Source organism: Paenibacillus qinlingensis, assembly GCF_013204845.1.
GTDB lineage: Bacteria > Bacillota > Bacilli > Paenibacillales > NBRC-103111 > Paenibacillus_E > Paenibacillus_E qinlingensis.
Map to the genome: position 1 here is coordinate 115,343 of NZ_JABMKY010000015.1, position 57,671 is coordinate 173,013.

Consider the following 57,671-nt stretch of genomic DNA (forward strand, 5'->3'; position numbering starts at 1 on the left):
GCTCCCGCGGGAGGCGCATCTGCCCTAATAAATCCGCGGACTCTGTGTCGCGGACCGACACGAACGCGCAGCGCTTGAACACGCTGCGGATCCAGCCAAAGAACATCGGCCGGCTCACCGGCCCGATGCCTTGCGAATAAATAAACGTTGGCTTCCCGAGCCATTGCGCTATTTTCAACACAGCCAAGTAATACGGGATCGTCTTCGAGCCTGTGGCATCTTGCAATAAGCTACCGCCACCGCTAATTAACCCATCCGATTCGCGCAAAGCTCGCAATAGTGAGCCTGGCTTCATGCGATGATAAGCTTTCACCCCGTACATCTCTGTCGTTTTCGCTGGATTGGCCGAAAGCACGATAGGTTCAATCTGAATCCCCTGCGCCTGACCTTGCTCCTGCAAAGCGAACAATATCGACTGCAGCACAGCCTCATCCCCGCTATTATCGAAACCGTAGTAGCCGGATAACGCTATTTTGACAATTGGGGCTGTACCCATCGTTTCCAACTCCTTGTGAGTATTTCCCAAGCTGCAATGAGAACTAAGCCGATGATTGCACCTAACACAAGTCCGTAGAAGATACGGATTAACGAAATGTGCAGTGGCGTGTGCAGATGAGCAAACGTATCCACTAAGGAAAGTTGACCAACGACACCGATGAATAGCAAGTACACCGCATGACGATAACGAACGGACAAGTAGGCACCCAATACAAATATCGGATGAGCGACTAGGAATTCCTTCGTCCGCGGACGTACACCTAATGTATTTTCCAAGAAAGAACGGAATAACTTCTCGATTGAAGAAGCTTGCCCTTCATTCCCTGTACGAGACAAATAATAGAAGACAGCTGCAAGCCCTACGCCTGCGATCACGATCCACAACACACTTATATAGGAAGAAAGCAATCGGCGAATATTCGCGATCTTTTCCTTATACGTATTATTCTCACTAAAGAATAAGAGATACACACCAACTATGGCAATTGGTAGCAAATGCAGCATCCCAACGCCCCTAAACTGCTGCAACACCAAGGAATACGTGACATGATTCAGTAGTGCTACGACATACACAATACCTAAACAAGACACGAGTGATGTTCGTAATAACTGCCATAGCCCGTAAGCCAGTCCTGATTTCCATTTCGCTGCAACACCTGATCTCACTGATCGGATTGCCAGCATAACCGCAACGCTAGGTGCACTAATCGCTGTCGCCAAAGCAAGTCCTTGTGCATACAAATTCGCCGAAAGCGTATGTAGAGCAACTAAACCAAGCAAGCCTACAACGAAGAAAACAATCGTCAATTCAGGCAAAAAGAACGAAAGCATCCATACGATCAGGCTTAGTCCGCCTAACAGCAAAAAGAATCGAGCAATCTTCTGCCAGCCTGTTGTATGTACATCGAACGCCTCAGCTTGTCCTAATGTAAAGCCTACGTCTTGGATACGAGGAATTGTACCATCTTTACCCTGCAACGCTGCATAATAGGACGAAAGCGGGTCAACCACTTTGCCTTTATCTAAGCTTTTCACCGGTTTGGCATTCAAGAACACCATACGAATATTACGATCCTTTACAGCCAATACAAGCCGATCGGATACACCTTGCACACGATCTGCAAGCTCCGCTTTTTTCAGCGGCTCTGTCAATTTCTCGCCATCTTTCTCTGTAAAAGAGTGCAGCCGCACGACGTTGTAATTCGTTTGTTTGGCTAGCGTACTGAATCCTTTTTGCGGCTCCTTCAACAATTCAATCGCTGCGAGTCCGATGCCGTACTTATTAAGGAGATCAGCCATTTTATTCAAATTAACTTCTGTATCCTCTTCGGTATACCCAGGAACTTCATTCCCATCCACGATGATACGTTTGACGTCAAGATCATGGAACTGCTTAAGCAGAGCATCCATCTCATTGGTGTGGAACGGTCTGCGATTTGCTAGCCGCACGACGATTTGGAAACCTTGCTCCTTCAGCATTTGCAGAGCGATCGGGTCTGGATCCATCGCCTTAATAGAGGCATCATCCATACTCATCTGAATGACCAGACCATTACGGTTCTTGAAGCTCCACGGCTTCACACCAACTTGTAGATCCGCAAACGTTTTCTGGATAAGCGGCTCTAACTTCTGTTGCGTTTGGTTATCTGCAAATAGCACATACGTGTAATTCTCGCTAGGATTACCAGGTGTTTGAGTCAGCATAGACGCGTCACGGGAGTTGTATAGCTCAATGCGACGGCTCTCCTTGAACTCACCTAACGTACTTTCGTAAACAGCCATAGAGCTTATGCCCGCGGCTTTCATGTTCTTTAATTCCGTGCTCACAAAATTCTGTGGATTGGTTTGCACATCGGCAATATCCAATAAATCACGATAGTCGAACACAAACTCAACTTGATTCGCCGACGTTTCGGTTTGGTGACGTGTATAAGCTAGCGGCAAGGAACACAGCATCCCCAAAATCACGATCCACCATAAAATATTTCTTAACGGGTTATTCCAGGTTTGATACAGATTCACCAGTTCGTCCACTCCTTAGAGCATGTACTTTTATTACTTTCTAATCCCGTATACATTCGAAAACCCCTCCGCCCCCACACGCGGGGGAATACGCCCAATACATGGTAGATTTCGTATCCAGCCATGAATTAGACGAGCTATCCCTCACTTAGGTTCTGAAGAGGTTTTGTACACCTATTGCACTATCCGTCTACACGATTAAGCACGTATTGAATGATACCATCCAGCTGCTGTGCAGCCTCTGGCCCTGTTGCTCCTTGGACAGCAAAATAAAACTTAATTTTCGGCTCTGTGCCAGATGGACGTAAGCAGAACCAAGAACCGTCCTCTAGTTTGAACTTCAAAACGTTCTCCCGAGGTAAGCCATTAATCCCTTGTGCGTAGTCCTCAACGGCGATTACACGTGTACCGCTGATCTCAGTTGGCGGATTCGTTCTCCAAGCTTCCACCATGCGGCCAATTTGTTCCACGCCATCTTTCCCTTTAAGTGTTCTTGATTCCAGTTTTTCCAAAAAGTACCCAAAGGATTCGTACAGCTCTTGCAGCACTTCATACAGGGTCTTGCCTTGCTTCTTATAGTACGCCGCAGCTTCAGCGATTAACATAGCTGCGATGACGGCATCTTTATCCCTCGCATAATCGCCAGCCAGGTAACCATAGCTCTCTTCATAGCCAAACAGGTATGTGTGTTCTCCTGTTTTCTCGAATTGCGACATTTTTTCACCGATATACTTAAAGCCCGTTAAGGTATTCAGCGTTGGAATTCCATAATGTTTCGCAATAACTGCGCCCATCTCACTTGTTACGATCGTTTTGATCACAACACCATTAGCCGGAAGTGTTCCACGTTCTTTCATGCTCGATAACAAATAGTTCACAATAATCGCACCGGATTGATTACCCGATAACACGACATATTCACCATTCGGATCTTTCACGACGGCACCCATGCGGTCAGCATCCGGATCGGTTCCGATGATGATATCGGCATTCCATTCCTTTGCTTGAGCAATCGCTAGCGTGAACGCTTCACGCTCTTCCGGGTTCGGCGATTTCACAGTAGAGAACTGTGCATCTGGCAGTTCTTGCTCAGCAACGACACGTACTTGCTCGAAGCCAACGGTCTTCAGAACTTCGCGCACTGGAATATTCCCTGCACCATGCAGTGGCGTGAAAACCACTCGGAAATCATCGCTGATTTCCTTAATGACGTCTGGATTTTGACTAACCGCCGTAACCGCCTTGATGTAAGCCTGATCGACGTCATCGCCTAACCAAGCGAGAAGCCCTTGCGCTTCTGCTTCCTGCTGAGACAACTTCTTCACTTTATCAAAAGTATGGATATTTTGTACGTGGTCAATAACTTGCTCTGCAAATTCAGGCACCAACTGCCCGCCATCTGCACCGTATACTTTATAACCATTATATTCTGGCGGATTGTGGCTCGCTGTGACAACAACACCCGCTGTCGCTCCTAGGTATCTGACGGCAAAAGAAAGCTGCGGAGTGGCATGCAGCGTCTGGAACAGATACGCTTTAATCCCATTACCCGCGAAAACAAGCGCAGCTTCCAATGCGAACTCAGGTGACATATGGCGGGAATCATAAGCAAGAACGATAGCCGGATTAGCCGCTCCCGTTCCGTTCACATACTGCGCTAAGCCTTGGCTAGCACGACCCACGGTGTATACATTGATACGATTGGTACCCGCGCCAATGACCCCACGGAGACCGCCTGTCCCAAATTCAAGATCTTTATAAAAGCGATCCTCGATTTCTCTCTCATCTTCCCGAATAGCTTGAAGTTCTTGCTTCGTTTGCTCATCGACAGCTGGATCTTGGAGCCATAATTGATACTCTGTTTGCACACGCGTCATCGTCGTAGGTTCATCTCCTTTATATGTATGGGCTATTTATTAGCAAGGGCGAACATAAGCTCACCTTCAACTACCACTTTGTCGCCAACTTTAGCCACAGCTTGACCCTTAACAATAGTGCCCTTTACTCGTGTAATGGTCATTTCTAAGGTAAGTGTATCGCCTGGTACCACTTGTTGACGCCAGCGAATGCCATCTGCACCTGCAAATAGGCCGATTTTGCCTTTATACTCAGGCATGGACAATACAGCTACAGCACCAACTTGTGCCAGGGCTTCGACAATCAAAACCCCTGGCATAACCGGATAACCAGGAAAATGACCTGCGAAGAAAGGTTCATTGATTGTAACATTTTTGATTCCTACAGCTCTAACCCCTTCTTCTACCTCCAAAATACGGTCAACCAGAAGGAAAGGCGGGCGGTGGGGAATGATCTCTTGAATTTGATTAATATCTAGCATCGTGCGTTCGTGCTCCTTTCGAATACTTGTATAAAATACAAGGGAATTACTTACAATAGGGAGGTCCCTTCATGTCCTGCAGAAGTGAAGGTTCATATAAGGGGAGCTTATGTAACGGTCTGTATGACAGACCCCTACATAGGCTCTTTTTTTATAATGCCTATACCTGTTATTTCGCTCGAGCACCACGATTTAATAGAAGGAACTGAAAAATATAAATAAATGATGTTAAGAAAGAGACCCCGATCACGTACCATAAATAGGTGATGGCATAGGTGAATTCAAACACAATAAAGAGAATGGCGAAATAGTAGAGTACCGTCGTTAGCTTCCCCATAACGTTCGCTGGAACGGTCAGTTTGCCTCTAAAATGAAAGAAGGCGGAGCCTATAATCATACCTGCGTCACGGATGAACATGGCCAGGGCTGCCTGCCAAGGAATCATCTCTGAGATGAGGAGAGAGAGGATGACCGCAATCATCATGCACTTGTCTGCTAGCGGATCTAGCATGACACCCATGGGGGTGATCAGCTTGCGCGTTCTAGCGATGTAGCCGTCTAGGATATCCGTCAAGCCAGCTACAAGTAAAATGATGAAGGAGGTTCGGATGTAGCCATTGAAAAAAAGCACGAGGTACACGGGGATTAGTACAAACCTGCTGATCGTGAGCATGTTCGGTATATTCAAGGTACTCCTCCTGCAGCCTAAGTATCCGATCCGAAATTTCAGTATTTATATTTGGCAGATAAAGTCTTTCTTCATTATACCGCTGCTCTTACAAAAATAAAACTCCCATACGGGAGTTCGATTAATTTGCAAAAACGAGATCGTATAAATGCCGCCATGTGCTGATATGTAAAATTTCTGATGAAGGTTGGTTCCCAAACTTCGTGTAGCCTACCCATAGACCAATATAGATCGCAGCAATGGCCAGCACGGGAATTCGTACAATTTTGAAAATAAGCCATAGTATCTTCTGCCATCTCGGCCTTGGCTTCTTCTTGACTGGAGCAGGCTTCTCTGCCATCGAGCCTATCCCTTCCTTTCTACAAACATGAGAAAAGCTTCTATCGAAGTACCTCGAGGATGAGCGACCGCGTTTTAAATGTAGTTTTAATCGCAAATAAGAATTTGTTCTTCCGAGTACCGGATACGTCCTTAAAGGACAGGGCTGTCGTTTATTTGGGATCAAGCACGTAAATTGTTAGCCATGTTCATCATCTGATCGGAGGATGTGATAGCCCGGGAATTCAGCTGTAAGGCCCGTTGGACAATAACCAGATCCGTCATTTCATCCGAAAGTGTCACATTGGATTGTTCCAGAAAGCCTTGCATTAAGCTAACGCGAGTCGCTTCTGTTGCAGCCACACCGTTCACATCTTGCAAGATATTCGCTTTCTCACCTGCAGTAATCCCCGCTGGAAGTGTGTATAAATTATCTCCCACATCTTGAAGAAGCTGCGGTCGTACGACACGCACCAGCTTAATTTGACCTAATGTTACGGGTGCAGCAGCTGGATTCTGTTTATCGTAACCTTGGATCGTACCATCTTGCTCAACGACTGGTCGAAGTCCTGTTGGCACATTAATCGGGCTTCCGTCAATATCTGCGATATAATGGCCCTCTTTCGTCGTAAGCACCGTTCCGCCTTGTCCGTCAGGTGTTAAGCTGAATGCCCCGTTACGTGTCCAAGCGGGCTGGAATACTTGATTACCATTCTCGTCAACCTTGCTGACGGCTACTTCAAACAAACCATCGCCTTGAATAGCGAAGTCCGTTGTATTGCCCGTCGGCTGAATCGGGCCTTGCGCCAAATTCGTCTGAATCTGCACAAGCCTCGATCCCCAGCCTTGGTTAAAACCAAGCGGCGAAAAGCGTCCTTGCTGACGGAATCCTTCCGGTTGTGCTTGCACATTCGTCAACACATCCTCGAAGGAGGCTTCCTTCTTCTTAAAGCCGTTTGTATTCACATTTGCTATATTATTGGAGAGAATATCCAGCTTTTGCTGTAAGCTGTGCATGGATACCGATGAGTTGATCATGGAATTGTTCATGGCTGGCTCCTTCGCAAGCTAGATTTAGACGCGTCCTACTTCATTTGCTGCTTTGTCCATACTTTTATCATACGATTGGATCACTTTTTGATTCGCTTCATAAGCGCGCAGCGCCGACATCATATCCACCATGGATTGCGCGGAATCGACGTTCGAACGCTCGATAAAGCCTTGGCGCACTTCAACTTGGTCACCTGGCGCTACTTGCGAAATCGTCGCTTCATCTCCTGGATTAATACGCAGTAACCCATTCCCCTCGCGGAGCAATAGATTCGGATTCTCTGCACGTGAGAGCATCAAACCGATTGGCGCACCTGCCCCATCCAGAATCGGGCGTCCGTCGCTGTCCATGAACTCGCCCCTAGCCGTGACTTTGAAATTCGAGATCGGTTGCCCGGCTCCATCCAACAAGACTAAAGCTTGTCCATCTCGGCCCAATACTTGTTCGCCATTGGCATTCACAAGCTGACCTGCTGCATCGACAGTGAACTTCCCGTTTAAGGAGTAACGCTGCTCGCCATTCGGGTTCAAGACGGTAAATAGTGCCTGCGGTTGGAATGTTCGCTCCCCTTCGGCATTGACGTATTTACCTGTTGCATCAAATGCAATTCCCGGTAGTTGAATGTTCGAGACCAATGCAAAATCGAAAGGATTCTGCGTTTCCTGCAGATCACCTTGGGTGTGTACGGAGATACTCTCTTCCGAGAACACACCTAAGCTCATCTTCCCAAGCGGTGCTGGAGAGGCACCTTGTCCACCGCGAATCGTAGAGATCAGCATTTCTGGAAACGAACGCGACAAGGCATTACCCTGTTTAAAACCTGGAGAATTCAAGTTAGCAATATTATTCGTTACGGTATCGTGTCTGCGTTGCTCAGAAATCATCCCTGCTGCCGCGGTATACAGTCCTCTTAACATCTAGTCACCTCTTAGATAGGTTGTCTTATTAAAATTTACGTTTGGTTACTTTATCTAAATTATCCAACATAATTCCTGTGCCTTTAACAACACAAGACATGGGGTCTTCAGCGATAAGTACTGGCACTTTCAACTCATCCGCAAGCAATTGATCAAGCCCATGAAGCAACGCGCCGCCGCCTGTCAGAATAACACCACGATCAATAATATCCGCAGATAATTCCGGAGGTGTCCGCTCAAGTACGCTCTTCGCCGCTGTGACGATGGAATAAACCGGATCCCACAGGGCTTCCTGTACTTCACTGGAGTGAATGGTAATCGTTAATGGAAGTCCAGAAACCATATCTCTTCCGCGAATATCCATCTCTTGATCACGCCCATGTGGATATACCGTTCCAATTTTCAACTTAATATCTTCGCTTGTCCGTTCACCGATCAACAGCTTGTACTTATTTTTGATATACTTCGTGATCGCGATATCGAACTTGTCGCCTGCGATCTTAATGGAAGAGGAGGTGACGATGTCGCCCATGGATAACACGGCAACATCCGTCGTCCCTCCGCCAATATCAACAACCATGTTACCGCTAGGCTGGAAGATATCCATGCCGGCGCCAATTGCTGCTGCCTTCGGTTCTTCTTCCATGAATACCTCTCGGGCACCGCTGCGCTCAGCTGCTTCGCGAATCGCTTTCTGCTCAACTGAGGTAATGTTGGTAGGGGCGCAGATCAGTATTCTCGGATGAGAATACCAATTCTTGCCCCCGATTTTTGCAATGAAATGCTTCAACATCATTTCCGTAATATCAAAATCCGCGATAACGCCATCCTTAAGAGGACGAATCGCAATAATGTTACCAGGTGTTCTACCTACCATGCGGAAAGCTTCTTCCCCAACAGCCAACACACGTTTCGTATCGCTTTCAATCGCAACTACGGATGGCTCATCAAGCACAACTCCGCGACCTTTTACATGAATGAGCACATTTGCCGTGCCGAGATCTATTCCAATATCCTTGCTGAACATTTCTAATTAATCCTCCCTAAACCTACCGTCCATCCCGTGAAGAATCGGCGCTCTGATATACAGTTCTAATTATAAGCTAAATTCGCTATAAATGCATGTTTTCCTCTTTTTCCGTGAAATTTCGACACGTCCAGTTATAGGAAACACAGGAAACAACTCGGGATGAAGGGTATCTTAGGACTTAACCGTAACCAAGATTTCGGAAAGCTTGGGATTACGGGTCTTACGATACTTAATTTTCGTCGCTTCTCCTCCCCTAAGGTGCCGAATTGACTTGTGATACTCCAAAATGTGCTTCACCTGATTGGCCAGGTCTGGGTTGATTTCCGGTAGTCTTTCCGTCAAATCCTTATGCACTGTGCTTTTGGAAACGCCGAATTCCTTAGCAATGGTGCGAACCGTATTCTTGGTCTCGACGATACAGGTACCAATCTTAATGGTTCGCTCTTTGATGTAATCGTGCACTCCCCTCGCCTCCCTACTCGAGATAGTTTGGTAAAGTATATGAGGGGCATGACTAGATATTCTACGTAACCAAGCCTGACAAGCTCATTTCCCATATTTATTTTCAAAATAATAACAAGAAACCCGCTTTTGGCGCCCAAACCGGTCAAATGTGCATGAAAAATGTGAAAAAGCAGCAGGAATATACCCGCTGCCGTTCACTGTATGTAGGCTTTAGCCCCATGTATCGTAATGCTCGAAATGCTGCTTATTGCTTGACGTTCAAGAGGCTTTCTGGATTAACGGCTGCATTGTCGCTAACTTGACGTACTTCAAAGTGTAAGTGCACGCCATCTTCCTTCTCGAAATCGTTGCTGCCTGCTTTGGCGATAACATCGCCTTTCTTCACTTCTGCACCCTTCGTTACCTTCACATCAGATAAACTTTGGTAAATACTGATCAAACCGTTGCTGTGTGTAATCTCAACTAGCTTACCAACAACAGGACTTTGCTCAACGGCTGTTACTTTACCACCTAGTGCAGCTAGTACATCAAATGCTGCGCCATCTTTGGCTTTCAAGTCGATTGCCGTGTGCGGTGTCAGTTGATCGAGGTATTCGATCATTGCCGCTGCTTTCACATCATTGGATGCATTCGTGTCATAGTAAGGAATTGCTACTTCTACTGCAGCTCTGTCTTTCACAGGCCATTGCATGGCTTCCGTCGTTCCGTTAACCGCGAGAGCCCCATCATGTGGTGCTTTCGGATTATCGGTTTGTTCACTGCTGCTAACCTTAAGACCTGGATCATCTAGGCTGACTGTTTTCGTTCCTGCTCCCTGGTACACCCACATTAAGGTTAAGATAATTGCTGCTGCTGCCACATACGTCGCTGGGAATACCCATTTCTTAGCAAGCAATCTCTTCCATGCAGATGTTGGACCTTGTGCTCCTTGAACAGTTTTAGGAGCTTCTTCTTTCTGAAAACCTTTGTTATTATCACTCATGGTTATCACCTCATCAACCATTCTTGACACTTTACAAGGTTTTATACTTACAGAAAGATATTTTTATAGAAACATTACAAGTTTATGATTTGCCCAGAAAAGAAGCTGCATTTTCAATAGAGATGCCCGTGTAATAATAGGTTACGATCTCCTCCGCGGTTTTACCTTCCTTCGCCATTCCGTTGGCGCCCCATTGACTGAGACCTACACCGTGGCCGTATCCGAACGTGGTAATCGTGATTTGAGAGCCTGCCCATTTCCAAGCGAATTGAGAGGATGCTAGGCCTAGCTTCTCTCTTACTTCGCGTCCTGTGAAAACTTTGCCTCCTATCGTCATGCTTTTTATGCGATGTCCGGTAGACCAAGAGAGTACTTTCATACCTTTGGCACTCGTATCTGTCGTCGTCGCAATACTCGCCACACCTAACTTCTGAAGCATCGTCTTATAGCTGATCGTGACACTTTCTTGATAGCGAGAAGACAGCTTAATATCCCATGGACTAGGCACGCTGCGTAAATAAGGGCTTGCAAAAGGCCAATATTCTTCCGAATTCTCGGTATACCCATTGCTTGTTGAGAAAAATGTCGCGTTGATCGGTACGTGTCCATAAGTCAGTATTTTATCTTTGGTCTCATTAACAGCTCTATCAATCTTGGCCATATTCGTTTCATACTTGGTCTTGTCCCACTTCGTTCGAAGCTCCTGATCTGTCAAATAGGCTTGATGGGCTGTCGTATCTGTCACAAGTGCATCATTCACTGGCATATTGCTATAATCCTTCTCTATGACTCTACGCACGACATAGGTTCTGGCCGCCATCGCTTGCGCCTTGAGTGCTTCTAACTCGAAATCTACGGGCATTTCGGCAGCTAGCACACCTTTAACATACTGCTCTAGTGGAACGGTTTGCACAGTTGCCTGTTTCGTCAAATACACAGGAATCATCAACCCTTGCCCAGTGCTAGTCTCTTGCAAAGTTGAGTCTTCAATTGGGATTGGGTACACCTCGTCGGTTGGAATCTTCTTCACTAGCAATCCAGGCACGATGATAGTGACACACAACATGGAAGATAAGCAAACAGTCATCCACAGGATGACTTCTTTTCTGAGCACGCGTTTCTTTTTGAACATATGTCTGAGCAGCCTCCATTAGCGCGTTTACTAGCAGCAATTTTGGTATGTCTTAGCTTATGAGAGGGGTTGCTAGAATAGAACACGAACGAGGCTGGGAACTAGTTGATAGGTATCTTAGATGTGCTGAAAAATCCTGTTTGTGGAACAAAATATAAGGTAAACACGTCTAGTATTTTGTCCGGAATAGGGGCTAGCTAGAGCGCCAATGCACAGCCCTGTCCGTTGCGGTTTAACTGGAAAACCTCCATCTCTTTTCGCTGGAAGTGCCAGAAATTGCTGACTAGATGGAAAACTTACAGGTAAAATCACCGCAATCGGCTATATCAGCAAAATCTCGCGAAATTAACTACAGAAAATCCAGTTAGTTCATTTACTGCGAGAAAATCGAAGGAATTAACTGTAGTTTTTACAGTTAAACATGCGAGAGGCGCACATTTCATGTCATAGCAGTAGGAAGCCAGGATAGGAGTAGCGTAAAATCTACTGTAAGTCTGGTTAGAGTCCATGTAGTGGTAGGGAGACGTGTAGTGGCAGGAGTGAATAGAGAGGTTTAAGTAGACTTAGAAGCAGAAGTGAATTAGAGATAGACTCAAAAAAAAAGAACCATCAGGTCCATTCCCTGATGATTCCTCTTGTTTTACGCTAGCGTTGGCTGGATATTGAAAAATCCAAGTTCCGCCACTTCTTGCTCAATTTCTTGTGGGACCGAACGATAGATATCGGCACCTAGTTCACGCAGAACGTCCGTGATATCGACATAACCACGATCAATGTGGTGAACACCCGTGATCTCCGTCTCACCCTCAGCGGCTAATGCCGCGAGAATGAGCGCTGCACCAGCGCGCAGGTCTGTTGCGCAAACCTTGGCACCACGCAGCTTTGAGTTGCCACTTACGATCGCTGTGCGACCGTCCACTTTAATGTTTGCATTCATATTCGCGAATTCATCTACATGCATGAAACGGTTCTCGAACACAGTCTCCGTTACAAGGCTCGTTCCGTCCGCAACCATTAACAGTGCCATCATTTGCGACTGCATGTCGGTTGGGAAGCCTGGATACGGTAACGTTTTCACATCTACCGCACGTAGCGGACTTGTAGCTCGAACGCGAATACCGTTCTCATCTTCTTCGATCGTAACACCCATTTCCTGCATTTTGGAAATGACAGGACGAAGGTGGTCTCCAATCGCGCCCTCCATGTACAGTTCGCTGCCTGTAATTGCTGCAGCAATCATGTATGTACCAGCTTCTACGCGATCTGGGATCACCGTATGTACGCAACCACGAAGCTTCTCCACACCTTCAATACGAATAACTCCTGTACCCGCACCGCGGATCACAGCGCCCATCGCATTCAAATAATTGGCCAAATCAACAATTTCCGGCTCTTTTGCCGCATTTTCAATCGTTGTCGTGCCTTCTGCAAGCGTTGCGGCCATCATAATATTCTCTGTTGCACCTACGCTGGCCACATCTAAGTAAATCTTGGCACCCTTCAGGCGCCCTTTCACTTTGGCTTCGATATAGCCTTGACCCAGTTCAATATCGGCACCCATCGCTTCAAAGCCTTTGAGATGCTGGTCAATCGGTCTTGTGCCAATCGCACAACCGCCTGGAAGCGAAATTCTCGCTTGACCCAACCTAGCTAACAAAGGACCCATCACGAGGAAAGAGGCTCTCATTTTACGGACTAGATCATAGGAAGCTTCACAGGTATTAATCTGCCCAGCTCTTACTCGAATCACCTGACGGTTGTATTCGACTTCAATTCCTAAGCTTTGTAATACTTTATTAATGACTAGTACATCGTCAAGGGGAGGCGCATCATGGATGACGCTTTCACCTTCCGACCCCAGAATGGAAGCCGCAATAATCGGCAGTACCGCATTTTTTGCTCCGTTGATTTTTACATTGCCAGCTAGCTTTCGGCCACCGCGGACGATAATTTTGCTCATCATGGTCCCTCCGCGCACTTATTTTAAAAGACAGGTTTGCACATTTCCTAAGTTTATCATTTGAAGCCACATAGATACAACTGTGTTCTTTTGGCAGTCAGAGATGCCCTACATAGAGTTCGAAGCGTAATGTGATTTTCATTCCGTTCTATTATCCATTGTTGACAACAAACTTCTGCATTATTCGGAAAATCGCATTAAAACATCTTACTGAAGCTCATGGAGAGACCCAAATACTGAATGAAAAAGCCCGCAACTAGCTGCCCAAGTCCGATCGAAAGCAAGATTTGCAGCATAATCGCCTGTGCGCCTTTAGGTCTTCTCAGTAAAACATCAAAACGGAACGCTTGCAGCGACCACCAAGCCAACCCGATGCAAAGAATATAGACAGCTATGCTAGCCATGTTCATCAACGACGCGTATTGCGCCACTTCACTCCATTTGTCCGTCTCGCCCATAGGTCACTCCTCTTCGATTTTACCGATTTACGACTCTGTCCAGCATGGTTACAAATTCAGCCCGTGTTGCTTGATCTTCTGGATGGAAGGTACCATCGGGAAAACCGCTGATCCAGCCATCTGCCGCCATCTGTTTGAGAATGCCGATCCCCCAGTAAGATTCGCTCACATCGCTAAAAGGTGTATTGCCTCTCAGCTTCCCTGTCATATTCATGCTGCGCGCAAGCATTTGCGTCATTTCCATACGGGTCAACTTGCCGTCAGGCTTAAATGTCCCGTCTGGGTAACCATCTACGATGGCGGCTTGAACGGTTTTGGCTATATCCGCGTAAGCCCAATGCGAAGCGACTAAGTCGCTAAATCGCAAGTCCTTGCGTTTTGTTAAACGCAACGCACGCGATAGCACAGTAGCCGCTTCAGCTCTTGTAATGGATTGATTTGGTGCAAAGCGATAATTGCCATAACCGCTAATCATTCCTTGCTCGCTAAGCTTGGTAATGGCATCCTGAGCCCAATGTCCTGCAATATCGACATACCCGCTGACCAGCCCATAACTGTTCAACTGCAAGCGATACATCTGACTCATAAACCACTGATTCGCTTGAAGTTTAATATAATACGTTCCTTCAGGCAACGGCTTCTCGAAGCCCAGTTGATCCGAACCACTCTCACTTCGGTAGGTGCCCTGCTCCTGCAATGAATTATTATATAACGTAGCGTATAACGTGCGTGAGGTAGGAATATTGGTTAATCTGATTTGAGCCAAACTATCTGAAGTTAATCGGAATTCGAACCAATCAACGTCTTCATTTTTATGAAAAACACCTTCATACCGGGCATTCATCGCAGCAAATGTAGCTTGATACGATTTGTCGTTCGGTTCATTCGCGTCTATTAACTTAGGCGTATACTCAATCTCTAAAGTGTATTCACCTGTAATGGGTCCAGTATAATCCTTCACATTACTAACTCGAATATAATATTGCCCAGGCAGGACTTCCATCTGGGAACTCACTTCTATACCGCCATCGCCAGCCTGATCGATCGTCGTTGACTTCTCCCCTTCTTTCTGAAAAAGAAGCATAGGATCGATCCGTCCCGTATCCGTCGATAATCTAAGGCGCATCGTGCCCGAGTGTTCAAGCGTCATTGCGAACCAATCGATGTCGTCTGTTTTATGAAACGTACCTCGAATGGTCTGACTGCGTTCTGGTAATGTAAAAGCTTTATACTGCTTATCATTATCCTCAAATGGATCCGTATAAATAATAAAATCCGTTCGCAACGTATAATTCAGCTGGGTCTTGCGAGCGCGATCAACATTCTCCAATTGCACATAAGTAATGCCTTTGGTCACAGCCACAGTGAATGACTGTTTTCCTTCATCAGTACCACTTACGGCATCGAAGCTCTGTCCTGAATCGAACTTCACACGAATACCCGCCCCATCCTCGGGCTTCACGACTAACTGAATGTAACCGTCATAAGCTGCATCAATCGCGTACCAGTCCAGGTCCTGCCCTGAGCTAAGATTCGCTTTGACTATTGTATGATTAGGCAGCGATGCCGCCTGGCTGGCGAGATCATTCGGTTCGAAGCGATCTTGCTTATAAGGCTCCGTCAGTGCCTTCTCGATATTCAATAAGCCATAACCCGTCTTAGCATCCCAACCTTTGGACATTAAGTCCGTGGCTGTTTGCTCGAGCTGTGAGCGCACTTGATACGCCGACATAGCCGGATATTTTCCCCATACTAGCGCAGCTGCAGCTGCCACTTGAGGCGCAGCCATTGAGCTTCCATCTTGATACTGATAGCCACCGCCAAGCGCCGTCGTGTATACGTCCCAAGGCGCCATAATATCGAGCTCAGGACCGTAATTCGATCGTGGATCAGCCTGTTTATTGGGGCTCACACCACCAACAGAAAGCACAGTTGGATACGCCGCGGGGTATTTCACACTCGTACTCTCATTACCAACAGCGGCGACGAGTAAGACGTTACGATCCTCTGCGTATTGCACGATACCTGCCAGATAATCCGAGTATTTGTTCAATCCCAAAGAAAGTACAACGATTTTCGCCCCGTGATCGACCGCATATTTAATGCCTTCGCCCAGTTTGGCTTCGCCACCTGTTCCATCTGCTTCTAGTGCCTTAATTGGCATAATTTTCGCATTGGGGGCAATTCCCGCGATACCTTTATCGTTATTAATCACAGCAGCAATCAAGCCCGCTACGTTCGTTCCATGTCCATTATCATCAAAAGGCTTCTTCGAAGCCTGCAGTAAATTCACACCATCCACTAAATTACCCGTGAGATCTGGATGTCCAAGGTCAACGCCAGTATCAACAACGGCGACAACAATCGGCGTACGGGCATCACCTGCTGCGGCCCATGCTTGATCGACGCGAATCATATCCAGATAGGTTTGCTTCACTCTCATGGGATCCGTAGACACCGCATAAGCTGCATCTACATTAGGCACGAAGCCTATTAGTCCTAGGACTAGCATTGTCATCAATATCATGGGGCCTACGTATCGAAAATAAGTCATCACATCAGGTCCTTTGTCCCAAAATAAATCTCTTTGTCATTTACTTATCACATAAGAAAGTATACGTTTTCGGTGTCAGAAAACAGCTTTGTTATTGGTGATAAAACTTACATCTAACGCGGTCGCTCATCTTCGAGGTGCCTCGATAAAAGTTTTCTCATATATCTATACCATATTAAACATCTTCTCGATACCTATAACGGCTCAACTTCGCAAAAAGTTCAGATCTTAGAAAATATTTTTTAAAGTATTTTCTGGGAGTTGTCCGGGACTCGTCTAAATAATGTAGAATTTGGAAGAAAAGGTCCTACCTTCCTTTATTTCCGGGGAAATGAGATGAATCAAATAACGGCAAATTAAGTGCTCGCTACAGGCGCGCGGGATTTGAACATGGAATCCTTGGGTTCGGACGGTTGTGGTGGCGGTTGGGTTTGGGGGCTCTAGCTCTACACAAATGCACGAACTGGATAATGTGCAGCTCTTTAAGTGAAATTCCTTTGAAAACTTGATTTAACTGGAAAACATGTAGTTAAAAATGACCTTTTTGTTCAGATCGAGTAAATTTCTCAAATTTAACTGCAGGTTTTCCATCTATTCTGAGTTTGGGCAGAAAACCCCCATATTTAACTGGATAAAATCCATCTATTCATCAGGTACAAAGGAGCATTACAAAACCTACATCCAATCAACTCAATTTTAACTTAGCAACCCCTACTCATACTTCTACTTCCTCTCCACTCGCATCGCCTCAAATGGCAGCAAAAAAAGCCCTCCCTACATTTACGTAGGAAGAGCTTCTTAGGGTACTGATTATTGGATAATAAAATCCTTCGTCAAAGTAAAGACGCTCTCGATGCCTTTTAGCACCAAGTGCGGAACCACACCAAGCGCCACGCTGATTAGCGCACATAACCAAACGGTTATGCCTAACGGCACGGACACTTTGATTGCTGCTGGCTCGTAATCGCTGCGCATGAACATTTGACGCACGATGCTGAAATAGTAGTAGAACGAAACAACGCTGGTTGCGATCATTAACGCACCAAGCCAGTATTGCTGTGTTTGCATCGTTCCTAAGATGATGTAGAGCTTACCGAAGAATCCACCTGATAACGGAATACCAGCTAAGGAAAGAATGATCAATACCATCGCCACTGCTGTTAAAGGTGCACGGTAATAGAGACCCGCGAAGCCTTTTGCTTCGGTATGACCTTCCGCTTGCTCGATAATCATCAATACGGCGAAAGCACCGATGTTCATGAACATATACGCGATTAAATAAAAAATGAATTCCGAGAAATTGGCATAATGCGTGGCCGAAAAGTACGTTCCAATCGGAACGAGCAGATAACCAGCATTGGCAATTCCCGAATAGGCGAGGAGCCGTTTCATATTCGTTTGCTTCAGCGCAATGAAATTCCCCACGACCATTGCAATAGCCGCCATAACGGATATCGCTAGGAACACATCGGATTGCAGCTTACTCTCTCCGAAGTCGCTAAATCCGAACAAGACATAAAAGACTCGGAACAAGATGGCGAAGCCGGCCGCTTTGGACACGACAGCCAAGAATGCCGTAACCGGTGTTGGCGCGCCTTCATACACATCCGGCGCCCAGCTGTGAAATGGTGCGGCGGCAATTTTAAAACCGAATCCTGCCAGCAGCAAGAAGAAAGCAACGTAGAGCAGCGGCTCGTACGAGGTTACCAACGTTGGGAGGGCTGCGCCAATCTCTTGCAGATTTGCGGAACCGACCATCCCATACAAGAAGGACATGCCATACAGGATAATCGCGGATGAAATACCGCCCATCACCAAGTATTTGAATGCTCCTTCATTGGATTTCTTGTCTTTCTTCTTCATAGCCACCATGAGGTAAGAAGTAATACTCAGCAATTCCAACCCGACATAGAGTGTAATCAAATCACCCGAGGATGACATGATCATGGCCCCTAACGCTGCAGGCAAGTAGAAGTAGTAATACTCCCCGACATGCGGAATGCTATCCTCTTTCACGAAGCCTAAGCTCATGAAGACAATGAGTCCCGTTCCGACAAGGGTACACAATTTAAGTAAGTTCGAAAAATCGTCGACGCGATAGCTTTGATTCAAGAGTTGAATCGCTTCGTCCGGATTCAGCTGCAGGACAACGAACACGGCAGAAATCGCGATGCCGACCAGGGTCAACCATCCGATAATCGAACGACTGAAACGGTTCGGCAGAACCAAATCCAAGAGAGATAGGATGATCGCAGTAGCAACCAGCGCAAGCTCAGGGAGCAGATACAATAAATCACTGGCATGGAGTCTAATCTGTTCCACTGGACTAACCTCCTATCTTCCCGGCTACGCTATGGATCAGTTGATCCAAGCTGCCAATGGTTTGTTGAAGCGGCGTACTCAGCACGCTTGGGTACACGCCCAGCAAGAGAATGAACGCGACCAAGGTAATCATCGGCACAGCCTCGATGAGACGCGCGTCGCGCATCCCTTGCTGCAGTAAGCTCGGCTGCTGAGGGCCGAACGTGATGTTCAGTACCCCGCGCAGCACGTAAACCGCTGCGAAAATAATACCCAGTGTACCGACAATCGCGTACACACGGTGGGTTTCAAAGAGTCCGACGAACGCGAGGAACTCACTGATGAAGCCGGATAAGCCTGGCAATCCGAGCGAGGCCATGCCCCCGATCAGCAGAATACCGCTGATGAAGGGAATATTGCGAGCGAGACCGCCCAAGCGATCGAGCTGCGTGGTTTCGGTTCTCTCGTAGATGCTGCCGACGAGCAAGAACATCAGGGCTGAGATCAGACCGTGTGAGATCAACTGGAACACGGCGCCTTGCAGACCTGCAATGTTGAAAGCAGCAAGTCCCAACAGGACGATGCCCATGTGGCTGATACTCGAGTAGGCGAGTACGAGTTTGAAGTCCTTTTGGACCATCGCAAGCAGCGCGCCGTACACGATGTTAATGACTCCGAGGAGCGCGAGCACCCACGCCCATTGCTGGGCTTCCGCCGGGAAGAACAGAATGCCGAAACGGATGAGGCCGTAGGCTCCCATTTTGAGCAAAATCCCGGAGTGAATCATAACGACAGCAGGCGGAGCCTCTGTATGTACTTTCAGCATCCACGTATGGAACGGAAAGATCGGTAGCTTGATCCCGAAAGCGACCAACAGCATGATGAACACAGTCCATTTCATCCCTTGACTCATAAAGAACGGCGTACCGCTCTGATTCACATAAGCCTCAGGGGCTTGTAACAGATTGTGTGCAATCGTATGAATGTCGCCGCTATAGTAAATGATAGCCTCAGTCTGCGATGGATCTTGGTTAAATCCTGCAGTCGTAACCAGAATAAGAAAGGCAATCAGCATAATCGCTGAGCCAAGACCGTTATACAGCAAGAAGCGGTTTGCCGCTTGCTCACGGTTCATATACCCCCAAATTCCGATCAAGAAGAACATCGGCACGAGTGTAATTTCGAAGAACAGGAAGAATAAGAAGAGATCCTGTGCCATGAATACACCGAACATACCCGTCTCTAGCAGAAGGAACAAAATGAAATACGTTTTCCAACGTTTCTTGATGTACACAGACGCTAAAGCGGCCATCGACGAAATCAGTGCCGTAAGGAAGACGAGCGGCAATGAAATGCCATCGACCGCTAACGAATATTTAAACTCGAAGAAGAATTGTGTGATTTGCTGAATACCCTCGTGGTTTAAAGGGACTTTAATCCAGTCGAGCTGTTCTTTGTACTGTAGTGGATCCCCTTGATAGTTATAGTCCACATACAACCATGCCGCTAAAATCAGCGGAATCAGTGTCGTGACGATACCTACGGTTTTGATTAGGCGCCCACGATCTCCCCGAAGGAAGAGCAGGACGAGTACACCAAGCAAAGGTGAGAAGGCAATCATACTAAGAATGGGTAAATTAGCCGGCATGTATGAACCTCCTTCCTGCAATGGCAAGTGCCAGAATCAGCATCCCAAGCAGCATAATGATGCCGTAGGACTGCAGTTGACCATTTTGGAGTCGGGAGCCTAAGCGTCCAAGACTAACCACCGTGAAAGCAACTAAGCGAACAATCCCATCAATGATGTAAATATCAATCAATTCCAGGATATAACCTAGACCGCGAAGCGGTTTGACTACTATAACATCATAGATTTCATCGATGAAATATTTGCGGTTAAGCAACGTGTATAACCAAGGCATTTTACCCGAAACAATGTCCCGAGGGATCGTGCGTTTGAGGTAAATTAGATAACCCAGTCCAATTCCTAATAAGCCAGCTAACGTGGACAAAATAATAACCGTCCAATTGGCCGTCTCTTCATGCTCTTGCCCTGTCAACCAGTGACCCAGCCATTCATTGAATGGCGTATTCACGAAGCCTGCCACGACAGCCAGCACAGCCAGTACGATAAGCGGTGTCGTCATCGAAGCTGGAGATTCGTGCGGCTCATGCTCATGCGCATGGTCATGTCCATGGTCATCATGATCCTCCGGAGCATGAGCTTTCGCTCTAGACGTGCCCATAAACACAAGGAAGAACAAGCGTGACATATAGAAAGCGGTGAAGAACGCCGCAATCACACCGACCCAGAATAGCAGCTGATTATGCTCGTACGCTTCTGTAAGAATCATATCCTTCGACCAGAAGCCTGCGAATGGGAAGATTCCTGCTAATGCCAGCGTTCCGATCGCGAAGGTCCAAGTGGTGATTTTCATTTTGCGGGATAAACCGCCCATTTCGTTGATGTTCTGCGTATGGACCGCGTGAATCACACTACCTGCGCCCAAGAAGAGCAGCGCCTTGAAGAAGGCATGTGTAAACAAGTGGAACATTCCTGATGTAAATGAAACGCCAATCCCCAGCGCCATCATCATATAACCGAGTTGACTCACAGTCGAATAAGCGAGAATCCGTTTAATATCGTTCTGGGCAATACCGATTGTTGCCGCAAAAATGGCGGTAAACCCACCCACATAAGCAACGACCATTAACGCATCTGGCGAGGCGTGGAAAATGTCAAACGTCCGTGCCACAAGGTACACCCCAGCAGCAACCATCGTTGCAGCATGGATTAGCGCCGAGATCGGCGTTGGCCCTTCCATGGCATCAGGTAACCATGTGTGCAGCGGGAATTGACCGGATTTACCCATCGCTCCTATGAAAATCAGAACAGCGATCCACGTAACGATCGTAGGGTCGATTTTGCCTGTGGTGAAGGCGTTATGTATCGATGTGAAATCTAACGCGTGCCCTGGCATGTAGAGATACAACAACAGGATCGCGATAAACAAGCCCACGTCCCCGATACGGGTGACGATGAATGCCTTTTTAGCGGCAGCCTTCGCCTCTGGCTTGAAGTACCAGAATCCAACGAGCAAGAAGGAACATACCCCTACTAGCTCCCAGAAGATGTACAGCTCCAGCATATTTTCGGAAATAACAAGGCCTAGCATGGAGAAAGAGAACAGCGCAATATAACCGAAAAACACGTGAATACGCTCGTCGCCTTTCATGTAGCCTTTGGAATAAATGTTCACTAGCAGCGAAACCAGCGTGACGATTACGAGCATCAGGGAGTTTAGATTGGTGACCTCAAACCCCATTTTCAGCGTAAAATCGCCGACCTGCAGCCAGTTCATTTTATCCCACGTGAAATCCTCAACATTGCCGCCAATCCGCTCCACAAATATGAGCAACGCCACAATAAACGAAAGCAGCATCGCAAAAATGCTAATGTAAATCCCCAAATCTTTTAGTTGACGCCCCATTGCCGTAAGCGCTAGAAAAGCAAGCAACGGAAACAATGGAATGAGCCAGGCGTACTGTGAATAGTCCGATACCATAGCCTTGTTAGCCTCCTAGCGCTTCATAGAATCCAAATCTGTCACTTCAACGGTGCCTTTATTTCGGTAAATCGTGATCAATATCGCAATCCCCACAGCCGCCTCTGCAGCTGCAATCGTAATGTTAAAGAGGGAGAAGATATGTCCCGTCAATGCTGGGTGATCTCCTAGTTTCGAGAAGGCAATCAAATTCAAGTTCACCGCATTGAGCATAAGCTCGATGGAGAGCAAGACAATAACCCCGTTTTTCTTCGTTAATGCACCGTACAGTCCAATGCAGAATAGGATCGCCGCTAATGTAAGATAAGGAGTAATTAAGTTACCCAACGCTAATCCTCCTCTCTCTTGGCAACTACGATGGCACCGATGAACGCTACCGTCAGCAGCACGGACATGATTTCGAAGGGAATGACATGCACGTTATACAGCAGCTTCCCGATTTCGAGCGTATTATCCTTGCCAGCATCCAATGTCCCCGAAGAGACGAAGGTCGATTTCTGAATCGCATAGAACAACACGCCGAACAATCCCACAGCGCCAAGAATGGCCAAGCCTTCATGCCATGGACGCTTAAGTCCCTCGTCTTCACCCTGTCTATGCTTCGTCATCATAATCCCGAAAATCATCAGAATGGAGATAGCACCGGCATAAATCAAGACCTGCACGAAAGCGACAAACTCTGCTTCAAGAATGACATACAAACCTGCCAAGCTGATAAACGTAAGGGCCACTGCAACAACCATGTGCACGACTTTCGTAAAAGAGATCATGAAGATCGCCCCGCCGATCGCGAGCAACGCGAAAATGAAGAACGCCCAACTCGTACCGCTGGATAAAAAATCGCCGAGTCCACTAAACATCTTTCTTCGCGCCCCCTTTAGGCATCGCAGAATTGTTCTCTTGACGAATGTTTTGGGTGTTGTTGCTCAGCCACTCCATATTTTTGAATAAATCATCCCGACTGTAACTGCTAAGCTCAAAATTGTTTGTCATCACGATCGCTTCTGTCGGACACACCTCTGTGCACAGGTCGCACAGGATACAAATTTCGAAGTTGATGTCATACGTATCAATGACCTTCCCCTTTTTCTCAGGGTCTGGGTTCGCTTTTCCAGTTAACGTAATACACTCCGTCGGGCACACACGCGCACATTGATTGCACACAATGCATTTCTCGGGATCAAAATATTGAATACCACGAAAGCGATCCGGCATTTTAATCGGAACTTCTGGGTATGCGTACGTTACTTTCTTCTCAGTCAAATGCTTGAACGTGAAGCCTAAACCTTTCATAATGCCCTTCATATGTTTCAACTCCTTCAAGTTTTCCGGAGGAAAACTAACTTCGTACGCATAAACTTAACGGCTGCGAAAGAAAAACTAACATCGTAGGCGTGGTTTTAGAGTTTTCTATCATAGATCATATCCAGCGATACTTAGCTTAAAAGATGGTCATGATAATCGCCGTCACCAGCATGTTGACCAGCGCCAGTGGAAGCAGCACTTTCCAGCCGAACCCCATCAATTGATCAATTCGAACACGTGGTAGTGTCGCCCGCAACCAGAAGAGGAAGAACACGACCGATGAGAATTTCAACAGGAACCAAATAACGCCTGGTATGAAACCAAGGAATCCGAATGGCGCATGCCATCCACCAAGGAAAATCAGACTCACCAGTGAAGCAATGACGAAGACGTACACATACTCGGATAGCATGAAGAAAGCGAAGCGGAAACCGCTGTATTCCACATGGTAGCCCGCGACGAGCTCAGATTCTGCTTCTGGTAAGTCAAACGGCGTACGATTAAGCTCGGACACACCCGCAATCACAAAAATAATGAAACCTAGGATTTGAGGAATGAAGTTCCAGTGCCAGAAGCCGCCTGTTTGATGATCGACAATGGTATGCAGATTGAGGCTGCCTGTCATCATAATTACACCAACAACTGAAATAACTAACGGAACTTCATAACTAATCATTTGAGCTGCGGAACGCATGCCGCCGAGTAACGCATATTTATTGTTGGATGCCCAACCGCCAAGTATAATTCCAAAGGTTGAAATCCCTGTTAATGCTACGTAATAGAGCAATCCCACATTCAAATTCGCACCAAACATACGATCTGAGAAAGGAATCGTCGCAATTATCGTAAAAGACGGGAAAAAGGTAATGATCGGTGCGAGAATGAAAAGCTCACGCTCAGCCTTCTTAGGAATCGTATCTTCCTTAATGAGAAGCTTAAATACATCGGCGACGCTCTGCAACAGTCCTAAAGGTCCTGTCCGGTTTGGTCCGATCCGCAATTGCATCCATCCAATAACCTTACGCTCGAAGTAGATCGCGTAGGTAACAAACCCCAACACGAGCATGAGCATCACGATGCCCCAGAATAGGAATACGAAGAAGTTCGTCCATGTCAGACTCTCCTCCAATAAATTGACCATTAGGCATCCACCTCCCCAACGACAATATCGATGCCGCCCAGAATCGTAATGAGATTGGTCATCGACTCCCCAACCAAAATCTTGGGCAATATTTGCAGATTGACGAAGGACGGTCTGCGGAATTTCAAACGGTAAGGCTCTTGTTTACCTCTGGAAATAATATGGCAGCCAATTTCCCCACGCGGAGACTCAATTGCTGCATAAATTTCGCCTTCTGGCGGGCGAATGACTCTCGGCACTTTGCCCATCGTTTCCCCACCCTCAGGGAACACGTCTAAAGCTTGCTCCAGAATGCGGAGGGATTGTTTTATTTCTTCCATTCGGATTAAATAGCGGTCATAGCAATCCCCGCTACTACGCACAGGCACATCGAACTGGAAGCGGCTGTATAGGCTGTACGGCTGCGTTTTGCGAATATCCCAGTCAACACCTGTACAACGCAGGTTCGCCCCGCTAAGGCCATACGCAATGGCTGTCTCAGCGTCATATTTGCCCACACCCTTGATCCGTGAGAGGAAAATCTCATTTCCAGTGACAAGTGTGTGATATTCTTCTAATTTGCCGTACATATACGGCACGAATTTGCGTACCTTCTCGATCCAACCGTCTGGTGCGTCCCATTTCACGCCGCCTACACGCATGTAGTTGTACGTTAAACGCGCGCCACACAATTCGTTGAATAGGTCGATAATGATTTCGCGGTCACGGAACGCATACAAGAACGGGCTCATCGCCCCGATATCCAGCAAGTATGTTCCCCACCACACCATGTGAGAGGCGATTCGTTGCAGCTCCATCACGATTAAGCGGAGGAATTCTGCGCGTTCTGGCACTTCTAATTGCATCATTCTCTCTACGGCGTTAACTAACGCGTAGTTGGTCGTCATCGCCGATACGTAATCCATTCGGTCTGTGTAGGGGATGATTTGGGTATAGCTGAGGTTCTCAGCCAATTTCTCTGTTCCTCTATGTAAGTAGCCCATAACGGGTATAGCTTCTCGAATGATTTCACCATCCAGCTTTACAATCACGCGGAAAACGCCGTGTGTACTGGGATGCTGAGGACCAACATTTAACAGGAGTTCTTCTGTCCGTAACACGTGCTACACCTCCGGGTCGAGCGGTTCGTAGTCTTTGCGCAGTGGATGACCCACCCAATCATCAGGCATCATGATCCGTACTAAGTTCGGGTGGCCAGGGAAATCGATGCCGAACAGGTCAAAGGCTTCACGCTCATTCCAGTTGGCCGTCGGCCAGACATCAGCTACCGAAGGTATGCTGGCTTGTTCGCGGTCTGTCTTCACCTTCACACAATACTCATGCTTGTGTGTGAGGGAAAGCAGATGATACGCCACCTCGAGGTGCGTTTCTTGGTCTACACCGGAGAGATTGCGCAAGTAATCGCAGCGCAGCTCGGCGTGATCTCTCAGCGTCAGCGCAGCCTGCGGCCAGCGCGAGCTGTGAATGACAACGTAAGGACGATGCGCGTCCCTTTCGTTGATGAAAGCTTCGACGACGGCGTCTTCGCCTGCCTCGGCCTTTAAGATCGCAACCAGCCGGTCCAGCAGCGGCTGGTTCGGTGAAGGCTCCTTCGGCGCGGCTGGATCCGCCGATTCGGGCTTCGCTCCGCGTGCTGCGGCTCGCGCGGCACGAGCTTCTGCGGCGGCCTGGGCTTTGGCCGCCTTCTCTTCGTCAGAGCCAGCGTCTGCGGACGCTGGCGTTGCTGTGGTGGCGGGCGCAGATTCGCCCGCCTCTGCGGCTGCGCGCGCTGCGAGGCGCGCGGCTCTTGCTGCGGCGCGCTCTGCCGCCGCATCCGTTGTTGCTGGCGTACTTGCGCCAGCAACAACGGATGCGGCTTTGCTCTCAGAGCCTCCATCAGGATTGGCTTGCACAGCTTCCTTTTTACTCTCAACCGGTGGGCTCTCCGCTTTGCCTTCCTCTTTCCCGTCCTCACTAACAGGAGGAGTTGGAACCGTGGTCTCTTCCGGCTTATTCTCCTCGCTCATCGGTTGATCACCTGCTTCCCAGTCTTCGCTTCATAACGAATCTTCTCCTGAAGCTTGTTGATGCCATAGATTAGCGCAGCAGGATTCGGCGGACAACCTGGGATATACACGTCCACCGGTACGATTTGGTCGACACCCTTCACGACCGAATACGATTTCACATACGGACCGCCTGCTGTTGCACAGGAGCCCATCGCAATAACCCACTTCGGTTCAGGCATTTGATCATAAAGTCGGCGCAACAAAGGAGCCATTTTCTTCGTAACTGTCCCTGCAACAATCATGACATCTGATTGCCTTGGTGACGTACGGAAGATGACTCCGAACCGATCTAAATCATAGTGAGAACCGCCTGTTGCCATCATTTCGATCCCACAACAAGCCAAGCCAAAGGTTAATGGCCAAAGCGAATTACTGCGAGCCCAAGCTTTTATCTGCTCCAGTGTTGTCATAAATACATTACGGTTTAATTCTTCCCGTTCCTCGGGAGAGATTGACTCTAGACTGAAGTCCATCGCAGCACCTTCTTCTTCCAAGCGTATATTAGTCCTATGGCAAGCAAGGCTACAAAAATACACATTTCTATTAACGCGAATAATCCAAGTTGATTAAAGGCAACTGCCCACGGATAGAGGAATACGGTCTCCACATCAAAGATGACAAACATCAAAGCGTACAAATAATATCGAATGTTAAACCGGATTTGTCCCTCGCCTACAGGTTCGTTCCCACTCTCATACGTCGTATACTTCTCATCGATGGGTTTGCTCGGTCTTAACCATTTGCCAATCGTCAGCGCTGCTATAGGGAGGAAAATACCTAACCCTAGAAAAACCGCTACGATTACATAGTTATTTGTATACATCATGTGAATGTAACCGCCTCCATTTCTTATTTGCATTCCTTACGATTTCATTAGTTTTGGTAATAATCACCTTTATTAGTATAACAAAAAGGGGTATGGGCGTCGACATTAATTCTTTCCATGTATGAGTAGCATTACACATAAGTGGGTAATACTATTCACTGGGCATTGTAGTCTTGTCCAAATTCCCTATTTTGATATGCGAAAGGACTGATTTCTTATGGCAAATGCATCGAACGCAAATCACCAACATAGAACCAATGACAAAGTTACTGAAACCGGTCGCTATCGCGATGCCGACGGGCAAAGCGTCGAGCTAGTGGCTGGCCAAACGTTCCCTCCATGCCCGAAAACAGGCGAATCCACAGTCTGGCATCACGCTTAAAAAGGAATCATCAACGAGCTGTTCCTCTCCTCCGAGAGGGGCAGCTTTTTTTCTTTCCTAATTTAAACGCAAAAAAAGCGAAAGAACCGAAGTTCCCCCGCTTTTCAACCATATATTTATTTCCCGGACACGCCGATACGATTCACTGCTCTTTGTAAAGAAGCTTCAGCACGTTTGAAATCCACGTTATCTTGCTTCGTATCTGCAAGACGTTTCTCCGCACGGTCTTTCGCTGCTTTCGCACGATCGATATCAATTTGTTCAGGTAGCTCGGCGCTTTCCGCCAAAATAACCACCTTATCCTTGCGCACTTCCATGAAACCGCCATTCACTGCGATGACTTCGTCTTTGGAGCCCGTTTTCTTCACAGTAATCGGTGCGATTCTAAGTGGAGTGACCAATGGAATGTGATTCGGCAGAATTCCAAGCTCCCCTTCAGTACCCTTCACGCTAACCATGTTCACTTGTTCAGCGTACACTTTGCGCTCCGGTGTAACAATTTCCAGTAGGAATGTACTCACTTGGATTCTCCTTCCTTAGAGTTTAGCAAAAACTGATCTTAGCAAAAAGCCAAGCTTACAGTGTTTTTGCTTTCTCGATAGCGTCCTCGATCGTTCCAACGTTGTGGAAAGCTACTTCAGGAAGGTTGTCGTGCTTACCTTCAAGGATTTCTTTGAAGCTGCGCACAGTTTCTTTCAATGGTACATAAAGACCTGGGAAACCGTTGAACGGCTCAGCAACGTGAAGCGGCTGAGACAAGAACAAGCGGAGACGACGCGCACGTTGTACAGTCAATTTGTCTTCATCAGACAACTCATCCATACCCAAGATCGCGATGATATCCAGAAGCTCTTTGTAACGTTGAAGAACTCGTTTAACACCTTGTGCTGTTTTATAGTGATCATCGCCAAGAATTTCCGGCGTCAAGATACGGGATGAAGAAGCAAGTGGATCTACCGCAGGGAAAATACCTGCTGCAGCAATACTACGCTCCAAGTTCGTTGTTGCATCCAAATGGGCGAAAGCCGTTGCTGGAGCCGGATCCGTATAGTCATCGGCAGGAACGTAAATCGCTTGAATGGAAGTAACGGAACCTTTTTTCGTGGAAGTAATACGCTCTTGCAATTGACCCATCTCTGTTGCCAGAGTCGGTTGGTAACCTACCGCTGATGGCATACGCCCTAGCAATGCGGAAACCTCAGAACCTGCTTGTGTAAAGCGGAAGATGTTATCGATGAAAAGAAGAACGTCTTTACCTTCTTCATCACGGAAATACTCAGCCATTGTCAAACCGGACAAAGCTACGCGAAGACGCGCGCCTGGAGGCTCGTTCATTTGACCGAATACCATCGCTGTTTTGGCAATAACGCCGGAGTCTTTCATCTCGTGGTAAAGGTCATTACCTTCACGAGTACGCTCTCCAACACCTGCGAAAACGGAGATACCGCCATGCTCTTGTGCGATGTTGTGGATCAACTCTTGCATCGTTACGGTTTTACCTACACCCGCGCCGCCGAAGAGACCGATTTTACCACCCTTAACGTAAGGAGCCATAAGGTCGATAACTTTAATTCCTGTTTCAAGAATCTCTGCTTTTGTCGACAAGTTGTCGAAAGCTGGAGCTTCTTTGTGGATGCCGCTTGTAAATGTACGGTCAACTTCTTCGATACCATCGATTGGGTCTCCCAATACGTTAAACACGCGACCTAGTGTTGCTGCTCCAACCGGAACGGTAATTGCAGCTTTTGTATCTGTAGCTACTGCTCCACGAACAAGTCCGTCAGTTGAGGACATTGCAATACAACGAACCAAGTTGTCACCAAGGTGAACAGCTGCTTCAACTGTCATTGTGGATAGTACGCCATTATCATTTCTTTCAATCTTGATGGCATTCAAGATTTCAGGGAGTTGTCCGCGTTCGAACTCAATGTCGACGACTGGCCCTGTAATTGTTACAACGCGCCCTTTACTCATGGTTTCCCTCCTAAGAAAAGCTTTGCTTCCGTAGAAGCTTTATTGTTATGCGTTCGCGTTCGCTCCAGCAACGATCTCCGATATTTCCTGGGTAATCGAGGCTTGACGCGCACGGTTGTAAGCTAATGTGTAGCCGCTGATCATTTTCGTTGCATTCTTCGTAGCGGAGTTCATCGCTGTCATTCTCGCACCAAACTCACTCGCTTTACCTTCCAGTACAGCACTGTAAATAAGCGTTTCTGCATATTTAGGCAGCAATACTTCTAGAACGCCTTCTGGTGATGGCTCATACTCATAACTTGCAGCAGCCACGCCAGCAACTTCTTCCATAGGAAGCAGGCGGATCATAGTTGGAATTTGGGTAATCGCATTTTTGAATTGGTTGTATACCAAGAACAACTGGTCATACGTTCCGTTTTCGAAGTTCTTTACTGCTGCTGACGCGACAGATTTAATGTCCGCGAATTTCGGTGAATCCGGAACACCTGTTACTTCCTCTACAATTGGCATATTCCGTTTGCGGAAGAAATTACTACCTTTACGTCCGATTACAAAAATCGAATACTCAGCTGTTGATTTATGGTTTTCACGAATCTCGGTCATGACCTTCCGCAACACGTTAGCGTTGTAGCCTCCAGCCAATCCACGATCCGAGGTGATTACTAAATAGCCTGTCTTCTTCACTTCGCGTGACTGTAGCATCGGGTGTTTGATCCCTTTGCTTCCAGCTGCAATGCTTTGAACGACTTCTTTCAACTTATCGGAGTAAGGACGTGCTGCTTCCGCAGAACGTTGCGCTCGTCTCAAATTCGCTGCAGAGACCATTTCCATCGCTCTCGTAATTTGTTTCGTGTTTTGTGTGGACTTGATTTGGCGCTTAATCTCGCGCATTCCTTTTGCCATACCTGCTCACCTCTCTTTTGAGGCTTAGAAAAGCCTTCATTCGAAGACCTGAATTCAGGCGATCAGCCTGCCCAGGATTAACACGTAGGTAGAGCTTCACTTCAACAGGAAGCTCTACCATCATGATTTATACAGAAGCTGCGAAGCTCTTTTTGAATTGAACAATTGCTTCTACTAGCGCTTTATCGTTATCCGGAGTGATATCCTTCGTATCGCGAATGCTGTGTAGAATTTCTGGACGATTCGATTCCAAGAAAGCCAAGAATTGACCTTCAAAACGTGTAACGTCTTGAACTGGAAGATCATCCACGTGTCCTTTAACAACTGTGTAAAGGGAAGCAACTTGCTTCTCCAATGACATCGGTTGGTGAACACCTTGTTTCAAAATTTCAAGCGTACGAACACCACGGTCCAAACGCGATTGAGTTGCTTTATCCAAGTCAGATCCGAATGCAGCAAATGCAGCAAGCTCACGATATTGTGCCAAGTCAACACGAAGTGTACCAGCAACTTTTTTCATCGCTTTCGTTTGTGCAGAGCCCCCTACACGGGATACAGAGTTACCAACGTTAACCGCTGGACGCTGACCTGAGTAGAACAAGTCGGATTCTAAGAAGATTTGTCCGTCCGTAATCGAAATTACGTTCGTAGGAATGTATGCCGAGATATCGCCTGCTTGTGTTTCAATGAAAGGAAGTGCCGTCATGGAACCGCCACCTAGCTCATCATTCAATTTCGCAGCACGCTCTAGAAGACGGGAGTGCAAGTAGAAAACATCCCCTGGATAAGCTTCACGACCCGGTGGACGACGAAGCAAGAGGGACAACTCACGGTAAGCAGCTGCTTGTTTGGACAAGTCATCATAGACGATCAACACGTGCTCGCCTTTATACATGAAGTACTCACCCATTGCGCAACCTGCGTACGGAGCCAACCAAAGCATTGGTGAAGGCTCAGAAGCAGAAGCTGTTACAACGATTGTGTAGTCCAAAGCGCCAGCGTGACGAAGTGTTTCAACAACGCCTACGACAGTGGATTGCTTTTGACCGATAGCAACGTAGATACATTTAACGCCGTTGCCTTTTTGGTTGATGATTGCATCGATTGCAATCGCTGTTTTACCTGTTTGACGGTCACCGATGAGCAACTCACGTTGTCCACGGCCTACTGGTACCATCGCGTCAATCGCTTTGATCCCTGTTTGCATTGGCTCATGTACCGATTTACGGGCCATAACGCCTGGTGCTGGGGATTCGATTGGACGGAAGCCAGTTGTTTCAATTGGACCTCTACCATCGACTGGTTGACCCAATGGGTTAACAACACGGCCTAGTAGTGCATCACCTACAGGGATTTCCATGATACGGCCAGTACGTTTAACTTGGTCGCCTTCACGAATATCTTTGTAAGGTCCGAGAATAACGATACCTACGTTGCTTTCTTCCAGGTTAAACGCGTACCCTAGAACGCCACTTGGAAACTCAAGCAGCTCGCCTGCCATAACGCTTTCCAAGCCGTGAGCACGAGCGATACCGTCACCAACTTGAATGACTGTACCTACATCAACCACTTGGATATCGGAATTATAGTTTGCTATCTGTTGTTTAATCAATGAGCTGATTTCTTCAGGTTTGATACTCAACGAACTTCACCCCTATTCTTACAGTGCTTGTGTTAAACTAACGCTTTGGCTAAACGGCCTAACTTGCCTGCCAAGCTTCCATCATATAAACGATCACCAATTCGCACTTGTACGCCGCCGAGCAACTTAGGCTCTACAACCGTTGAAACACGAATCGTTTTACCTGTAACTTTGCTAAAATGTGAAGCAATTTCCGCTTGCTGTGCATCCGACAATACGAATGCGGAGTAAACGATAGCGCTCGCTTGTCCAAGAGCTTCATTAGCAACCTTGGCATAATCAAGTACTAAGGTATCCAGAATGGATTGTCTTCCTTTATCAATCAAGACCAGCAGCGTGTTCCACACCGGTTCGGAAACATTGCCCTCGAAAATCTGCTTCAGCAGGTCCGTTTTGACGGTATTCCCGATGTTCGGATGGTTCAGGAACTTCTGCAAGTCTGCATTATCCCTAATCGCACTAGCTACAGATTTAAGCTCTTCTTCAACTTGGGAAATGATATTCTTTTCCTTCGCTACTTCGAATAAAGCTTTGGCATAACGCTTCGCTACGACGATGTCACTCATACGTTGCCTCCTACCTCTTTGAGGTAATGCTCAACAAGTTCTTCTTGTGACTTTTCGTCGATTTGTTTCTCAATAATTTTGGATGCGATCAGAACGGACATCGCGCCAACTTGGCTGCGAAGAGCGGCAACCGCTTTGTTCTTCTCATTTTCGATATCTTTAAGCGCTTCGTCTTTCAGACGGTTTGCTTCTGCACTAGCTGCATGAATAATATCATCCGCTTGCTTGGAGCCTGTGTGCTTCGCTTGCTCAATGATGTCGTAAGCTTCCTTACGAGTTTGTTGCAGCGCTTGCTTTTGTTCCTCCAACAGTTGCTCAGCCTGTTTGCGGCTAGTTTCAGCTGTTTGAATTTGATCTTTCACCAATTGTCTGCGTTTCTCCATCATGCCGAACAGAGGACCAAACGCAAATTTAGAAAGCAACAAATATAAAATTAAAAACGCGACAAGTTGTATCCAAAATGTGGACCATTCAATATGCAAGTAACGTCACTCCCTTCTGATAACATGGGCAAAACGAAGGCGTGGTGGCAGCTACGGCCATCAACGCCAAACGATTTCTTAAGCTTTTCCCATAAAGATGAACGCAAGAACCAATGCAACGACCGGCATTGCCTCAACTAGACCTACCCCGATAAACATTGTTGTTTGAAGCGTACCACGAAGTTCTGGTTGACGAGAAATACCTTCCAAAGCACGACCTACGATCAAACCGTTACCAATACCTGCACCTAGTGCTCCCAAACCGAATACGATACCTGCTGCTACTAATGCTATTGCTCCCATTGATAAAATCCTCCCTTAAACTCTTAGGTTTTTGTTGTTTTATAAGTGACTCGAGACTTCCCGAGGTAAGTCTAATGCTTAGTGCTTTTCTTCATGAATCAATGTTTGTGAGATATAAACCATGGTCAACATCGTGAATACGAAGGCTTGAATCGCACCTACGAACACACTGAAGCCCTGCCATACGAAGAGAGGCGCAATTCCAAACCAACCTGCTCCAATAATGACAGATATCATGATTTCACCTGCATAAATGTTCCCGTAAAGACGGAACGCAAGCGTAAGCGGCTTCGATACAACTTCAATTAAATGAAGGATCAACATTGCCCCTTTAAACTCAAAGTAATGCGCGAAGTAATGCTTCGTGTTACGCGTTATCCCTAAGTAATGACTTAGTACGATAACAACGACTGTTAGTGCTCCTGTAACAGCGATATCAGCTGTCGGTGATTTCCACCAAGATACATGATCTTCCGTCACGATTGAGAAAGGAAGGCCGAGCATGTTGCCGATAAAGATATACATAATGAGCGTAAGACCAAGTGCGATAAATCCTTTGCCATGCTTGGAACCGATCGTGCTTCCAATAATGCCTTCTACGAACTCAATCGTCCATTCCATGAAGTTTTGAAGTTTCGAAGGATTTGTTACGGATGCTCGGCTCGCTCCTGCAATAGCAAGAATTAGCACGATAACTGTGGTAATCCCGATCATCAATAGAGCTGATGCATCGAAATCAATACCAAACCAATTATATATTGGCGCGTGATGTTCCATATTTTCCATTTTCACCCCTTTCATCCGTTGAAGTTACATCGTGGAATTACTTCTTAGACTTCCTAATAGAAAGAATACCCAGTACGAGTGTTGCCAATTGAGCAAAAAAGTATCCAACAATCGTCGTGGTTAATGCAACATGTTCGGGATACCTGACGGCAATCAAACCGACAAACCCCGCGATTGCTGCCCTTGTCAGAAAGCCAAGGGTTACCTTGCGCCCTGACTGCTCTATCGCAGCTGCCGCCAGCTTGTTAATCTTCCAGGCTAAGAACCTTGCATTGATCATACTTGCACAAGCTCCAAGCATTATCCCCGCAACGTAAACCCGGTAATCGACAAGAAGCGCCCATGCAGCCAAACAAAAGGATAAAAAGAATAGAAATACGTTTTGAACCGTTTTCAGAGTGGCTGAAAAGTCGTCCATCATAGCCCTCCGTACCGCTTAATCATGAAGTAAATGCTAATGATGCCGGTTACAAGCCCCAGTAAAAATCCGACTAGCAACCAGATCTGTCCACCCAGTGCGCCACTCAACCAATCACCGAAGAAATATCCGGCTGCCAAACATACGACAAGGTCTATGCCAATTGCACTAGTTAACGCTACTGCCCGCCAAGGATTATCATTGGAATTTGGCCGTTTCATTGCACCCTCCTGGGTGTTTTCCACATGGGAAAACGCGTCTCGTAGCTCATCTGCTACGAATCCTCATTCATTGTATCGAAGCCATGCTAAGTTTGTCAATTGACGGAACTTCATTTGTCACATCTCACAAAACTCCTTAGAGCCTTGCGGCTCTAGGGTTTGCGCTTTTTTAAACCGAACAGTTCAACTGTACGCTGTAGCGTTTGTCATGATTTTGTCACGGTTAGAAAGATTCCGGGCGTTCAGTCGTCCTACCGAAGTGATGAAGAATCGCTTGAACAATGCGTTCTGACGCTTTTCCGTCTCCGTAAGGGTTCGCAGCTTGGCTCATTTTATTGTACTGATCTGGATCCGTGAGCAGCGCGCGAGCACGTGTATAGACCACTTCTTCGTCCGTTCCAACTAGCTCCAAAGTCCCTGCTTGGATACCTTCTGGACGCTCTGTCGTATCACGAAGAACGAGAGCTGGAACACCGAAGGTCGGCGCCTCTTCTTGAAGACCGCCAGAGTCTGTCAGAATCATGTACGTATAAGGATAGAAATTATGCAATTCAAAAACGTCAAGCGGTTCAATCAGCTTGATTCGTGGATGATTGCCTAGAATTTCATGGGCAGGCTCGAGCACCACCGGATTCGGATGAACCGGGTAAACAATCGCAATGTCCTCAAACTCATCGGCGATCCGTTTCACGGCACGGAATATTTGGCGATGCGGTTCACCTTGAGCTTCACGGCGGTGCGCTGTCATCAAGATCAACTTGCGGCCAGCGGCCCATTCCAGCACGGGGTGATTGAACTTCTCCTGCACCGTGTACTTAAACACGTCTATGGCTGTATTACCCGTCACATAAATTTGGGACTCTGATTTATTTTCTTTACGCAGGTTTTCTGCGGATTGCCCTGTTGGCGCAAAATGAAGATCAGCAAGAACGCCCGTTAATTGACGATTCATTTCCTCTGGATATGGCGACAATTTGTTCCATGTCCGAAGACCCGCTTCCACGTGTCCTACTTGGATCTGCTGCATGAAAGCTGCATAGCTGGCAAGGAACGTTGTTAGTGTGTCCCCATGCACGAGAATTAGATCTGGCTTCGCTTCTTGGAACACGGGTTCCAAGCCTTGCAGCACGCGCATCGTAATCTCATTCAGTGTTTGGCGATCCTTCATAACGTTAAGATCAAAGTTCGGTGTGATTTTAAAAATATCAAGCACTTGGTCCAACATCTGACGATGCTGTGCGGTTACGCATACCAGAGACTCAATCTGCTCAGGATGCTTCTCCAACTCGAGAATGAGCGGAGCCATTTTGATTGCTTCAGGTCTTGTTCCGAAGATCGTAATCACTTTTAGGCGTTTCATCGGTTTCTTCTCCCCTTAAAGTTTTCAGTTAGGAAAACTAGCTTCGTAAGCATGAGCTTATGTTTTCTTACAGGAAACTGACTTCGTAAGCGTTACTTTTGTTCAAAAAATTAATCCGTGCCGTACAGACGATCCCCAGCATCCCCAAGACCTGGCACAATGTAACCATGATCATTCAAATGATCATCAACCGCTGCGACGTAAATATCGACGTCTGGATGTTCTTTTTGCACAGAAGCTACGCCCTCAGGTGCTGCAATGAGACACATTAGCTTAATACGTGAGCAGCCTCTGCGTTTCAGCACATCGATTGCTGCATTGGCAGATCCGCCTGTTGCAAGCATAGGATCAATAACGAGCAAATCCCGCTCCAACACATCAGTTGGCAACTTCACATAGTACTCAACAGGTTGAAGCGTATCCGGATCGCGGTACAGACCAACATGTCCTACTTTGGCAGCTGGCATCAGCTTTAACACCCCGTCAACCATACCTAAACCTGCTCGTAAAATAGGGATCAGCCCTAACATCCTACCCGAGATGACTTGGCAATCTGCTGTTGTAACCGGCGTTTTCACTTGCACTTGCTGTAGTGGCAGATCTCTTGTGATTTCATAAACCATTAATGTAGCAACTTCATCGACAAGCGCTCTGAAATCCTTCGTTGTCGTGTTCTCATCCCGAATATAAGTAAGCTTATGCTGGATAAGCGGATGATCGCAAATATGTACTTTACCCATATGTTCCTCCTAATTATGCTTCTAGGTCAGGCAAACCTCGTCCATTATATCATATGTTATCCAACTTATCTGCTGTAGAACCGCCATTTCTCTTGATGACTACGACAACGAAGCAGCGTGGTTTGCCTGCGGTTATAAAATCATGACAAAAAACCCTCGTGAACCGCACTTTCCAACCGGAAAATGGGTTCAGGCAAGGGTTTACATGTGCTGTTTAGCTGGCGTTAACCAGCAACAATTGAATTCCGGTCAGCCCGCAGTTGACCAAGCAGTAGCGATCCGTCCATATCTTGTCGGCACCCGCATCAACCCAACCGATTTTGTCGGTGAAGCTGGTGGGGCCTACAAAGGTGACCTCTCCTTTTAGATGATGATGAGGTCCGAATGTATTACGTCCGCTGGTCAATAACTCGATTTGAAACTGAACCTGCTCGCTCATTATCTCATCTGTTACATCCAGCTGGGAGGCTCCCCAAAGAACCGTACGGGTCGTTCCGCCATTCACAGTAATATTCATAGCCGGACAGCGCATAGCATCCCACTGAAGGACAAGCCTGCCGTTATTGTTGCGAATATGTTTTAACACTTGCTCGGGCAGGGTAATCGTTTGGTCTGCGGTCACTCGTCCCGAGTAGAACACCAATCCCTGCGTCGTGACATCTGTCAACTGAAGCTGCTTCGGCATTGAGGTCAAGGTGAACGGCCCCTCCGTCCACAATGCCTCGCGTTCGGCCTGCTCCCAGCCGCCATGTGGTTTCACAGCGAATGGCCCTAGCACATAAATACTTTCGACTTCCACATCGAATAAAAGCTTATTGCGAATCGGGGCCAAATTGTCGCCTGCCACACCGAAGAACCGATAGACATCATCATTACAATAAAAGGATCCCGACATGCGGATACGATTACGACCCTCCACCACAAATTCGCCAATTCCCAGCGTTGGAAAGCTGCGGTCACCGCCAAACCAGCTGTCAGCATCCTCCGCACGGACAGGCTGTCCATTGATCGACAGCTCCCAATGCTCAGGGCGCTCGACAGCGAGCTTCCACAGTGAGCGATCCGTATGCCTCATTAGCTCAGCATCTGTCTCGAAGATGAACTCCAATTCAATATTCACAGGTCTCTGCATTGCAATACAGTGCTCTTGAATGTTCAGCACATAAGTAGGAGATGACCACTCTCCTCCATCTAAGCGATAGGCGGCATAGTCCAGTGTCAGAGCATTAGGCGCTGACAATTGGTAGTTCCATAGAGTATCTATGTTCATTTCAACTATTGAGAAGGGCTTCTCATTGAGTAAAGATGCTGCTGCCTTAGGCGGTTGTCCCCTTGGGGTCGGTTCCATCGCAGCCTCACTGTCCCAAATGGCGAAGAGCTTAGAATCACCTGGAGCCAGCTTAACGCTTTCCGATAACATACGTGCATCCGCTTCAGCTTTCTCCCCTTTTTCCAAATCCATCTCCATCCAAAATCGCCGATCTGACGCAGGAATTTTCAACTCAACAGTCTCGGTATCCCCCGTATGCACAGCATACAGTAATGTCACACCTGGCAAATGCCGCTCCTGAACATAAAGCTTTCGTAAAGCGTCCTGCGACGTATCCTCTCCTAGCAGCCAATCCCTGCGAACCTGCACATGCTCGGCTAAACCCCTTAATTCCGCAACATGAACCACACTATCGCTCATAAACCAAGATGCCAGTGTCTCGCTCCGTTTACCCTCCAGATAGAGAGGGGCTTCACCCACTAAAATGACCCTTCCTCCTGCTTCTACGAACGATTTCAGCAGTTCAAAGGTTGAAGCTTCTATCGTTAGCACGTCACTCACAATGACCGTTGCGTATTGTTGGGAACCGACCTGTAACATCCCGTCCGAAATACTCCCATAGTCTCGCATCAACGCTTCATCGCCGTAATCGAAATCACGCTGAAGCGCTAATAATTCATCCGCTAACGCATCCATGCGGTTCTGCAACTGTTCCACGTTACTTTTATTCTTCAAGCTTTGCAGCAGCCACGCCGATCGAATGGGATGCAGAACAAGAATACCTGGAACAGCCTTCCCGAGAGTCAACAGATAGGTAAGCCTAGCAAAGTAATCATTAAACTGGCTGTACACATCCCACCATGGTTGCTGAACGTACAGAGAAGGTGGATAGTCTCGCTTGCGGACTCCACGAATCGAATACGATTGCAGATGCGGGCATAGACGATTCACGCCTAGGACAAACTGCCATTCGGCGATCCTTTTCATTTCGCGGAAACTCAAGTTCCATCCGCAGCAGCCGAAGGTTTCCGTGATCACGAACGGTTTATCCAACTGCCGCGCTACTGAAGCCGCCTGTTTAGGCAAGATCACGCTGCGCGGCTTACGACCCAGCATATCAATGCCTGGCATATGCATTCGTTCGTAAAGCGGCATGACTCCTCCCGTATACTGCATTTGTTCCATGAGGGTATCTTCCCCCATGAAATGACCTGTCAGCTGCCAGCCATGAGCTTCACACCAATCAGCAACTAAGCAAACTGATGTTCGAAATCGCTCGCTTACCAGATTCCAGAACTGATAACGAGCTAAGTATGCCGCTTCTATTTCTGACTCATGTACTTCTGTAAGCAACCAACCGATGGCATTCGTAACGGACTCCCCATAACGCAACGAGTACTCCCGATCGAAATCAATCGACCATGGAATGCCAGAGAACTTAAACTCATCTGTGAATATGCCTGGCATATTGCCCTCACCGAACCGGTCCCCCAGACGCTGGAAATAAACCTCATGGCAGGCCTGAAGAAAGGCATCCATTGCTTCAACAGAAAGGATATCAATATAGTAAGGATTCACGCGGCACATGACAGCCAGACCTACATCCCAATTGTCATCATTCTCCTCATCTTGCACCCGCCACTGCTTCTCATTTTCTAATCGAACAAGCAGGTACATAAAGTCAGGATCCTGTCGCAGTACTTCCACCTGCTGTAAGGCATCCTCTTTCTTGACTCGGATACCCTCCAGCGACTTTTGCTGATAAGAAACCCCTAATGCCGGCACAACGCCATTCGCTGTTCCACTAGGCCAACCATTCTCATCGTAGCACCATGCCTCTAGCCCTTGAGCTTTAGCCTCGTCGGCTGATATCTCAATGACATCTAAGAACTCTTCACCCATATAGGGAGTAAGCAGTCCCTGCCTTGTATGCATGAAGAAACCACCTAAACCGGCCCGCTTCATTTCGCCAATTTGCCTGCGAAGCTCCTCGGGTTCCAGCTTATCGTTCCATGACCAGAATGGCGTGCTTCTATATGCAGCGGGTGGATTATGAAAAATCGATTCTTCGAATTGATTTCGATGTTCTCTTTGATTTCGAGGTTCCTTTGTTAGCAAAACAACTCTCTCCTCATCAATCCCTCCAGTTTGCTGTGACAAACTTCTGTGGAGAGGTCCCGGTTATTTTTTTGAACAAGGTACAGAAATACTTCTCATTATGAACACCAACAGCCTCAGCCAACTCTAAATTAGAATAATCACGCTTACGCAGCAGCTCGATGGCCCGCTCAATCCTGCGCTTAGAGACGTAATCGGTAAAATTGATCCCTAACTCTTTCTTGAAAAGCTCGCTCACATACGTTGGATTCAAATGAATGTGCTCGGCGACAACACCGAGGGAAATCGATTCCTTCAGGTGATCCTCAACGAAGCGCATCGCCTTCACCATTTCGAGGCGTAAACCGCTCCCTTCTGCACGGGCGTGCAGCTTCTCCCACTCCACGCGCAAACGCTCCACCAGTTGATGCAGATGCGTACAGTCCGCAAATGTAGCTGCATCAGCTGTAACTTCATGATCAGCTGGTAGCATTCGCTGGCGAAGGCGTGCGCACCAGCCCTCGATATAACCCAGCAGTTTGCCAGGCATAATCCGATGGTTATGCAGCACATGCAGCAAAGGCGCAAGTGCTTCGCCTCCCAACGACTTCGCACTAGAACGCGCGAGCGTTTGCTCAAAGCGTTCTGTTAGCTCGCGCCAGTCACTTTCGCTATAGCCTAACCTCCGATTTGGCGTAATTACTGTGCCAAAGCTGGCATAGAACGTGTCCTCAAGTGCACCTTTGGCTTCCTCGTAGGCCACTGGAGCAGACCCCCAGCCGTTGTACATCCGGCTCACACCCATTGAAACTGATATACGCAAATAAGTTTTTATCGCATCTCGGATGCTTTCCCCAAGCTCGTAGCAATTCCGATCGAACAATTGTTCGCTGCCCGCCCGAATCGTAGCCAGGGCAACGATGACGCCTTGCTGCAACTCACAGGCGAAGCAGCTCCCACTCTCCCGGAGCACTTCCTCGATAATATTTAACATGCCGTACTTGAGCATGTTACGGTCCGCTGGTGAATACTCCGAACAGAATACATCATAATTATCAAAACGCACAGCAAAACACCCATACTGCCGCGGCTCAAACCCTGGCACTAGCTCCGCACTTCGGCGCTCCATAACAGGATCAGATACCTCTCCACGGAGCAATTCCTCCAGCAGATGCTTGCGCAGACGATAGGAATTCTCTTTCACAGATCCACTGAGACTTTGCAGGCGCCTCTCCTTCTCTTCGCGGGCAATCACATTATCGCGCGCTTTGGACAAGGCCGTGCGTACATCTTCTTCCCGCAAGGGCACCTTAACCAAATATTCAAACACACCCATGGCAATCGCTTGCTTGGCATAGGCGAAATCCGAGTAGGCGCTTAGGATGATAACTTCCACACCAGGCAGCCGTTCCCGCAGCTGACGCACGAGTTCAATCCCATCCATGCCAGGCATCACAATATCTGTGATAATGAGATCAGGACGCAGCTCCGTTGCTTTCTCCAGCGCTTCAACGCCCGAATAAGCCCGACCCACTAGCCGGAATGGCATCCGCCGCTCCGCCCACCGTCCGAAGTATGTCTCTAACCGTTGCACCATTGGCGGCTCATCATCCACAATGAGGCAAGTCACCTCTCTCATTGCGCCTCCCCCCTTCCGCGTTCATCATGCTGATCTTGTGCTGTATCATCTGGGAATGTCAGTGTTACACATGTTCCACGACCTGGCTCGCTCCACACGCTAAGGCCATAAGGTTCCCCGTAATTTAAACGTATGCGTTGGTGAATGTTGTACAAGCCTATTCGTTTACGGTGATCAAAATTTCGCCCCACAGGATCCTCGAGCAGTAGCTCCGTTGTCTTATCAAGCGTCATGCCAATGCCTTCGTCCTTTACCTCAACAATGAGTTTGCCATCGTGACGAACCGCTGACAACCGAATAGCTCCTGATTTACGTCCACCTGCATACCCATGGAAAATACTGTTCTCCACAATGGGTTGAAGCGCCATTCGTAATACAGGAAGGTCTAGGGTGTCTGAATCAATCTCTTCTATGAGCTCAAACTCACAATCATACCGAATCTTTTGGATGTATAAATAATCCTTCACATTCCGCAATTCCTGCTCCAAGCTGACCCGGTCAGAGAATTCCGTAATACCGTATTCCAGAATTGAAATCAGTGCTTCAATTATGTTATCTACCTCGTGATAGCGCTCAAATGCGACAACATTGGAAATAGATCCTAGCGTGTTGTATAGAAAATGCGGATTGATTTGAGACTGCAGCACTTGAATCTCTAACTCTTTCTTTTTTCGTTCGCCACGGTTCACATGCTCAATTAAGGTGCGAATCTGGCCTAACATGTCGTCGAATGTGGCTGCCAGCTTGCCGAACTCATCACGGCGTGCGCTCGATATGCTAACGTTCAAATCTCCGTGACCGACTTGATTGATTTTACGAATCAAATAGTACACTGGCGTTCGAATCATGCGAGCTACGAAACCGGCCGTCAACACACTAAGCAAGAAGCCAAGTAACAGAAGGCCAATGAAAAATGTCTCCATTCGCTTGAGCGATTTTTGCAACGTCGTTCCGTCATAGAAGGCAAATACAATCCATTTGGTACGAGGATTAATGCTCTTCATAATGGTCACAGCAGTCCCATTCATATGGTCAGTAAAGACATCATCCTTGGACTCCACAAGCTCCCGACCATCTCGGTCATCAAAGCTTAGACGATGATCGACGATACTAAACAGGCGGCTGCCCGCTGGCTCCAGAATGACACGTCCCTCTTTGTCCATGATGCCTAACTGCAAATCGTTGCTGCCACCGCCAATCTTCTGCAATCGCTCTTGCATCGCAGTAAGATTCAAATCCACGGCCACAGCCATCGGTTCACCGGCAATCGTAATCGCTTTGGTGAAGGTAACCGTCCAACCAGAGAAGAAATTCTGATACGGCTGGCTAACCGTCACGGCCCCGTAGGCGTTGCTGTAGGCCATTTTATAGAGAGGATCCCGATCATCTCTAGGGTCGTTAATGACCTTTGTTACAGGATTCCCGCCTAGGATGGACAAATCCTTGCGAATCACGTACACGTCTGTCAGCATAATCGCGTTCTCCCGATAGGCATTCTCCAAAGCAGCTTGCGCAGCCGTCAGATCATTACGCCACGAAGCGGCTGAAGTGGAGAGTTGGCCGATCGTATTTTGCACAAGGAGAAAGTACAGATCGATATATTCTTCTTCCTTATGCAGCAACTGTGTCGCTTGGTTGAGCTGACTCGAGGTAATTTCATTTTTAATATAACGGTAGGATAAACCGCTTAGAATAGCTTCCGAGCTGAGCACGAAGACGAAACAGACCAGAAACAGTCGGAATGATATATTGTGGAACCATTTCTTGATCCAATCTCGCATGATGTTCGCACCCCTCGTAGCTACTCTATAGAAATGTAGAAAAAGAGGAGGTTTCTCCCCTTTTCCCCACTATACTTATTTGATAACACCGTCACCTTGCAGTTGTTTCGTATAATTGGCAATCGCATCGTTCAGCTTGAATTTGTCCTGCAGTGTCTTTACGTACGCATCCCAGTTCGTTAAAGGCTCTTTGCCCGTTACGAATTTGAGCATCATTTCATTGGCGTATTTGAGGCGATCTTGCGACATAGGGTCAGCTGGATCATCAAAAACACGTGGATTTACGTTATTATCCTTCAAGTAGCTCGTGTTAATCTTCTGGTTCGCGTTCGTGATATCAGGCTTCTGGAAGTCGAAATACACACCGTCCGTCGCTTTACGAACGAAAGCATAGTTATAGCGCCACTCAATTTCCTTTTCGTTGTACGTGGATCTATCGATTAACTTCGGTGTACCATTCGTCACGGTAAAGGACTTATCTTTGATCCCATAAGCAAGGAATGGATACGCTTCTTTATTGGTGTATAGATATTGAATGAACTGCATAGCACGCTTAGCTTTACCAGCATCCTTCATCGCTTCCTTCGAAAGTCCAATAAGTGACTGTTGGAATGGCTTCATATCAAGAATTTGATCTCCATAAGGCCCCTTTGGAGGTGCAATTTGCTTCCAATCCGGCACACTGCCTCCGGCATCCTGCATTTTCTTCGTTTCCGCAGGCTCTAAACGGCGCCAATCTTCGATCATAATACCAACTTTGCCTTGGTACATTTTATTATCACGTTTGAGTCCGTCGTCAATCGTTACCCAGTCAGGGTCAACCACTTTCGCATCGATCATCTCTTTAATGAACGTCAGCGCTTCCTTCGTTTTCGCGTCGGTGTTGTAGACAACAACTTTACCATCTTTAACATCTACAAAGTTAGGCTGTACACCGTACATCCAGAATATCTGTTGGAAACCTTGTGCACCACTCGTGCTATAACCCAGTGAGCCGTCCTTTGGCAGCATCGCGACGTAACCGTACGTATCATTCTTACCATTACCGTCTGGATCGTTGAAAGTGAACGCTTTCATAACGTTGAGTAATTCTTGTGGATTCGTCGGAACCGACAGGTTCAGCTTTTTGAGCCATGTATTGTTAATCCACCAACCATTTACGCCGCCAACAGCTTCAGAAGCGGGTAAGCCAATCATATGACCTTTATATTTCATAGGCTCGAGGCGTGAAGGGTCGAATGCTTTCGGAAGCTCCGGGAACTCCTTCAGCAAATCATCGAGATCGGCGAGCAAGCCTTGATCGTAATATTTAATCGCAGAGGCACGGTCAGGGAAAGAGACGATATCAGGAATTTGATTAGAAGAGATCAGCAGGTTGAGCTTATCTTTCCAATTTTCTCCGCCCATGATCATATCGAGATCCATATTATTGTCTTTCTCGATCATTTGACGAATCGGATCCTGCTCTTTCGCTGGCATTGGCGTTGTTAACCGATAACCAACTGTATTATAAAAGCTAACTTTATACTTCTTGTCAGCTTCCGCCGGCTTAGCCGATTGGGTGCCTCCCGTTGAGGGGGCAACGCTCGCGCTTGGTGAAGCCGTATTCTCAGCTTTGCTGCAACCCGCAGCAACAACTCCTAGGATCACAGTCATACTAAGCAACGCACTTGCGTAATTCTTTTTCATCTTTGAACCTCTCCCTTTAGTCTATTATACATGCTATATCGAGAGTTGCCTCTAGATATCATCGCGTTTTTGGCCCCCTATTATCCTTTCACAGAGCCAAGCAGTACACCTCGGGTAAAATGCTTCTGGATGAACGGATACACGACCAGTATCGGCAACGTTGTAATGGCGACGGACGCCATTTGGACCGAAATGGGGTTTACCGAGTTAGCAGCTTCTGCTGCATCCCCGCTAATTGCGACAGAGGCAAGCAAGATTTGCCTTAAAAATAGCTGTACAGGCTGATTCTCTGGGGTGTTGATGTAAAGCAGGGCATCGAAATAACTATTCCAGTGCCACACGGCGTAGAAAAGGCCAATCGTCGCGATAATCGGTACAGACAGCGGAATGACGATGCGTACCAGAATGGCGATTTCTCCCGCTCCATCAATACGGGCAGCTTCATCAATAGCTTCTGGCAGCTGCTCGAAAAAGCTTTTCACAATCATGAGATAGAACGCATTGATCAATCCAGGAATGATGAGTGACCATTCGGAATCGAGCAGTCCTATATTTTTCACGAGCAAGTAGCCCGGAATAATACCGCCGTTAAACAGCATAGTGAATACGATAAAAAGCAGGAACGGACTTCGGCCAGGCAACGCTTTGCGCGAGAGTGGAAGTGCTGTAATGACGGTGAACACTAAGTTCAGCAGCGTACCGACAATGACACGAAAGAGGGTAACTTGGTAGGCATCGAGTAATCGGCCCCCTTGCATAATCTCTCGGTAAGCAGTCAACGTAGTATGCGTAGGGATGATGACCAACCCATCTTTCTTAATGAACTCAGATATCGGGGTAAGGGAGACGCTGATGACATACAGGAACGGCAGTACGCAGGAAGCGGCGAGCAGTGATAGCAGCAAATAGTTAACGCCTTGGGCGAGTCGGTCGCCGGTGGTCATGTGACGCATGGATGATTCCTCCTTCTACCAGATTTGTCCGTCGAATTTTTTGGCAATCCTATTCGCACCAAGTACTAGCACGAAGCCGATGACCGATTTAAACAACCCGACAGCGGTAGCAAGTCCAATACGTCCCTCTTGTAGACCGACCCGATATACCCATGTCTCGATAACATCGGCCTTCTCTTGATTAAGCGGATTGAGCATGATGAAAATTTGATCAAAGCCAACATCAAGAATGGCGCTGAGCCGCAGCACGAGCATGAGGATAATGACGTTGCGAATACCCGGAAGGGTGATATGCCATAATTGACGGGACTGAGACGCGCCATCCATCGTTGCTGCTTCGTAAAGGCTCGGATCAATACCTGTGAGAGCTGCCAAGTAAATGATGGCTCCCCAGCCGACTGACTGCCATATGTCCGTCGTTACGATAAGCGTTCGGATCAGACCGGACTCCGTTAAGAAGGAGATGCGGTCTAAGTGGAAGGCGGTTAACAACTGGTTAACGAGCCCCGTTCCAGGTGCGAGAAAAGCCACCAGCAACCCGTAAATAATGACCCATGATAGAAAGTGAGGCAGATAAGTCAGGGTTTGAATGGTTCTTTTAAACCCCGTCCCAGTAACGGCATTGAGCATTAAGGCTAGAATAACCGGTGCTGGAAATGAAAAGACGAGCTTGTAAAACGAAATTAGAATGGTGTTTCCGATAATTTGTTTGAAGTACACACCATCGAAAAATAACTGAAAGTTCTGCCAGCCAACCCATGGGCTTTCCCAGAGTCCTTGCAGGACGTTGTAGTTCTTAAATGCAGCGGCGATGTACACCATCGGCACATATTTGAATACCGCAAAATACAGCAGGCCCGGAATTAATAGGGCATACATCACACCGTATCTTCGCAGCAGGTTCATCGTTCGATGCATGAGCTGCCTCTCCTCTCTCTGTTTGTTATACCTTTATTGTAGCGCCGCGAAAGGGTCGATCCTTTTCATATCTTTGGCAGATGGTCTAAAATCTTCGGAAACACGAAAGCCGCCTCCTACTTGGGAGACGGCTTTGCTAACTCAATTATTGGCGCGTTTGATGTAACAAAAGGCTAGAAATTCATCATTCATCTCCTCCTAATGGGATTCGAATGTTATACGATCGGCTTCCCTCCCGTTCAAGTACAGCGCACAGCAGAACGGCAGGCTTCCCGCTCTTGTCAAACCATAACTGTGGACGTTCCAGCCTGAGGACGAATTGTGTGACCTGGTGAGCCCAGGCAATTTGAAGATCGAATGCCAGTACATGCCGAGATGGTCGCCACACAATGCCATCTGCTGATTCAAACAAGGCCACAGAACCACGTCCCGATTTCGTAAAATAACCTTGGAAATCCTTCATCAACGCATAGTACCCGTCACCATGGCACCATACGTAAGGGTCCTCTACCGCCCAATCGTTCGTTGGGTTCGTTACCGTGGGCTCTGGCTGCTTGCGAAACGGTCCGAGCGGATGATCGGCGAAGGCTACGCCCGCATTAACTGCCCCGCCCTTCGGCGGAGGCCCCTCTGCAACACCTTTGTACATCATCAGGATACGGCCATCTGCTGCCTCGCAAACCGTAGGGTTGCTCGTCATGAGTCCATCCCACTCTCCTAAGGAGACATCAAGCACGGGTAGCGTCCCACGGGTCCATGGACCTGCAGGATGGTCTGCCACAGCAACGCCGATACGTTGATGGTTGCGATACGTCCACCATGTTGCCTCATCGACAGGATGGTCGAGATCAAAGTCAGGGCCATGCGTCCCCATGTAATACAGGTAATATCGATTACCGTGGCGCAAAATAGCTGGATTGTGTGCCACATCCTTGTCCCAGTTCGCTGCACCATCTCTACATGTCCATACCGTATCCACGTGATGGAACGGACCTAAGGGATTGTCCGAAATCGCATAGGCGATTTCAGAATGCGTGACCCACGCCTCAAAACCGGCGCTCTCAGGCCAACGCGAATAGAACAAGTAATACCTCCCCTCCGCATCTCGTGTCATCGAACCACACCAAACATGCCATCCTTCTAACTCGAACTTCGCGCCAGCCGGTACTGGCCGAAGCATCCCCTGAAAATTCATGCACACCTCTCCTAGCTGCGTAAGTGTTTACATTTGTATAAAACAAGTGTAAGGGGTATGCAGCTTGGAAAGGTTCCATATTTTCGTAAGATGGTTTGAACTTTTGGGATGTGTTTAGTCGGGTGATTAAGGCCGGGTTAGCACAAAATGAGTTTGCGTGTAGGCTTATTGTGGCTGATTTGTGGTTTTTGAAAGCAGATCGACTGCTCGCCATCCTGTTTAGCTGTATAAACTACAGCTAATTTGCTCGAATCTGCTGTTTTTTGGTGCATAGATGGAAAAAGTACAGCTAATCCGTCAGGAATTCGTAGAATCCAGCGAATCGAGGGAATTTACCTACAGGAAATACAGTTAATCCTCGAATTTTGAGAAATACGCTTCAAATAGATGGAGGAAATCCAGTTAGATTGCGGGGCGGCAGGGGTGCTGGTGGCTTGGGGGCGGCGGTGGTATGTGTAAGGTGCAGAGTGGAGCTTGTTTCGGGGGTGGAGGTAGATAAAGATCGTGGTAGAGGTAGCTAGGGGGCGGTGTTTGTATGTGATAGTTACAAGAGTAGCTAATTTGGGGGTGGAGGTAGATAAAGGTGGAGTGGTGAGTAGCAGATTGGGGTAGTATTTGATAGTTACAGAGCAGCTAGTTTGGGGTTGAGGTAGATAAAGGTTGGGTGATGACTAGGAGATTGCGGTGGTATGTGATAATTGCAGAGAGTAGCTTGTTTTAGGGTAAGGCCTAGGTGAAAGGTAGAGATAGATAGGAGTGATAGAGGTAGAAAGAGATCGCTAGTTGCAGCGAGTAGAGAAAAAAAGACCAGCTCCAAAGAGCTGGCCCTATCTCTAATGATTAATAAGTCAAACCTGGGTAAAGAGGGAATTGCGCCGTTAGATCGGACACCATGCCGCGAGCTTTCTCCAGCGTAGCTTCGTCTTTCGGATTTTTCAAAGTAAGACCGATAACTTTCGCGATGGTTTTCATCGCTTCTTCGTCCATACCACGGGAAGTTACAGCCGGTGTACCCAAACGGATACCGCTTGTTACGAACGGGCTAGTTGGGTCGAAAGGAATCGCGTTTTTGTTCGCTGTAATACCGATTTCATCCAAAACGTGTTCTGCGTCTTTACCAGAGATGTTGAGGTTACGTAGGTCAACCAACATCAAGTGGTTATCCGTACCGCCGGAAACAAGGTTGATCCCTTCAGCTGTAAGAGCAGTCGCCAATGCTTGAGCATTGTTGATAACATTTTGACCGTATACTTTAAAGTCCGGTTGAAGAGCTTCACCGAAGGAAACAGCTTTCGCTGCGATCGTGTGCATCAAAGGACCGCCTTGGGAACCAGGGAATACCGCTTTATCAATCGCTGCAGCCCAAGCTTTCTTCGTAAGAATCATACCGCCGCGAGGACCACGTAGCGTTTTGTGTGTAGTTGTTGTTACGAAATGTGCGTGTGGCACTGGGTTCGGGTGCAAACCAGCTGCTACTAGACCAGCAATATGCGCCATATCAACGAAGAACAATGCGCCTACATCGTTAGCGATCGAAGCCAATGCTTCGAAATCAATCGTACGTGGGTACGCACTTGCACCAGCTACTAACATACGAGGCTTATGTTTGAAAGCTGCTTTACGAACATCGTCGTAGTCGATGCGGAAATCTTTTTCGCTTACGCCGTAAGCGACGAAGTTGTAAAGGATACCGGAAGCATTGACTGGGCTACCGTGTGTTAAGTGACCACCATGTGCAAGGTTCATACCAAGAACGGTGTCACCAGGGTTTAGAGCAGCCAAGTAAACAGCCATGTTCGCTTGTGCACCGGAATGCGGTTGAACGTTCGCGTGCTCAGCACCGAAAAGCTCTTTCGCGCGATCACGAGCGATGTCTTCCACGATGTCTACGTACTCACAGCCACCATAGTATCTTTTGCCTGGGTAACCTTCTGCGTATTTGTTCGTAAGTACAGTACCCATAGCTTCAAGAACCGCTTGGCTCACGATGTTCTCGGAAGCGATTAGCTCAATTTTGTCGCGTTGACGGCCTAGCTCAAGGTTCATCGCTTCTACGATTTTCGGATCTTGCTTGCTCAAAAAGTTTGTCATCTCATATTCCTCCTAAGGATAGTCGTTACTAATAAATTAGCAATCTGCATCAGGTGCAGCTTGTTGATAAAGTTGATCCGCTAAATCCGCGGAATATACAGCTCTAGTACCACCGATGAGCTTCGGCCTTGCGAATGCCATCGTGACATAAGCCTGGCCAATATGGCGAACCGGCGGCCTTACGGGAACAGCGACTCTGCGCAGATGCATCCCAATCAGCGTTGAGCCAATATCGATGCCCGCATGCGCCTGAATCGTTTCAACCACGACCGGCTTCACGAAGTGTCTGTACGCATAGGAAGCCATTGAACCCCCGGCCTTCGGCACGGGAATGACCGATACAGGTTCTAGCTGCGGTGCCAGCGCCAGCAACTCCTCTTCAACAACCAGCGCACGATTCAAATGCTCGCAGCACTGATAGGCTGCATGCAGTCCGAACTCGCCGCAAACACGTGCAACTGTCTCAAAAATCGGCTTCGCCGCATCCAACGTACCCGATGTCCCAATGCGATGCCCGAGAATTTCACTCGTACTCGTACCAATCACCAAGATATAGCCAGGACGCAGGCTACCGACAGTAACCAGCTCATGAAGGTTTGCTTCCAAAGCTTCTGCGATAGGTTCATACATAGAATCTGTCATTGCGCAACCTCATTTCTAGGGGTGAACCGTGAAACGATCTTCGATGCTCTGCACTTTGTTGATTCGATTCTTATGGCGGACACCTTCCGAAAACTCGGTTTCCAACCAAATTTTAACGATTTCTTCCGCTACGCCAGGTCCAACAACTCGCTCACCCATCGCTAGCACATTCGTATCATTATGTTCACGTGTCGCTTTCGCGGAGAAGAGGTCATGCACAAGTGCACAGCGAATTCCTGGAACTTTATTGGCAGCAATCGACATCCCAATGCCCGTTCCACAAAGCAGAATCCCTTTATCTGCCTCTCCTGCAACAACTTTTTCGCAAACTTGAAGTGCATAATCTGGATAATCGACGGAGTCGCCACAGCTGCATCCGAAATCGATCACTTGATGACCCAATGATTCAATAAAAGGAATGATAACATCTTTCAAACGATAGCCTGCATGATCTGCGCCTAAAGCAATTTTCATGAATAAAACGCTCCTTTTTGACTGTTCGAATTCGACCATCCTATTATATCCCAAAGCTCACCAAAAACGAAAAAAAGAGCGCACACGCTAAAAAACGCGCGTTGCTCTTTTGCCCAGGCGACCGGCCGTATAGCTCAATGCTCCATTGTGGTTACTCCCACTCGTCGCCAGTTACACTGAGTCTTGCTTGTTACTTGTATTTTATCGCATTCCCAACGATGTGTAAAGCTCTATTGGCCTACCTTACTGAGGACCTTATTGGAAAAAGCAAACGTCCTTGTTACCCTCGGGATGCTAGCGTATTTTTTTCACCAATTTATCTAGGCTCCGACTAATTTCTTCGGCTGTATACCGATAATCGGCTAGTGACCCGCCATAGGGATCAGAAATATCATAATCTGGAATCGTGTTTTCCAGCGTATACATGCGGCTTCTTTCTTCCACAGATACCGTCTGAGATAGCGCTTGTTTGAGCTGAAGATCTGCCGCAAGCTGCTCTCGCTCTTCAATCGCCTTGAGAATGCGATCATCGTCCTCTACATACTCTTTGAGGGTATGCGTCTTCTCGACCGCGTGAGGAAAGCGCCCAATTACGGTACGTTTATGCCCCGTCGTCATCGTCAAGATCAGATCAGCCCAATCGACATCCGCAGCGCTAATGGCTAGTGAACTAATAGCTTCCTTGAAACCCGCTTCATGAAGAAGTGACTGGCTGTTTCTCGATATCGGACCACCCGTCATCGCAGATACACCTGCCGAACGAACCTCCGCCGCAAGCCCCTCTTGATGCACCCTCATACGCAGCAAACCTTCGGCTAACGGACTGCGGCACGTATTTCCTGTACAGACAAATAGAATTCGCAACATGAAATCCTCCCTGGAATAAACGGCTATTTCACCGTACGTAATTACCCGTATTGTATCATAGTAAAAACTTGATCCCAAACCCTAATAGGATAAGTCCACCGAATGCCTCACCATATTCTCCGACCCAACCGCTAACTCGTCTGCCAAGCAGTAAGCCCGCTATCGAAAGCAAACCGCCAAATAATCCGAAAATCAGTACTGTAAGCACAATGTCCGTAGCAAACATCCCCAGAGAAACGCCCACTGAGAACGAATCTATACTAACACTAAGAGCAAAAATTATAAGCCCCCATAACGTTCGATGATCGAAGACTGAAGCCTCTTCCCCCCGTATCGAACTGTATACCATATGTGCACCAAGCAAGATAAGTAAACATCCCCCTGCCGCCGTAGCGACATTACCCAGTAGAAGGGAGACATATTGCCCCATAAACATCCCCATTAATGGCATGAGCACGTGAAAGACACCGATAACAATGCTTATTTTCAAAATATCCATCAGACGAATGCCCTTCATCCCAATGCCAATTCCTAACGAAAAAGCATCTAGGCCCAAAGCAATCGCCATTATTCCAATTGTCATGAGTTGCCCAACTTGTACCCCAGATGCGAGCATAGCACGATCCCCCTTGTCCACGATTCTTTCTCAAGATATGCGGACAAACTAGGAATCATGCTATTGAGAAAACCTTTATCGAAGCTATTCAAAGATGTGCGACCGCGTTAAGAGGAAGGTTTTATCGCCAAATAGAAGACAATTTTAGTGCGTGAAACTTATATAATCTTATCTTTTAGAGACGGACTCGCTCATGACCGGCTGCTTTGAGCAATCGATTCATAATGGCGCTGCCAATCCCTGCATCTGGTACGCCTTCTGCGACAATATAACTAATCCCTTTATGATCAAAAGACCGCAGAGCCGCATAAAGCTCACGAGCTATCGTTTCTGGTTGTGATAAGGAACCGCATGCGACAACGAGATCCGCTCGGTAACCGCCTACTCTTTCCTCAAAAGTGAGAATACCCGTCGACTCTCCCCGTGACTTGGCAGCATCAATATCACGTTGAATCCATGCTGAAACTTTCAGCTCGTCGTCCCCTTGAACAATGTGCATATAGCCTTTCGGCGCATAATGCGTGTACTTCATACCTGGCGCACGAGGCGTATCCGCATCTTCAACCTCTGTCGGTCCAGCCACATGCATATACATATCTGGCAAAACCGCGTGCAACTGCTCTACAGTCACACCACCTGGTCGCAATACGTATAATTCCTCTTCTACAAGTTGAATAACCGTTGACTCTACACCGACACCCGTTGCACCACCGTCTACAATTCCGCCAATCTTTCCATCCAAATCGTCACGTACATGCGATGCCAACGTAGGGCTCGGCCTACCCGAACTATTCGCACTTGGCGCTGCGATCGGAAGCCCAGCTTCCCGCAGTAACTGTAGGGCGACCGGATGGTCTGGGATACGAATACCTACCGTTTGCAAACCAGCCGTAACGAACGGCGAAAGGCTACCTGCAAGTACAGGTAGCACAATAGTTAATGGTCCGGGCCAGAAAGCCTGCATAAGCGCCTGATGATGAGCTGTGAGACTATCTGGCTGAACAAGGCCTAAGAGCTGCGTCTCATCAGCGATATGCACGATCAGAGGATTGTCGGAGGGCCTTCCTTTTGCGGCGAAAATTTGTAGAACCGCTTCGGTATTCGTTGCATCGGCACCAAGCCCGTAAACCGTCTCAGTCGGAAAAGCGACTGTATCCCCTTGTCGCAAGAGACTTGCCGCTTCTGCTATATCCTGGGCTGACGCTCTCTGCTCGCCTTGATCTACGTTCCAAAAGGTTGTCACAATCACTCTCATCCTTACTTGTATGAAATAAATTTGTTTTTGAACCGAATGATAAGAATACGACTCTCCTAAAAACTATTAAGAGGAAAGGGAACGAGGATGTCCTATTTGCAAGTCAACGGGCGAAAATAGTATGGAAAGGGAACGTCGGTAACTTATTTACCCGAAAAACACCCATATTCATAAAATTTGGAGAAATAGTGCATCCTCGTTCCCCTTATCACCTAAAACATCCAGTTTCACCAAATTAGCGCATCTACATTCCTTTCAACACCTTCGCAGCCACTAGCTAAACCACGAAAAGATCGCCTTAAACATTTCCCAAATGAAGAACTTCACTTTCGGTTGGGCTGGCTCTTCGGATGTAGAAACTGAAGCAGCTACGACTTCTACTTTCGTATCTTTCTTTACAACTTTCTCTGTGGAAGGAGCTTTATCTTTGCTAGATTTAGCCTTATCTTCTTTAACCGGCTGCTTTTCCTTGCCATTCTCATCCGTCGTTTTGGCCACTACAACGGCTGCAGAAGCAACCGCTTCACCCGATACGGAATCTACAAAGCATAGCGGTGGAAATAAGACGCACCACCAATTTTGTCCTTCACCAGAACCGATTACAACACGCAAAGCTTCATAATCCCCGGCTGGGTAGACGTCATTTCCGTACATTTTGGTTGGAAAAGGGACAACACCTAGCTCCACAGTATGCGGATAGTTGTAGCCGCGGGATGCAATCATCTCGCCAACAAGTTGATCAAATTCTGGCAAGTGCGCATTCACGACCGCTCTAGCCTCGTCCAAGGAATGTGGTCCTACGACCCAATCCGCCATACGAGCAATAATCGCATCCCGAATCTCGCGTTTCAAGGCTTGGTCCTGTGCAGAATCCGAATTTGCTAGAATACGCAAACGAATTGATTCTTCAGGTATCGTAGGCGAAATAACCGCCGCATTTGTCCGATTGGATTCCCAACACATCATCATAAGTATAAGTGCAAAAACAATGAATAATAAGCTCTTCACTGAGTGGCGCTCCGTTCTCTTAACCATGGAGAGTAGCCCCTTTCCCGTTCCCGTCTTCTACTAGCCAGTATGGACAATAGTGGGTGGGGCTAAACCTATGAATCTATTATTTTTTGCGAAATGATAGAGTTGGTCCTCCGAATAGATGGAAGAAAGCAGCCGATCTAACAGAATCGGCTACTGGAAAGAACGGATCGCGATCACGTGGCGATCGATCCCCTGGAGATCCTGCACAAAGCGGATCTCCGTCCATTCCGCGGCGGCGCGCAGCAACGCCGCAACTGCCTCCGCCTGCCCGATGCCTACCTCGAACCCGACCATCGTCGGGATTCGCGGCAGCCGGTGCAGCTGCGAGATCATACGGCGGTACAGGTCGAGTCCCTCGACACCGCCGAACAGAGCTGTGTGCGGCTCGAATAGCCGCACCTCGGGCATCAGCGCCGGCAGGTCGCCGTCTGGGATATATGGTGGGTTCGACACCACCATATCCGGCGCGAGCCCGCGCTCAATATAAGGCTCGAGAAGGTCGCCCTCGAGCCAGGTTATCCGCGCAGCCACTCCGTGGCGCTGCGCATTCTTGCGTGCCATCTCCAGCGCTGCCGCGGAGATGTCGCTGGCCGCAACGCGCCACGCAGGGCGCGCGTGCGCGATCGTCACCGGGATGATGCCACTCCCGGTGCCTACATCCGCAAGGAGCGGAGCGCCTTGCGGGAACAGACGCGAGCCCTCGTGGAGCATCGCCTCCACGAGCAGCTCGGTCTCCGGCCGCGGGATCAGCACGGCCGGCCCGACTTCAAACGGAAGGCCGAAGAAATCCTGCTCACCGGTGATATACTGCACCGGTTCACCCGCGGCCTTCCTGGCAACAAGCTGGTCCCACGTGGCGACCAGCTCTTCTGGCATCTGTTCCTGCCACCAGCGGAACAGAAGCTCTGTGCGCGTGCAGCCGCCTAAGAGGTGCTGCAGCAGCAGTTCCGTGCAAGACGAAGCCTCTGCGACGCCTTGCTCCGCTAAAAAAGAAGAAGCCTTCACAAAGGCTTCTCTCACACTCATGTTTGCAGTCGTCATTACATTGCCTCTAAGGCATCGGATTGTGCAGCAATCGTTAAGGCTGACACAATTTCCGCCATATCGCCGTTTAATACCGTTTCTAGACGGTGTAACGTCAAACCGATACGGTGATCGGTAATCCGGCTTTGCGGGAAGTTGTAGGTACGAATACGCTCTGAACGGTCGCCCGTTCCGACTTTGCTTTTACGCTCGCCGGCATATTTCGCTTCTTCTTCTTCACGCAATTTATCTGAAATCCGCGTACGAAGTACGCGAAGCGCTGACTCTTTATTGGAGTTTTGCGATTTACCATCCTGACACGTTGCGACGATACCCGTTGGTACGTGGGTTACACGCACAGCGGATTTCGTTGTATTAACGGACTGACCGCCCGCTCCACTGGAACAGAATGTATCGACGCGAATATCGGCATCATGAATCACGATTTCCACATCTTCTGCCTCCGGCATAACAACAACCGTCGACGTAGAGGTATGGATCCGTCCACCGGATTCCGTTACTGGAATACGTTGAACACGGTGCGCTCCGCTCTCGAACTTGAGCTTGCTATAGGCACCTTTACCCGTAATCATGAAAATAATTTCTTTAAATCCGCCCAAATCATTCACGGAAGCATCCAAAATCTCCGTTCTCCAACCTTGCGCATCCGCATAGCGCGTATACATCCGGTAGAGGTCGCCTGCAAACAGCGCAGCTTCATCGCCGCCCGCCGCGCCGCGAATTTCCAC

General features: G+C 47.7%; 55 protein-coding genes and 1 riboswitch (2 of these 56 running past the window's edge). Of the genes, 1 reads left to right on the plus strand and 54 read right to left on the minus strand.

The features are described from left to right. The 24 genes from csaB to HQN88_RS37830 form a co-directional block, all read right to left on the minus strand. Nucleotides 1-496, minus strand: the 5' portion of a protein-coding gene (gene csaB, locus HQN88_RS23970) for a polysaccharide pyruvyl transferase CsaB (protein WP_173117253.1). The gene continues 635 nt to the left of window position 1, outside the view; 496 of the gene's 1,131 nt are visible here — the first part of the coding sequence; the start codon lies at nt 494-496; its stop codon lies off the left edge, out of view. Then, nucleotides 469-2,520, minus strand: a complete 2,052-nt coding sequence (locus tag HQN88_RS23975) for a DUF5693 family protein (RefSeq protein WP_337995175.1) — start codon at nt 2,518-2,520, stop codon at nt 469-471. Before HQN88_RS23975 ends, csaB begins: the two co-directional genes overlap by 28 nt. A 182-nt stretch (nt 2,521-2,702) precedes the next feature. Further along, nucleotides 2,703-4,397: a phospho-sugar mutase gene (locus HQN88_RS23980; RefSeq protein ID WP_173117255.1), complete on the minus strand. Its 1,695-nt coding sequence runs from the start codon at nt 4,395-4,397 to the stop codon at nt 2,703-2,705. A gap of 32 nt (nt 4,398-4,429) precedes the next feature. Then, nucleotides 4,430-4,858 carry a 3-hydroxyacyl-ACP dehydratase FabZ gene (fabZ, locus tag HQN88_RS23985; protein WP_029195635.1) on the minus strand — a complete coding sequence of 143 codons (429 nt, stop codon included), beginning with the start codon at nt 4,856-4,858 and terminating at the stop codon, nt 4,430-4,432. A 169-nt stretch (nt 4,859-5,027) separates the two neighbouring features. Next, a complete protein-coding gene (locus HQN88_RS23990) occupies nt 5,028-5,546 on the minus strand; it encodes a CDP-alcohol phosphatidyltransferase family protein (RefSeq protein ID WP_246320420.1) in 519 nt (172 codons plus the stop codon). 121 nt (nt 5,547-5,667) lie between these two features. After that, nucleotides 5,668-5,886 (minus strand): DNA-directed RNA polymerase subunit beta, encoded by a 219-nt coding sequence (locus tag HQN88_RS23995; protein ID WP_173117257.1) that lies wholly within the window; start codon nt 5,884-5,886, stop codon nt 5,668-5,670. Nucleotides 5,887-6,047: 161 nt separating this feature from the next. Further along, the gene (locus tag HQN88_RS24000) at nt 6,048-6,914 is read right to left on the minus strand and encodes a flagellar hook-basal body protein (protein ID WP_173117259.1); all 867 of its coding nucleotides are present in this window, start codon (nt 6,912-6,914) and stop codon (nt 6,048-6,050) included. Between the two features lie 24 nt (nt 6,915-6,938). Beyond that, on the minus strand, nt 6,939-7,832 hold the full coding sequence (locus HQN88_RS24005) for a flagellar hook-basal body protein (RefSeq protein ID WP_173117261.1): 894 nt from the start codon (nt 7,830-7,832) through the stop codon (nt 6,939-6,941). 28 nt (nt 7,833-7,860) lie between these two features. Next, complete coding sequence (mreB, locus tag HQN88_RS24010) at nt 7,861-8,859, minus strand: rod shape-determining protein (protein ID WP_056611625.1); 999 nt, start codon at nt 8,857-8,859, stop codon at nt 7,861-7,863. Nucleotides 8,860-9,033: 174 nt separating this feature from the next. Then, a complete protein-coding gene (gene spoIIID, locus HQN88_RS24015) occupies nt 9,034-9,324 on the minus strand; it encodes a sporulation transcriptional regulator SpoIIID (RefSeq protein ID WP_056611628.1) in 291 nt (96 codons plus the stop codon). A 247-nt stretch (nt 9,325-9,571) separates the two neighbouring features. Next, on the minus strand, nt 9,572-10,309 hold the full coding sequence (locus tag HQN88_RS24020) for a M23 family metallopeptidase (protein ID WP_173117263.1): 738 nt from the start codon (nt 10,307-10,309) through the stop codon (nt 9,572-9,574). Between the two features lie 82 nt (nt 10,310-10,391). Next, complete coding sequence (gene spoIID / locus HQN88_RS24025; RefSeq protein ID WP_173117265.1) at nt 10,392-11,441, minus strand: stage II sporulation protein D; 1,050 nt, start codon at nt 11,439-11,441, stop codon at nt 10,392-10,394. Nucleotides 11,442-12,081: 640 nt separating this feature from the next. Next, nucleotides 12,082-13,401, minus strand: coding sequence for a UDP-N-acetylglucosamine 1-carboxyvinyltransferase (murA, locus tag HQN88_RS24030; protein WP_173117371.1), 1,320 nt, complete (start codon nt 13,399-13,401; stop codon nt 12,082-12,084). A 197-nt stretch (nt 13,402-13,598) separates the two neighbouring features. Continuing rightward, entirely contained in the window at nt 13,599-13,859 is a 261-nt protein-coding gene (locus tag HQN88_RS24035) for a DUF1146 domain-containing protein (RefSeq protein WP_063795496.1), read from the minus strand. A 19-nt stretch (nt 13,860-13,878) separates the two neighbouring features. Beyond that, nucleotides 13,879-16,413: a S8 family serine peptidase gene (locus HQN88_RS24040; RefSeq protein WP_246320421.1), complete on the minus strand. Its 2,535-nt coding sequence runs from the start codon at nt 16,411-16,413 to the stop codon at nt 13,879-13,881. Between the two features lie 810 nt (nt 16,414-17,223). Continuing rightward, the gene (locus HQN88_RS24045) at nt 17,224-18,735 is read right to left on the minus strand and encodes an NADH-quinone oxidoreductase subunit N (protein ID WP_173117267.1); all 1,512 of its coding nucleotides are present in this window, start codon (nt 18,733-18,735) and stop codon (nt 17,224-17,226) included. Nucleotides 18,736-18,739: 4 nt separating this feature from the next. Beyond that, nucleotides 18,740-20,362, minus strand: a complete 1,623-nt coding sequence (locus HQN88_RS24050; protein WP_173117269.1) for a complex I subunit 4 family protein — start codon at nt 20,360-20,362, stop codon at nt 18,740-18,742. Then, on the minus strand, nt 20,352-22,280 hold the full coding sequence (gene nuoL, locus HQN88_RS24055; protein ID WP_173117271.1) for an NADH-quinone oxidoreductase subunit L: 1,929 nt from the start codon (nt 22,278-22,280) through the stop codon (nt 20,352-20,354). Before nuoL ends, HQN88_RS24050 begins: the two co-directional genes overlap by 11 nt. Before the next feature lie 15 nt (nt 22,281-22,295). Beyond that, nucleotides 22,296-22,607, minus strand: coding sequence for an NADH-quinone oxidoreductase subunit NuoK (nuoK, locus tag HQN88_RS24060; protein ID WP_056611652.1), 312 nt, complete (start codon nt 22,605-22,607; stop codon nt 22,296-22,298). Between the two features lie 2 nt (nt 22,608-22,609). Further along, nucleotides 22,610-23,140 carry an NADH-quinone oxidoreductase subunit J gene (locus tag HQN88_RS24065; protein ID WP_056611655.1) on the minus strand — a complete coding sequence of 177 codons (531 nt, stop codon included), beginning with the start codon at nt 23,138-23,140 and terminating at the stop codon, nt 22,610-22,612. Continuing rightward, on the minus strand, nt 23,133-23,585 hold the full coding sequence (gene nuoI / locus HQN88_RS24070; protein WP_056611658.1) for an NADH-quinone oxidoreductase subunit NuoI: 453 nt from the start codon (nt 23,583-23,585) through the stop codon (nt 23,133-23,135). The genes HQN88_RS24065 and nuoI overlap by 8 nt, the downstream gene beginning before the upstream one ends. A 136-nt stretch (nt 23,586-23,721) precedes the next feature. Continuing rightward, on the minus strand, nt 23,722-24,726 hold the full coding sequence (nuoH, locus tag HQN88_RS24075) for an NADH-quinone oxidoreductase subunit NuoH (RefSeq protein ID WP_173117273.1): 1,005 nt from the start codon (nt 24,724-24,726) through the stop codon (nt 23,722-23,724). Next, complete coding sequence (locus HQN88_RS24080) at nt 24,726-25,826, minus strand: NADH-quinone oxidoreductase subunit D (RefSeq protein WP_173117275.1); 1,101 nt, start codon at nt 25,824-25,826, stop codon at nt 24,726-24,728. Before HQN88_RS24080 ends, nuoH begins: the two co-directional genes overlap by 1 nt. 3 nt (nt 25,827-25,829) lie before the next feature. After that, nucleotides 25,830-26,294 carry an NADH-quinone oxidoreductase subunit C gene (locus HQN88_RS37830; RefSeq protein WP_246320427.1) on the minus strand — a complete coding sequence of 155 codons (465 nt, stop codon included), beginning with the start codon at nt 26,292-26,294 and terminating at the stop codon, nt 25,830-25,832. Between HQN88_RS37830 and HQN88_RS37835 the strand changes: the two genes are divergently transcribed. Beyond that, on the plus strand, nt 26,224-26,739 hold the full coding sequence (locus HQN88_RS37835) for a hypothetical protein (RefSeq protein WP_246320429.1): 516 nt from the start codon (nt 26,224-26,226) through the stop codon (nt 26,737-26,739). The genes HQN88_RS37830 and HQN88_RS37835 overlap by 71 nt on opposite strands. On the opposite strand, the gene HQN88_RS24090 is transcribed toward HQN88_RS37835, so the two are convergent. The 30 genes from HQN88_RS24090 to prfA form a co-directional block, all read right to left on the minus strand. After that, entirely contained in the window at nt 26,729-27,247 is a 519-nt protein-coding gene (locus tag HQN88_RS24090; RefSeq protein ID WP_173117279.1) for a NuoB/complex I 20 kDa subunit family protein, read from the minus strand. The genes HQN88_RS37835 and HQN88_RS24090 overlap by 11 nt on opposite strands. Then, the gene (locus tag HQN88_RS24095) at nt 27,232-27,597 is read right to left on the minus strand and encodes an NADH-quinone oxidoreductase subunit A (protein WP_057313434.1); all 366 of its coding nucleotides are present in this window, start codon (nt 27,595-27,597) and stop codon (nt 27,232-27,234) included. Before HQN88_RS24095 ends, HQN88_RS24090 begins: the two co-directional genes overlap by 16 nt. A 501-nt stretch (nt 27,598-28,098) precedes the next feature. Beyond that, nucleotides 28,099-28,503, minus strand: a complete 405-nt coding sequence (locus HQN88_RS24100; RefSeq protein WP_171633355.1) for a F0F1 ATP synthase subunit epsilon — start codon at nt 28,501-28,503, stop codon at nt 28,099-28,101. A 55-nt stretch (nt 28,504-28,558) separates the two neighbouring features. After that, complete coding sequence (atpD, locus tag HQN88_RS24105; RefSeq protein ID WP_173117281.1) at nt 28,559-29,956, minus strand: F0F1 ATP synthase subunit beta; 1,398 nt, start codon at nt 29,954-29,956, stop codon at nt 28,559-28,561. A gap of 45 nt (nt 29,957-30,001) precedes the next feature. After that, entirely contained in the window at nt 30,002-30,859 is an 858-nt protein-coding gene (gene atpG, locus HQN88_RS24110) for an ATP synthase F1 subunit gamma (protein WP_173117282.1), read from the minus strand. Between the two features lie 127 nt (nt 30,860-30,986). Further along, nucleotides 30,987-32,501: a F0F1 ATP synthase subunit alpha gene (gene atpA, locus HQN88_RS24115; RefSeq protein ID WP_065854482.1), complete on the minus strand. Its 1,515-nt coding sequence runs from the start codon at nt 32,499-32,501 to the stop codon at nt 30,987-30,989. Between the two features lie 32 nt (nt 32,502-32,533). Further along, nucleotides 32,534-33,067, minus strand: a complete 534-nt coding sequence (locus tag HQN88_RS24120) for a F0F1 ATP synthase subunit delta (protein WP_173117284.1) — start codon at nt 33,065-33,067, stop codon at nt 32,534-32,536. Beyond that, nucleotides 33,064-33,549: a F0F1 ATP synthase subunit B gene (atpF, locus tag HQN88_RS24125; RefSeq protein WP_056611682.1), complete on the minus strand. Its 486-nt coding sequence runs from the start codon at nt 33,547-33,549 to the stop codon at nt 33,064-33,066. The genes HQN88_RS24120 and atpF overlap by 4 nt, the downstream gene beginning before the upstream one ends. 78 nt (nt 33,550-33,627) lie before the next feature. Next, nucleotides 33,628-33,852, minus strand: coding sequence for a F0F1 ATP synthase subunit C (gene atpE / locus HQN88_RS24130; RefSeq protein ID WP_028556930.1), 225 nt, complete (start codon nt 33,850-33,852; stop codon nt 33,628-33,630). Nucleotides 33,853-33,930: 78 nt separating this feature from the next. Beyond that, nucleotides 33,931-34,638, minus strand: a complete 708-nt coding sequence (gene atpB / locus HQN88_RS24135; RefSeq protein ID WP_310501116.1) for a F0F1 ATP synthase subunit A — start codon at nt 34,636-34,638, stop codon at nt 33,931-33,933. A gap of 37 nt (nt 34,639-34,675) precedes the next feature. After that, entirely contained in the window at nt 34,676-35,056 is a 381-nt protein-coding gene (locus HQN88_RS24140) for an ATP synthase subunit I (RefSeq protein WP_173117286.1), read from the minus strand. Continuing rightward, nucleotides 35,056-35,277 carry an AtpZ/AtpI family protein gene (locus HQN88_RS24145; RefSeq protein WP_173117288.1) on the minus strand — a complete coding sequence of 74 codons (222 nt, stop codon included), beginning with the start codon at nt 35,275-35,277 and terminating at the stop codon, nt 35,056-35,058. Before HQN88_RS24145 ends, HQN88_RS24140 begins: the two co-directional genes overlap by 1 nt. Nucleotides 35,278-35,500: 223 nt before the next feature. Continuing rightward, nucleotides 35,501-36,637, minus strand: coding sequence for a non-hydrolyzing UDP-N-acetylglucosamine 2-epimerase (gene wecB, locus HQN88_RS24150; RefSeq protein ID WP_173117290.1), 1,137 nt, complete (start codon nt 36,635-36,637; stop codon nt 35,501-35,503). A 110-nt stretch (nt 36,638-36,747) separates the two neighbouring features. Then, nucleotides 36,748-37,377: a uracil phosphoribosyltransferase gene (gene upp / locus HQN88_RS24155; RefSeq protein WP_173117292.1), complete on the minus strand. Its 630-nt coding sequence runs from the start codon at nt 37,375-37,377 to the stop codon at nt 36,748-36,750. Between the two features lie 214 nt (nt 37,378-37,591). Next, nucleotides 37,592-40,765, minus strand: coding sequence for a glycosyl hydrolase (locus tag HQN88_RS24160; RefSeq protein ID WP_173117294.1), 3,174 nt, complete (start codon nt 40,763-40,765; stop codon nt 37,592-37,594). 16 nt (nt 40,766-40,781) lie between these two features. After that, a complete protein-coding gene (locus HQN88_RS24165; protein ID WP_173117296.1) occupies nt 40,782-42,383 on the minus strand; it encodes a response regulator in 1,602 nt (533 codons plus the stop codon). After that, on the minus strand, nt 42,380-44,164 hold the full coding sequence (locus HQN88_RS24170; protein ID WP_173117298.1) for a cache domain-containing sensor histidine kinase: 1,785 nt from the start codon (nt 44,162-44,164) through the stop codon (nt 42,380-42,382). Before HQN88_RS24170 ends, HQN88_RS24165 begins: the two co-directional genes overlap by 4 nt. Nucleotides 44,165-44,239: 75 nt before the next feature. Beyond that, a complete protein-coding gene (locus HQN88_RS24175) occupies nt 44,240-45,853 on the minus strand; it encodes a type 2 periplasmic-binding domain-containing protein (protein ID WP_173117300.1) in 1,614 nt (537 codons plus the stop codon). Between the two features lie 80 nt (nt 45,854-45,933). Beyond that, complete coding sequence (locus HQN88_RS24180) at nt 45,934-46,806, minus strand: carbohydrate ABC transporter permease (RefSeq protein ID WP_171633376.1); 873 nt, start codon at nt 46,804-46,806, stop codon at nt 45,934-45,936. Nucleotides 46,807-46,821: 15 nt separating this feature from the next. Further along, entirely contained in the window at nt 46,822-47,724 is a 903-nt protein-coding gene (locus HQN88_RS24185) for an ABC transporter permease (protein WP_173117302.1), read from the minus strand. Nucleotides 47,725-47,908: 184 nt separating this feature from the next. Next, a complete protein-coding gene (locus HQN88_RS24190) occupies nt 47,909-48,919 on the minus strand; it encodes a glycoside hydrolase family protein (protein ID WP_173117304.1) in 1,011 nt (336 codons plus the stop codon). Nucleotides 48,920-49,759: 840 nt separating this feature from the next. Continuing rightward, nucleotides 49,760-51,010 carry a serine hydroxymethyltransferase gene (locus HQN88_RS24195; protein ID WP_056611727.1) on the minus strand — a complete coding sequence of 417 codons (1,251 nt, stop codon included), beginning with the start codon at nt 51,008-51,010 and terminating at the stop codon, nt 49,760-49,762. 36 nt (nt 51,011-51,046) lie between these two features. Then, nucleotides 51,047-51,652 carry a TIGR01440 family protein gene (locus HQN88_RS24200; protein WP_173117306.1) on the minus strand — a complete coding sequence of 202 codons (606 nt, stop codon included), beginning with the start codon at nt 51,650-51,652 and terminating at the stop codon, nt 51,047-51,049. Nucleotides 51,653-51,667: 15 nt separating this feature from the next. Beyond that, nucleotides 51,668-52,126, minus strand: a complete 459-nt coding sequence (rpiB, locus tag HQN88_RS24205) for a ribose 5-phosphate isomerase B (protein WP_028556915.1) — start codon at nt 52,124-52,126, stop codon at nt 51,668-51,670. 104 nt (nt 52,127-52,230) lie between these two features. Then, nucleotides 52,231-52,311, minus strand: a riboswitch (ZMP/ZTP riboswitch). A gap of 109 nt (nt 52,312-52,420) precedes the next feature. After that, complete coding sequence (locus tag HQN88_RS24210; protein ID WP_173117308.1) at nt 52,421-52,993, minus strand: low molecular weight protein arginine phosphatase; 573 nt, start codon at nt 52,991-52,993, stop codon at nt 52,421-52,423. A 55-nt stretch (nt 52,994-53,048) separates the two neighbouring features. Further along, complete coding sequence (locus tag HQN88_RS24215) at nt 53,049-53,609, minus strand: manganese efflux pump MntP (RefSeq protein WP_173117310.1); 561 nt, start codon at nt 53,607-53,609, stop codon at nt 53,049-53,051. A 175-nt stretch (nt 53,610-53,784) separates the two neighbouring features. Continuing rightward, complete coding sequence (locus tag HQN88_RS24220; RefSeq protein ID WP_420794154.1) at nt 53,785-54,852, minus strand: L-threonylcarbamoyladenylate synthase; 1,068 nt, start codon at nt 54,850-54,852, stop codon at nt 53,785-53,787. A 285-nt stretch (nt 54,853-55,137) separates the two neighbouring features. Further along, nucleotides 55,138-55,899 (minus strand): stage II sporulation protein R, encoded by a 762-nt coding sequence (gene spoIIR / locus HQN88_RS24225; RefSeq protein ID WP_173117314.1) that lies wholly within the window; start codon nt 55,897-55,899, stop codon nt 55,138-55,140. A gap of 150 nt (nt 55,900-56,049) precedes the next feature. Beyond that, complete coding sequence (gene prmC / locus HQN88_RS24230; protein ID WP_173117316.1) at nt 56,050-56,940, minus strand: peptide chain release factor N(5)-glutamine methyltransferase; 891 nt, start codon at nt 56,938-56,940, stop codon at nt 56,050-56,052. Further along, nucleotides 56,940-57,671: the 3' portion of a peptide chain release factor 1 gene (prfA, locus tag HQN88_RS24235; protein ID WP_173117318.1), read on the minus strand. 333 nt of this gene lie beyond the right edge of the window; the window shows 732 of its 1,065 coding nt (coding positions 334-1,065); the start codon falls outside the window, past its right edge; it ends in the stop codon at nt 56,940-56,942. Before prfA ends, prmC begins: the two co-directional genes overlap by 1 nt.

Bases quoted from the DNA above. Each gene is read 5' to 3' on its own strand.
- HQN88_RS23980 (WP_173117255.1), bottom strand. From the start codon at position 4,397: ATGACGCGTGTGCAAACAGAGTATCAATTATGGCTCCAAGATCCAGCT.
- fabZ (WP_029195635.1), bottom strand. From the start codon at position 4,858: ATGCTAGATATTAATCAAATTCAAGAGATCATTCCCCACCGCCCGCCT.
- HQN88_RS23995 (WP_173117257.1), bottom strand. From the start codon at position 5,886: ATGGCAGAGAAGCCTGCTCCAGTCAAGAAGAAGCCAAGGCCGAGATGG.
- HQN88_RS24000 (WP_173117259.1), bottom strand. From the start codon at position 6,914: ATGAACAATTCCATGATCAACTCATCGGTATCCATGCACAGCTTACAG.
- HQN88_RS24005 (WP_173117261.1), bottom strand. From the start codon at position 7,832: ATGTTAAGAGGACTGTATACCGCGGCAGCAGGGATGATTTCTGAGCAA.
- mreB (WP_056611625.1), bottom strand. From the start codon at position 8,859: ATGTTCAGCAAGGATATTGGAATAGATCTCGGCACGGCAAATGTGCTC.
- HQN88_RS24020 (WP_173117263.1), bottom strand. From the start codon at position 10,309: ATGAGTGATAATAACAAAGGTTTTCAGAAAGAAGAAGCTCCTAAAACT.
- spoIID (WP_173117265.1), bottom strand. From the start codon at position 11,441: ATGTTCAAAAAGAAACGCGTGCTCAGAAAAGAAGTCATCCTGTGGATG.
- murA (WP_173117371.1), bottom strand. From the start codon at position 13,401: ATGAGCAAAATTATCGTCCGCGGTGGCCGAAAGCTAGCTGGCAATGTA.
- HQN88_RS24035 (WP_063795496.1), bottom strand. From the start codon at position 13,859: ATGGGCGAGACGGACAAATGGAGTGAAGTGGCGCAATACGCGTCGTTG.
- HQN88_RS24040 (WP_246320421.1), bottom strand. From the start codon at position 16,413: ATGACTTATTTTCGATACGTAGGCCCCATGATATTGATGACAATGCTA.
- HQN88_RS24050 (WP_173117269.1), bottom strand. From the start codon at position 20,362: ATGCCGGCTAATTTACCCATTCTTAGTATGATTGCCTTCTCACCTTTG.
- nuoL (WP_173117271.1), bottom strand. From the start codon at position 22,280: ATGGTATCGGACTATTCACAGTACGCCTGGCTCATTCCATTGTTTCCG.
- HQN88_RS24065 (WP_056611655.1), bottom strand. From the start codon at position 23,140: ATGTTTAGTGGACTCGGCGATTTTTTATCCAGCGGTACGAGTTGGGCG.
- nuoI (WP_056611658.1), bottom strand. From the start codon at position 23,585: ATGAAGGGCATTATGAAAGGTTTAGGCTTCACGTTCAAGCATTTGACT.
- nuoH (WP_173117273.1), bottom strand. From the start codon at position 24,726: ATGGTCAATTTATTGGAGGAGAGTCTGACATGGACGAACTTCTTCGTA.
- HQN88_RS24090 (WP_173117279.1), bottom strand. From the start codon at position 27,247: ATGGACTTCAGTCTAGAGTCAATCTCTCCCGAGGAACGGGAAGAATTA.
- HQN88_RS24095 (WP_057313434.1), bottom strand. From the start codon at position 27,597: ATGTATACAAATAACTATGTAATCGTAGCGGTTTTTCTAGGGTTAGGT.
- atpD (WP_173117281.1), bottom strand. From the start codon at position 29,956: ATGAGTAAAGGGCGCGTTGTAACAATTACAGGGCCAGTCGTCGACATT.
- atpG (WP_173117282.1), bottom strand. From the start codon at position 30,859: ATGGCAAAAGGAATGCGCGAGATTAAGCGCCAAATCAAGTCCACACAA.
- HQN88_RS24120 (WP_173117284.1), bottom strand. From the start codon at position 33,067: ATGAGTGACATCGTCGTAGCGAAGCGTTATGCCAAAGCTTTATTCGAA.
- atpE (WP_028556930.1), bottom strand. From the start codon at position 33,852: ATGGGAGCAATAGCATTAGTAGCAGCAGGTATCGTATTCGGTTTGGGA.
- atpB (WP_310501116.1), bottom strand. From the start codon at position 34,638: ATGGAAAATATGGAACATCACGCGCCAATATATAATTGGTTTGGTATT.
- HQN88_RS24140 (WP_173117286.1), bottom strand. From the start codon at position 35,056: ATGGACGACTTTTCAGCCACTCTGAAAACGGTTCAAAACGTATTTCTA.
- HQN88_RS24145 (WP_173117288.1), bottom strand. From the start codon at position 35,277: ATGAAACGGCCAAATTCCAATGATAATCCTTGGCGGGCAGTAGCGTTA.
- wecB (WP_173117290.1), bottom strand. From the start codon at position 36,637: ATGAAACGCCTAAAAGTGATTACGATCTTCGGAACAAGACCTGAAGCA.
- upp (WP_173117292.1), bottom strand. From the start codon at position 37,377: ATGGGTAAAGTACATATTTGCGATCATCCGCTTATCCAGCATAAGCTT.
- HQN88_RS24165 (WP_173117296.1), bottom strand. From the start codon at position 42,383: ATGAGAGAGGTGACTTGCCTCATTGTGGATGATGAGCCGCCAATGGTG.
- HQN88_RS24170 (WP_173117298.1), bottom strand. From the start codon at position 44,164: ATGCGAGATTGGATCAAGAAATGGTTCCACAATATATCATTCCGACTG.
- HQN88_RS24175 (WP_173117300.1), bottom strand. From the start codon at position 45,853: ATGAAAAAGAATTACGCAAGTGCGTTGCTTAGTATGACTGTGATCCTA.
- HQN88_RS24180 (WP_171633376.1), bottom strand. From the start codon at position 46,806: ATGCGTCACATGACCACCGGCGACCGACTCGCCCAAGGCGTTAACTAT.
- HQN88_RS24185 (WP_173117302.1), bottom strand. From the start codon at position 47,724: ATGCATCGAACGATGAACCTGCTGCGAAGATACGGTGTGATGTATGCC.
- HQN88_RS24190 (WP_173117304.1), bottom strand. From the start codon at position 48,919: ATGAATTTTCAGGGGATGCTTCGGCCAGTACCGGCTGGCGCGAAGTTC.
- HQN88_RS24195 (WP_056611727.1), bottom strand. From the start codon at position 51,010: ATGACAAACTTTTTGAGCAAGCAAGATCCGAAAATCGTAGAAGCGATG.
- HQN88_RS24200 (WP_173117306.1), bottom strand. From the start codon at position 51,652: ATGACAGATTCTATGTATGAACCTATCGCAGAAGCTTTGGAAGCAAAC.
- rpiB (WP_028556915.1), bottom strand. From the start codon at position 52,126: ATGAAAATTGCTTTAGGCGCAGATCATGCAGGCTATCGTTTGAAAGAT.
- HQN88_RS24210 (WP_173117308.1), bottom strand. From the start codon at position 52,993: ATGTTGCGAATTCTATTTGTCTGTACAGGAAATACGTGCCGCAGTCCG.
- HQN88_RS24215 (WP_173117310.1), bottom strand. From the start codon at position 53,609: ATGCTCGCATCTGGGGTACAAGTTGGGCAACTCATGACAATTGGAATA.
- spoIIR (WP_173117314.1), bottom strand. From the start codon at position 55,899: ATGGTTAAGAGAACGGAGCGCCACTCAGTGAAGAGCTTATTATTCATT.
- prmC (WP_173117316.1), bottom strand. From the start codon at position 56,940: ATGACGACTGCAAACATGAGTGTGAGAGAAGCCTTTGTGAAGGCTTCT.